Origin of the sequence: Acinetobacter sp. Lyrl_1, from assembly GCF_051948795.1 — a bacterium.
GTDB classification, from domain to species: domain Bacteria; phylum Pseudomonadota; class Gammaproteobacteria; order Pseudomonadales; family Moraxellaceae; genus Acinetobacter; species Acinetobacter towneri.
In genome coordinates this window covers 1-57,671 of record NZ_JAYJLK010000003.1, presented here as the reverse complement: position 1 = coordinate 57,671, position 57,671 = coordinate 1, and the positions used below count along the sequence as shown (strand labels likewise).

Below are 57,671 nucleotides of genomic sequence, written 5' to 3'. Positions count from 1 at the left end.
AATTGAAGAAATCATGGGGCCTGGTCGTGTAGAAGTACATCACCACGAAGTTGCATCTTGCCAGTTAGAAATTGGTGTGAGCTTCAATACCATGGTGCGTAAAGCTGACGAAGTGCAACAGTTCAAATATGCAGTTTGGAACGTTGCGCATCAATATGCAAAAACTGCAACCTTTATGCCTAAACCAATGGTAGGCGATAACGGTTCAGGTATGCACGTACACATGTCTATCTCTAAAGATGGCAAAAACTTATTTGCAGGTGATGAATACGCAGGTTTGTCAGAAATGGCGTTGTACTTCATTGGCGGTATTATCAAACATGCCCGCTCTTTGAACGCGTTGACTAACCCATCGACCAACTCATATAAGCGTTTAGTACCGCACTTTGAAGCACCAATTATGTTGGCTTACTCAGCGCGTAACCGTTCTGCATCTATTCGTATTCCTTACGTGTCTAGCCCGAAAGGCAAACGTATTGAAGCACGTTTCCCTGATCCAATGATGAACCCGTACTTAGGTTTTGCGGCATTGTTGATGGCGGGTCTTGACGGTATTCAAAACAAGATTCATCCAGGTGAAGCTGCAGACAAAAACTTGTATGACCTTCCGCCTGAAGAAGAAGCGAAAATCCCAACTGTGGCACACAACCTAGAAATGGCGCTTGATGCTTTGAAAGAAGATCACGACTATTTATTAAAAGGTGGTGTATTCACCAAAGACATGCTTGATGCTTATATCGAATTGAAAACTGAAGATGTACGTCGTTTGAACACGACGACTCACCCAGTTGAATTTGATATGTACTACAGCTTGTAAGACATCGAAAATCTCAAATTTGAAAAACCCGCTTCGGCGGGTTTTTTGTTTTAGATTGGGTAATCATGGTTTTAAGTTGGCATGGATTTTATCAAAATATAAGAATTCGCTTAATTTTTTTTGGATAATTGCAGGGAATTGCGCCATCGGTCACAAAACTTTGCCTAAATTTGGGCTACACTAGGCTATCTTGTTAAGGTGGTGGAACATGCGAACACAGCCTATTTTTCCCAAGCAGGAAAATCTGCCTTCTGAATTAAAAACATGGCTATATGCAGCAGGTTCTTTGACCCAACAACTGACTCAGCTCGCAGGCGGACAATTTAAAGTTGAACCACTGCAGCAATCTTTTCAGCGTTTAAATTTACAAGATGCCCAGTGGATGCAAATGCCACATTGGCACACTTCATGGGTGCGTGAAAGCTATTTATATGGGTGTGATGAACAGCCATGGGTCAAAGCCAAAAGTATTTTTCCGATTCTAAGTTTGCAAAGCAAAGCCCGTTTATTTCAGCATATTGGCAATAAACCCATTGGCTGGTTTTTATTTCAGCGTACCAATCCGTTGTGTCAAAGGCGTGTGGTTTTGCTCGATGAAGGCTGGACACGACAGAGTTGCTATACTTGGCATGGCTGTAAATTTATTGTGCAAGAAACTTTTTTACCGCGTTTTGAGCAATTTATTCAACAACATTAAGATACGAGATTGGTATGGCATTGGTACAGCAGATCACGTGGCGTGAGCGTTTAGAAGCATATTATTATTTGTGTCGTTTCGATAAACCGATTGGCACAGAACTGGTGTTTTGGCCAACCATTTGGGCCTTGTGGATTGCTAATCAGGGCATGCCATCTATCGGGATATTAATCCCTATGATTCTAGGCACAATTTTTATGCGCGCTGCAGGCTGTGCCATTAATGACTTTGCTGACCGTAAGGTAGATGGTCATGTAGAGCGTACCAAAACACGTCCTTTAGCCACGGGTGTGATTAGTGCCAAAGAAGCCATTTATGTATTCTTAGGTTTGGTTGCACTAAGCGCAGCCATGTTGTTATTTTTACCAATTGAAACTTTCTATTGGTCATTTGGGGCATTATTTTTAGCGTTTATTTATCCATTTATGAAACGCTACACTCATTTACCGCAAGTGTTCTTGGGAGCGGCATTTTCATGGTCTATCCCTATGGCTTATACCGCTGTAGGTGCAACGCCTGATCTTACTTGTTGGTTATTGTATTTTGGCAATTTGGCGTGGACTGTGGCTTATGACACTCAATATGCAATTACAGACCGTGAATATGATTTGAAAATTGGGGTGAAATCTACCGCAATTTTATTTGGTCGCTATGACATTCAAATTATTTCATTGTTGCAAGCGGGCAGTGTACTTTTGATTGGTACGGCATTGTGGTTAGAAAATTTACTGATTCCGTTTGGTTTAGCGGCATTACTGGTTGTGGTTGCAGACTTTATATACCAATGGAGTAAAACCAAAGATAAAGACCCGCAACGCTGTTTTTGGGCATTTCGTCATAACCGTTGGGTAGGGCTGATTATTTTTGTGGGAATTGTATTGGCTTTAATGTAAACCCTTTCATTGAATAAAAAATCTAACAAAGCATCTGATGATATTGCTGGTCAGATGCTTTTTTTATAGATATTTTTGCCGTATTTTTCTTGTTAAACCATTTGCGACTAAACCCTTTTTAACTCCTGAGTAATAAGTTGCAAAGCCAGATTTTGATTTTGCTTACGATAATTGGCATATAAATTTAAAGCTTGCACTTCAAAATTGGTATCTAAAATCACCACATGATCGGCTAAAAAGCGTAATAAATATTCAGGCACAAAGCTGTAGCCCATGCCCAGATTAATTAAATTAATATGCTGCAAAACATTGGTTACCCAAAGCAAGCGTTCTGTAGGCATCTGCTCCACAGGAATGGCGTGGGTGACGTGCTCATAAAAAACAGGCGAGGCATTTTGTTCGCACATAATTAAATTGTGTTGCATTACATCTTGCACACTCAAGCAAGTTTTATGCGTCACAGACTTTTGCCCCGACACCAAATAAATCTTTTCGGTCAAAATATGCAGGTTTTCAAAATCTTCATGTGTAATTGCATAGCGGGTAAAAGTTAAATCGAGTTCAGCATTTTTTAAACGCTGAATTTGCTCCAAACAAGTCAGACTTTGAATGTGAATTTGCAAATCAGGAATTTCACATTTTAAGCGTTCCAAAATTAATGGTAGAACTTTTAGCTCCGCTACATTCAACAAACCAATATGAATTTGATAGTTTTTTTGATGGGCAACTTGACGCGCTGAAGCAATGGCTAATTTTGAGTTTTCAATGGCTTGTAGGGCATAGGGTAAAAAAGCACGACCTTCATCGGTCAATTGAATTTGTCGCGCAGAACGATCCAGTAATTTTACACCAACTTCTTCTTCCAAATCTTTAATTTGTTGGCTTAAAGACGGTTGCGCGGTAAAGAGTTTATCTGCTGCTTTGGTGAAACTTTGTTCTTCTGCAACTGCAGCAAAATAACGTAAATGCCTCAATTCCATTCGCTTTGCCTATCAACCCGCATCTGTCTACCGCAATTGTAAACCAAAGCAGTTTTGCCGATACAGCATTCTGCATATCGGTCAAAAAATTCAGTACAAAGCCAAACTAGTGCTAAAACCAATCCATCTATAGTTTATACGCATACAAATAGGCGCACTTTTTGACTGGATTACACTGCAGCGCAAGATGTTTGCAACAGATTTGGCAGTGAAAGGAGTCCAGTATGTCGACACATTACGATACCGATGTTTTGGTAATTGGTACGGGGCCAGCGGGTTCAACCCTTGGCTTAGCTTTGGCGAATTATGGCATCAAAGTACAATTATTCACCCAGTTTAACTGGTTAGCCAATAGCCCGCGTGCACATATTACCAATCAACGGGCGATGGAAGTTTTACGTGATTTAGGTATCGAAGAACAAGTTAAAGCCATTGCAACACCGTGGCAACAAATGGGCGAAAGTTTGCTTACCACCAGTTTGGTCGGTGAAGAAATTGCACGTATGAGTTGCTGGGGAACAGGTGATGAACGTCACGGTGATTATATCAAAGGCAGTCCATGTCCTTTTGTCGATTTAATTCAGCCAAAAATGGAAACATTATTGGTAAAAAATGCAGCCGAGCGTGGCGCAATTTATAATTTCAATACCGAATATTTATCACATACCCAAGATGAACATGGAGTTACCGCAACTTTTCAGAATAAAATCACGAATACAGAATTTAGTTTACGTGCCAAGTATTTGGTGGGGATGGACGGTGCGCGTTCTAAAGTGGTTGAAGAATTGCAATTGCCTTTAGAAGGTGTAATGGCACGTGCGGGTACAGTTTATGTGACTTTTAAAGCCGACTTGAGTAAATATGTGGCGCATCGACCTGCAATTTTACAGTGGATTGTCAATCCTGAAGCCAGTTTTGGTGACTTGGGCATGGGCTTGTTACGTGCCATTCAACCTTGGAATGAATGGATTATGGGCTGGGGTTTTGACATCAGCAAAGGTGAGCCTGAGGTAACCGAAGCACAAGTTCGCGCACGTTTGAATGCCTTTGTGGGCGAAGAAATCCAAGAAGTTGAAATTGAAAAAGTATCCTATTGGTATGTCAATCAAACTTGGGCCACCCAGTATTCGGTTGGACGGGTATTCTGTGGTGGAGATGCCGTGCATCGTCATCCACCTTCGAGTGGTTTAGGTTCTAATACTTGTATGTAAGATGCTTTCAATTTGGGTTGGAAATTGGCTTATGCGGTGAAAGGTTGGGCAACGCCTGAACTCTTGGCATCATACAGTGATGAACGTGCGCCTGTAGGTAAGCAAATTGTCGCGCGTGCTAACCAGTCCCGCTTTGATTATAAACATCTAAAAGAAGTTTTTGGCTTTGATGATGGCGTTAGCACACAAGCTGAAATGCTGGATCTTATTTTTGCAGAAACCGCAGAAGCAGCCCAAATTCGGGAAAAATTGTATCAGGCACTGGCAATTAAACATTATGAATTTAATGCGCAGGGAGTGGAGTTGAATCAGCGTTATGTATCTAATGCCATGCTTGCTGAAACTAGCACTGAAACGTTTTTACAAGACCCGCAATTGTACTTGCAAGCCACTACACGCCCAGGTGCAAAAGTCCCACATACGTGGTTGATTGATGCCAAAGGTCATAAACATTCAACTTTAGATATTGTCGGTAAAGGTCGTTTTACCTTGCTGACAGGTTTGTCAGGCAAAGCATGGAAAACGGCTGCAGCAGAACTCAACTTGGCCTATTTAGATGTGATTCAGATTGGTGCGCATGAGCATCTAGATGTGTATGCAACATGGCAGCAAAAGTCTGAAATTGCCGATGCAGGTGCAGTGCTTGTACGCCCAGATGGTTATGTGGCTTGGCGGATGCAAGACACGCCATCTGCAGATTTTGAACATTTGGCGTGTTTGAAACAGGTTTTGTCGCAAATCCAATTATGTATTAAATAGACAGCTTTGACTGTTCAGCAATACTTTGTTTATGAACTGCCCACAGCTTGTACGCAGGCTGTGGTTTTTTATCTATTGATTGATTCAAAGAAAGTTGTAGATGAATAAACGTGCAAAAGCCACAAGAAACTTTGTGCCTACACTCGATTTTGATATATTGAGCTTCATTTTGATGCGTTTGAAATAGGAATATATGATGTCACAGTCTGAGCAGCAAAGTCCTGAAAAAAAGCCAAGTCTAAAAAAGATGATTATCTTGGCAAGCTTAGGTTTGTTGATTCCTATCTTTTTGGTCAGCATGGCATTTTTAGCAGTCAATAGTGATGCCAAAAATCAGGAAAAATATAAACAACAGCAGGCAGAAATTATTGCGCGTATTGAAGCGCGTGAAGCTGCAGCACAGCAAGCGAAGCAGGCGGGTCAGACACAAGCTGCTTCAGAAGCTACACCTTAATATCGAGTTGATGATTTCAACTCAAATCTGATTGTAGTTGTCTGATACTTGGAATCTCGGTGTATCGGACAACGCGATAACCTGCCTCGTGAAACATTGCATCCCGTTCTGCATCTTCCTGTTCTTTGCCAATATGTGAATGGTCATCTAACTCTATAATTGCAATGACCTGCATTTCTGCATTTAAGATCACAAAATCAGTCACTTTACGATTAAACAGCGCACGAATTTTATAGTGGTTGTTGGTGATTAATGCGCTAAACGCCACTTGTGCCAAGATGTGATGCTCAGGAAAAGCTTGTTTTAAACGCATAAACATTCTGCGTTCAAAAGCAGTCATCATCGGTTTAGGATAAAAGTTTTTCTTGGGGAAAAATAATTGCTTAAAAATTAAGATAAACAGGGCAAGGCTAGCCAAGCTGCCAATAAGCAAGAAAGTCGATTGACTGGATTCAAACATAGATGATGCGGTGTCGTTAGACCCTAAACAGCAGGAATAAAAAACCCACGTCATAATGCGTGGGTTTTTTAAGAATTTTGGCTCTCCCACCTGGGCTCGAACCAGGGACCTGCGGATTAACAGTCCGTCGCTCTACCGACTGAGCTATGGGAGAATCTGACACGCATTCTATGTGGGTATCTGTTTTTGGTCAAGCTGGAATTGAAAAAAAACCGTAATTATAGATTAACTGCTTTAAAAATAATCATCTAGCTTTGTTTCAACGCAGTTTTTAGAGTGCTTGAATGGCTTTTATATAATCTTCGCGTGTCTGTGGTGGGTTGGTTTTACGACATAAGTTAATTAATTGCAGCATCTCTTGCTGAGTCATTTCTGTTTTCACTTGGCTTTGAATTTGTTTTAAGGTGGCTTGTTGTTGTGCGTTCAGATCACGACTGCATTGATACAGACGTTCATACATGAGTGTCGCAGCAGTTTTATTGCTTTCAGATTTTTGCGTACATTGAAAAATTGCAAAAATCACCACAATCAGAATTGTCCAAAAAATCAGGGATTTTAACCAAGGCGCTTGCATGGGCTTTCAAGTTTTATTGTTGTTGATGAACCTAAGTTAGCGAAAAAATAGAGTCATCACAAGAGGGGATAGCCCGATCTTCACTGTATGGTTTTAATTTTGATTTAAGGGGAGAGTGAGGCCTGTTCCATTCGTTTAGAACATCATATCCACTATAAAAACAATAAAAATTGCAAAAAAAAATCCCACGTCATACTGCGTGGGATTTTTAGAATCTTGGCTCTCCCACCTGGGCTCGAACCAGGGACCTGCGGATTAACAGTCCGTCGCTCTACCGACTGAGCTATGGGAGAATAGATTGGCTCTCCAACCTGGGCTCGAACCAGGGACCTGCGGATTAACAGTCCGTCGCTCTACCGACTGAGCTATTGGAGAATCTGTGGGGCATTTTAGGGATGAAAGTTTAAGTCGTCAACACGTTCATCATCAGAAATGTATTGTTTGCTTTATAAATATTCATTTCATCTGCAAAAATAAAAAAACTGCCCATAAAGAGCAGTTTTTCTACAGAAAAATAGAAATTATTTTTCTACACCAGCATCTTGACCTGCGTATTTCGCATTTGCGTAATCCCAGTTTACAAGGCTTTCTAAGAAAGTTTTGATGTAAACAGGACGTGCATTACGGAAGTCGATGTAGTAAGCGTGTTCCCAAACGTCAATCGTCAATACTGCAACTTTGCCGTGCGCCATTGGTGTGTCAGCATTTGAAGTTTTCATAATAGAAAGTTTGCCATTCACTTCGTCAGCTACTAACCAAGCCCAACCTGAACCGAATTGAGTTGTTGCAGCAGCAGCAAATTCTTCAGCAAATTTTTCGTAAGAACCGAAAGCTTCATCAATTTTAGCAGCCAAAGCACCAGTAGCTTTACCACCACCGTTTTTCGCCATACAGTTCCAGTAGAACGTGTGGTTCCAAACTTGCGCTGCGTTGTTGAATACACCAGCTTTAGCTGCATCGCCTGCAGTTGCTTTGATGATTTCGTCTAAAGTTTTACCTTCAAGCTCCGTACCCGCGATCAAGTTGTTCAGGTTCACAACATAAGTGTTGTGGTGTTTGTCGTGGTGGAATTCTAAAGTTTCTTTGCTGATGTGTGGAGCAAGATCTTCGTAACCGTATGGTAAAGCCGGTAAAGTAATGGTTGTCATGTTTTCAATTCCTTGCATTTTGCTGGGTTTTAACATTAAGTGGCTCTATTGTAATAGATTTCGAGATCAAATTGCGCATTAGGTATAAATAACCATACAGAATAAGACTCGAATGTATACATCTAAAGACTATGTTAAACACAGATGTCATTTGAGTGAAATCGTTGGGTGAAACGGTGTATTAAATTGGGTTATTTAATTCAAAATAACTATACTCAATATTAAACTGTTCTGAAATAGCTTTTGCGAGTCGTTGTACACCATAGCGCTCAGTCGCGTGATGTCCGCAGGCATAATAATGCACGCCTAGTTCTTTGGCTTCATAATAGGTGCGTTCACTGACTTCGCCCGAAATAAAGGCATCACAACCTTGTTCTGCCGCTTTGCCAATAAAATCTTGTGCTGCACCCGTGCAGAACCCTACTTTTTGAATCTGACTTTTTTCGGCAGGAAGATGAATGGTTTTAAAGCCTAAACGCGCTGTGAGATAGTCACGAAATTCGGTTGCGCTCATGGCTTGCTTTAAAAAACCAATATTACCAATAGGATGACGTTCACTCGGGTCTAGGGCTTGCAAATTTTCTAATGCCAAACATTCAGCAATGGCAGCATTATTGCCTAGACTTGGGTGTGAATCGAGCGGTAAGTGATAACCCACCAAAGAAATATCATGCTGGATTAAACTTTTGATGCGTTTACCGCGCATGCCTGTAATTGGGTAAGGTTCGCCTTTCCAAAAATAGCCATGATGTACCAACAGTAAGTCTGCATTTTGGGCAATAGCAGCATCAATAGCCTCTTGAGAGGCAGTCACTGCACATAAAATTTTTTGAACTTCAGACTTACCTTCAATTTGTAAACCGTTGGGCGCGTAATCTTTAAATTCATGTGTATTTAAAGTTTGATCACACCATTGAATAATTTCTTTTAGCTGCGCCATAACTTTCTCAAATTGCTCATATTTAGCCAATATCAAAACATATTTTGTATTGTAACTAAAGCAAGACAAAACTCTTGGGCTTTTTTATGTTTCTATTTGTGTTTCGTTTTACAATAGCTCATTCAATGACTTAATCATCAAAAAAAATTTACTTAGAGGTACAAAACGTGCGCCGGACCTTTACCTGGTTACCTTGGGTGTTACTCATTCTGGTTATTATTGGCTTTGTGACTTGGCAACAACTGCAAAAACCGAAAGCGCCTGTGGCTGCCGATGGGGTCAAAATGCCTGCCGAGAAAGTTGAACCATTAATTGATACAACACGGACAGGTGGGGTGGTGTCGTATAGCGCTGCGGTTAAAGTGGCAGCGCCTGCGGTGGTAAATATTTTTACCACACAAAAAGTGAAACAAATGGATCATCCATTGTTAAATGACCCTGCATTTCGTGAATTTTTTGGCAATCAGTTACCCGATCAATTTAAGCAAGGCCCAAATGAAAACAGTTTGGGGTCTGGGGTCATTGTTCGTCCAGATGGTTATATTTTAACGAATAATCATGTGATCGCGCAGGCTGAACAAATTGTCGTGGCTTTGCACGATGGACGCCGTGCGGTTGCAAAAGTTGTTGGAACTGACCCAGACACAGACTTAGCGGTCATTAAAATTGATCTAGAAAAACTGCCTGTATTGCCATTTAAACTGAGTGGCAATGAAGTGGGCGATGTCGTACTTGCGATTGGTAACCCATTTGGTGTGGGACAAACCGTGACTCAAGGGATTATTTCTGCGACAGGACGTTCTGACTTGGGTATTAATACCTATGAAGATTTCATTCAAACCGATGCAGCAATTAATCCAGGTAACTCAGGTGGTGCATTGATTGATGTGGCAGGGAATTTGATTGGGGTAAATACGGCAATTTTCTCGCAATCAGGTGGTTCATTGGGCATCGGCTTTGCAATTCCTGCACAAGTCTGTCAGCAGGTTTTAAACTCGATTTTAAAAGATGGACGTGTGGTTCGTGGTTGGTTAGGTATTAGTTTGTTGCCTGTGCAACAAGACAACATTTTAGAACCTGCACAAGGCGGTGTAGTGGTTGCTGATGTACTGCGCGGTGGCCCTGCAGCAGAAGCAGGTTTAAAACGTGGTGACAAAATTTTAAAAGTGAATGATGAAGCGATTACTTCAACCTCGCATTTAATTAATTATGTTGCTGCACAAGCACCGCATACGACGGTGACTGTTTCAGTTGAACGTGGTGAAGAAGCCTTAGATTTGGAAGTCGCAGTCGGTGAGCGCAAAGTTCAAAATACCGATAAGCAATTTATTCCATTGCCTGAATAATAGATTTAACAGTAACAATTTAGCCTTGCCCGTTTGCAGGGCTTTTTTGTTGGCTAAGTAAATGGAGATCGACTGGAAATAACCAAAGTGATACGGATAACGTGATTTGATTTATCTCTGGGTAGATACAAAGAGAAGGTGGGCTAAATAAACTGTATTGATGAATGATGATACTTTTTGATAGATCTAATCAATCGAGGGTTTGGTTTTGTGTGGCAAGTGTGGATGTATTCGGTGTTGATGTCTTAGAAGATTTAAACGTGCTGTTTAAACATGATGGGTCTCAACTTAGATAAAGAAAGGCATAAAAAACAGCAACCGAAGTCGCTGTTTTTCTAGATCCATTGAAATTATTGCTCTTGCTGAATACCTGCCACTAACCAGTCTTGATTAGAGCCTGCAGGTTTTACAAAGTGCCAAATTTCTGTAAATGGTTGCGGTAAGCTGTTCAGGTCTTCGCTGACTGTACCTGTAAAGCGTACACTTATGACATATTGACCATTTTCAGTTGCAGAATCGACCACCATGGCATTCAAGTTAGAAAACTCTGCTACATCTTGGTCTTGGTTTGCCATAATGTCCTGATACATCGACTGATATAAATCAGGAGTTAAATAACGCTGAATTTCTGCGATATTACTGGCTGTGTTCATAGACTGAATATGGTTAAAACGCTGACGCGCTACACGTAAAAAGGTTGCAGGCTCTGAACCATCAGGCAATTGATTACCACTGTTGGTATAAGCTGCACCAAATGGCGCGTTATTATTGGCAGCTTGACCAAAAGGCGCTTGGGTAGAAGCGGCAGAACCCCCAACAGATTGACCAAAAATATTGGTATTGTCGTTACGTGGCGCTGCAGCAGGTGGTGTTTGCGCAAACGGTGCCTGATTGGCACCGCTGTTTGGCGCATACGGGTTAGGCGTTAGTTTTTTTTTTGCGCCCATCTTACGGAAAATGAAGAAGGCGACAGCAGCAGCGAGTAAAATCCAAATCCAGCTTGGAATACCACCTTTTTCCTCTTGTGCTTCGGCTGCACTGGCTTGGTCATCTGCCAAAGCATTCGCAGCAACAGCACCAATCGCTGCACCAGCAACACCTGCTGCAACCATACCACCTACGCCTGGGCCAGATTTTTGCTGAGCAGGAGCAGGTTGTTGTGCTGGCGTTGTTTGGCGAGGTTGTTGGTAAGACTGAGTTGGGGCTGCAGAACGGCTCATACCATGACTTTTACCGCCACCTGCACGTTTTGCTTCTGCTGCCAACGGTGCTACCAATAAGGTCGCTGTAAGCATTGCTGCAATCAAACCACGCTGTCGAACTTCCATCAAATTTTCCTATATTAAAATAAAGTTAAGCTGTGTATTTATGCAGGCATTTGCTGCGAATTTCAATATAAATATGATATTTTTTCTTGAAACTGAAAAAATATCATCCAAGGATTTAACCTAAGTTTTCACTTAAATTCATGGCTTCACTTAAAGCTTCATGCAAACGAGCTACCGCAATAATTTGCACACCTGCAATGGCTTTTTGTGGGGCATTGCCACGCGGCACAATAATGTATTTAAAGCCATGCTTAATGGCTTCTTTTAAGCGTTCTTGACCATTAGGCACAGGGCGGATTTCGCCCGACAAACCGACCTCACCAAAAACAGCCAATTGTTGTGGTAGGGCTTTGCCTCGTAAGCTCGAAGCACAGGCCAGCAATACTGCAAGGTCAGAGCCTGTTTCGGTAATTTTTAAACCACCAACCACATTTACATACACGTCTTGCCCTGAGGTTTGCACACCACCATGTCGATGCATGACCGCCAACAACATATTCAGACGGTTTTGCTCCAAACCTAAAGCTACACGTCTAGGTTGACCATGTGCATCATCCACCAAGGCTTGTACTTCAACTAAAAGTGGTCGCGTTCCTTCGCGGCTAATCATGACAATAGAACCTGGAATTGCCTCATCATAACGGCTCAAAAATATCGCAGATGGATTGGCAACCTCGCGTAAGCCTTTATCGGTCATGCCAAAAACGCCCAGTTCATTCACTGCACCGAAACGGTTTTTGACTGCTCGAATCATACGGTAGCGTGAGTCTGACTGTCCTTCAAAATACAAGACGCAATCGACCATGTGTTCAAGGACGCGCGGCCCCGCTAAAGCCCCTTCTTTGGTCACATGACCGACAATAAACAGCGCAGTGCCACTATTTTTAGCAAAACGAGTCAGCAAGGCAGCTGATTCACGAATTTGTGAAACACCACCTGGAGCAGACTGCAACGTTTCGGTATATAAAGTTTGAATCGAGTCCAGAATGGCTACCGCAGGGCGTTCATGCGCCAAAACTTCGCAAATACGTTCAACACAGGTCTCTGCCATGACTTTGAGCTGATCTGTGGGTAAGTCTAAGCGTTGAGCACGTAATGCCACTTGTGAAAGCGATTCTTCACCCGTGATATATAAGGCAGTGTTGTTGGCCGCAGCCATGTGTGTTGCAGTTTGCAGCAAAATGGTCGATTTACCGATACCAGGGTCACCACCAATGAGCACCACAGAACCTGTAACCAAACCGCCCCCCAATACACGGTCAAACTCACCAATGCCTGTGGTTAGTCTGGTTTCATGCGAAACAGATACTTTGTTTAATGTAGTAATTGCTGCAGCTTGTCCTGCATAGCCACCGCCCATTTTGGGTTGGGCACGATGCGTCACCGCAGGGGCAATACTGACCTCATGAAGTGAGTTCCATTCCCCACATTCTGAACATTGACCTGCCCATTTAGGATGATCTGCACCACATTGTTCACAGCGATAGACACTTTTTACTTTTGCCATAACCCAGTCATTGCATCAATTAAAAACTGACTACAGCATACAGAGGAATGTTCGCGAAATGAATGTTATCTGGATTTTTCATGGAAAATCATACAACCACGTGGGTGATTGTATGATTTATGATTTGAACGGAATAATTCAATGAATTGGGCTTATTTAATACAACTCGCCAGATTTGCGCTTCGCAATAAAGTCTTTAGATTCTTTGGCAATCACACCAGACAGTAACAACAAGGCAATTAAGTTTGGTACAGCCATTAAACCATTAAAGGTATCGGCAAATAACCAGACTAAATCTAGGGTGGCGATGGTGCCAATGAACACTGAAGCAATATAAATTAAGCGGTAAATCAACACGTATTTTTCGCCGAATAAATAAGTACAGCATTTTTCACCATAATAGCTCCAACCGAGAATGGTGGAATAGGCGAAGAAGATGATCCCGAAAGTGACGACCCAACCACCAAAGCCTGGCAATAACTGGTCAAAAACCTGTGTGGTGAGTACAGCACCTGTTGCACCACCAAAGCTATTACCTGCCATAATGAAGCCCATTACCAAAACAATCCCCGTGATGCTACAGACAATAATGGTATCAATGAAGGTACCTGTCATAGACACTAAACCTTGACGCGCAGGGTGGTCGGTTTTTGCAGCCGCAGCAGCAATTGGGGCAGAACCCATCCCTGCTTCGTTGGAGAATACGCCACGTGCAACCCCGTAACGAATTACTGCACCAATTGCACCGCCCGCAACTGCTTCACCAGTAAAGGCATCACGGAAAATTAGCTCAAATGCAGGCACGACAAGGTGTAAATTATTCAGGATAATAATTAAACCGCCTGTAACATACAGAATGGCCATAATCGGAACAATCACCGAAGATGCTTTGGAAATCGAGCTAATTCCGCCCAAAATCACCAATGCAGAAAATACGGTAATTACCACGCCAGTAATCCAAGTTTCTACACCTAAGCTATTTTCAACTGCTAAAGCTACTGTGTTGGATTGTACTGAACTACCAATTCCAAACGAGGCGACTGTGCCAAAAAAGGCAAAGATAATCGCGAGCCATTTCCATTTTAGTCCGCGTTCAATGTAGTACATTGGGCCGCCTGACATTTGCCCTTTTTCGTTTTTAATACGGTATTTAACCGCCAAAACACCTTCACCATATTTGGTCGCCATACCAAACAGGGCAGTCATCCACATCCAAAACACTGCACCCGGGCCACCGAGGACGCAAGCCGTTGCAACACCTGCAATATTTCCCGTACCAATGGTGGCAGAGAGTGCAGTCATCAGTGATGCGAAATGTGAAATATCGCCCGGTTCTTTTTGCGCTTTGTCGTGTTTGCAAAAGACTTGTTTAAAAGCCAGTGGCAGCATGCGGAATTGCCAGAACAATAAGCGGAAGGTGAGGAAGACGCCCGTTCCCACAATGAGAACCAGCATGTATGGACCCCAGACCCAACCGCTTAGGGTTTCCATCATCGATTGTAAATTTTGCATAAATTTCTTCTTATAAACGCAGTGTATAAATGCTTAGTTTGTGACTGTAGTTGAACAGTTGTAAAAATTAAGCAAGTGATATGCCAGTCTTTAAAACTTCCTGTTAAAAGAACTTGGTTTTAAGCACGTTATATTTTTTGCATAGTTTTTAGATTTTGACAATTGATGCCTTGAAATAAAATTGACTTTATCTGTGTCAGAAGTCGCAATTTTTCAGACCTGATAAGGTCAATCTATGCCAGCAGAATAGTAAGTAAGCTAGAATTTTTACTAAGCTCAATATAATCTCTCTGCATTAGCACTTTGGTCGCGGCAGTGATCGCGTTATACTTCATCGAAAATATTTTATAGGTGGTCAGATGCGTACCGTCATTTGCTGCATGAGTGTTTTGCTTACAACAGTGGTTTTGGTCGGTTGTGGTCAGTCAGGTACATTACAGTTACCCAATGACCCAAATTACGACAAACGCGCAAAATATTTGTTATATCCAGATGCTGCGCCTAAACGTGCAACGCAATCGGCAACATCGTCAGACACAGCCGTACCTGTGCAACAGCAGTTTGCTGCACCTGCTGCATCTACATCGACTACACCTTAACGCTTTCTAGATAAAGGATACATTCATGAGTTTTACCCGCATTCAAGGGGTTTTGCACGCCGAGCAATGTTCGCTACAACAACTCGCACAGCAATTTGGCACACCACTCTATGTTTATTCAAAAGCGACTTTTGAAAAGCATTATTTAGATATGGATCGTGCTTTCCACTTTATCGATCATCAAATTTGTTTTGCGGTAAAGTCAAACTCGAATCTTGCGGTATTGAATGTATTGGCTAAGTTGGGTGCAGGTTTTGATATTGTGACAGGCGGTGAATTGGCGCGTGCTCTCAAAGCAGGTGGTGATGCATCGAAAATTGTTTTTTCAGGTTTAGGTAAAACTGAAGCCGATATTCAAAAAGCGTTGGAAGTTGGGATTGCCTGCTTTAACGTAGAATCGCATGCAGAATTAGACCGTATTCAAAAAGTTGCGGCAAGCATGAATGTCAAAGCACCAATTTCATTACGGGTTAACCCAGATGTCGATGCCAAAACCCATCCTTATATTTCTACAGGCTTAAAAGAAAACAAGTTCGGGATTCCGTCTGATTCGGTATATAGCACTTATGAATATGCGGCTTCTTTAGCAAACTTAGATATCGTTGGAATTGACTGTCACATCGGTTCACAATTGACCGAAACACAACCGTTTGTCGATGCTTTAGATCGCGTGATTGTGATGATTGATACCTTAAAAGAAATGGGTATTCAGCTAAAACACATTGATATTGGCGGTGGTTTAGGGGTGACTTATAAAGACGAAACTCCACCAACGGTTGAAGAATATGCCAATGCTTTACGTCCCGCTTTAGAAAAGTTAGGTCTTAAAGTGTATATGGAACCGGGTCGTAGTATCTCTGCCAATGCGGGCGTGCTGCTAACAAAAGTTGATTTACTCAAACCGACCAATCATCGTAACTTTGCGATTATTGACGCTGCCATGAATGACTTAATCCGTCCTGCGTTATATGAAGCATGGATGGACATTCAGCCCGTAACCCCACGTACTGATGTTGAAACGCTAGAGTGGGATGTGGTTGGTGCAATTTGTGAAACAGGTGATTTCTTGGGTAAAGAACGTCAGCTTGCGATCAAAGAAAATGATGTTTTAGCTGTAATGGGTGCGGGCGCATACGGTTTTGTGATGAGTTCTAACTACAACAGCCGTGGTCGTGCAGCTGAAGTCATGGTCGATGCAGATCAAGCACATTTAATTCGTGAACGTGAAAGCATTGAATCGCTGTGGGAAAGAGAGCGTTTATTGCCATAAGGGGAATTCGAGATGTTATTAGAATTTACCAAAATGCATGGTCTGGGCAATGACTTCATGGTGGTTGATCTCATCAGCCAGCGTGCGTATTTGGATGCGCTGACTATTCAACGCCTTGCAGACCGCCACTTCGGGATTGGCTTTGACCAACTCCTGATTGTGGAACCGCCCGATTTACCAAATGTCGATTTTAAATATCGCATTTTCAATGCCGATGGTTCTGAAGTGGAGCAGTGCGGCAATGGTGTGCGTTGTTTTGCACGTTTTGTGCATGAACGTCAGCTTACGACCAAAACCAAAATCAAGGTGCAAACCAAGGCAGGCATTGTAGAGCCTGAATTGGGGCAAAACGGTTGGGTACGGGTGAATATGGGCTATCCAAAATTCTTGCCGCATGAGATTCCATTCATTGCCGATGAGCCTGATAACTTATATGACATTGCGCTGAAAGATGGTGCTGCATTGACCATTGATGTGGTGAACATAGGCAATCCTCATGCTGTGACCATTGTGCCTGATGTATTGACTGCCGATGTTGCAGGTATTGGCCCACAAGTGGAATCACACGAGCGTTTTCCACAGCGCGTCAATGTAGGTTTTATGCAAATCATTGACGAAAAACATGCGCGTTTGCGTGTGTTTGAACGTGGCGTAGGTGAAACCTTGGCTTGTGGTACAGGTGCATGTGCTGCAGCCGTTTCGGGTATGCGCCGTGGCTTATTGTCTAATTCAGTTGAAATTGAACTGGCAGGTGGTAAGTTGCAAATCGAATGGCGTGAAGGCGATGTGGTGTGGATGACAGGGCCAACTGCTAATGTCTATCACGGTCGTTTGGATTTAAATTATTTTCAGGGCTGATGTTTCGTTCTAACATGAACAGCTCTTATCTTACTTAAAAGCACTATTCAAAACGAATGGTGCTTTTTTGTATCTTGCAGCACGGATCAGGTATGCTGTACTGAATGTCACTCTAAAAACTTCTACTCATTATGCCGCAACTGATTTTTTTACCTGGCGCTTCAGGCAATACCGCATTTTTTCATCCGCTAATCGAAAAAATTGAAAAATTGCCGTGGCAGAATGCTGTAAAAATTGTGGCTTATCCTGAATTTAATCATCAACCTGCACATTCACAGGTACATGATTTTGCAAGTTTGCAGGCTTATGTGTTGGCGAATATCCCAGATGATTGCATTATCATTGCACAGTCGATGGGCGGTATTTTTGCAGTTTCTGCCGCGTTGCAATATCCAGAAAAAGTGAAAGGATTAGTATTGGCTGCAACATCAGGTGGCATGGATTTAAGTAGTTTTCAGGCGCAAGATTGGCGACAAGACTATCAAGCAAGTGATTTAAATTATCCTGACTGGTTTGTTGAGGTAAAAGTCGATTACACAGCAGACTTTGCTAAAATCGACATGCCTATTTTGTTGTTATGGGGCGATCAAGACTCGATAAGTCCGCTTGCTGTAGGTGAGTTTTTACAACAACAATTTCCACACGCCGTATTAAAAATTGTGCATGGTGGTGATCATTTGTTTTTAGAAACACACGCAGATCAGGCAGCTGAACACATTGCTGATTATTTAGAGCAGTTTGCCGCAGTTCAGCAATCGGAGCGTGACTAATGTACGATCCGCAGCAACTATTAAAGATGTGGCTCAAAGAACGAGAAATACAACAGCAGTCACCGCATACGTTAAAAGCCTACGCACGCGATTTAAACGATTTTTTTAGCTTTTGTGAGCAACAACAACTTGCCTTATATGATGTAGAGGCTGCAGATTTGCGCCATTATTTAGCGCAAAAAGTAGAACAGCAACAGTTAAATAGCAGCAGTTTACAGCGCATGTTGTCAGCGATTCGTCAGTTTATGAAATGGGCCGAGCAAGGGCAGTATTTACAATTTAATCCAATTGATAATTTTCAGCTAAAACGTCAGCCACGACCTTTGCCGGGTTTGATTGATATTGAAACGATTCATCAAATTTTGGATCAGCCTGAACCTGAAACTGAAGTACAACAACAAATGTGGCGACGCGATAAAGCGATTTTAGAATTGCTCTATTCGAGTGGTTTGCGCCTAGCAGAGGTACAAAGTTTACGTATCCGCGATTTAGATTTTAACCGTCAATTGCTGCGCATTACGGGTAAAGGCAATAAAACCCGTATAGTGCCTTTTGGTCGCAAAGCCAAAGATGCGGTGATGCAATGGCTGCAGATTTACCCTTTATGGCAGGGCGATTTTGTACCCGATGCAGCATTGTTTATTACTCAAAAAGGTGAACCTTTAAAAGCACGCCAAATTGAAAATCGGGTGAAGTTTCAGGCGCAGCGTGCGGGCGTTAATGTCGATTTGCATCCGCACTTATTGCGACATTGTTTTGCAAGTCACATGCTGTCGAATAGTGGGGATATACGTGCAGTCCAAGAAATGCTTGGGCATAGCAATTTAAGCACCACGCAAATTTATACTCATGTCGATTTTGATCAATTGGCGCGAGTTTATGATCAGGCACATCCACGTGCGAGTAAAAAGTAAAGCTTTACCTAAAGTCGGCATTATTTTTGCAAGTTAAAATATAGCTATTTCATACTGCAAATATTTTTCTCACAGTCAGTTGTAAAGCCTTTGTGCTGTACTTAATACTTTAAGTAAAAGCGCTTTCACCAAGATGTCATTGCAACTATTGTAGAATAATAAAAAAGTGCGTTATGCAGTATAAAGAAGCAGAAAGAGTGGGTCACACGAATAATAGACATGGATGACATTATTTTTTGTTCCACTGCATAACACTTTGGATATCAAATGATAGGCAAAACCATGATTTCGAATCTTCAAGAAAAATATGAACAATTAAGCCCAAGCCAAAAAGAAATTTTTGCAGGTTATGGCTTGCGTCAAGTGAAACATTTTGTCGAAATAAGCTTGCCGATGATCGAGCAAGAACTACCTGCCGATTGTTTAGTGCAGGGTATTAATGCCGAAGGTAAAATGCAGGCGATTCATCCGCAAACGCAACAAAGCTATTTATGGATTTCAGATCAGCAGTGGCAAGCACGCTCATCCGCTGGTAGTAAAATAGATGTAAAAGAAGATTTTATTGCAGTTTGGGAAATTTTTAATTTACAGGCCTATGAGTTGATAGATTTAAGTCATATCCACCGTGACTTTTTAGAAACTCAGCAAGTTTAAGCTGAGTTTTTTTTATGCCCTTTATCTGGGAGGTGGCGTGGTGAAAGCGCATAAATATCCATCAAAATAAAACAGATTGTTTATTTCATACCCAATAAACTGCTGAATACAGTTTTGTGAACCAGCAGTCACATTTTAAAAGAGCATTTATATCTGAAAAAATACTGCAAAAAATAAAGTTTTCTATCTTTAATGACAGTCAGATTATGGGGTTTTATGTAAGGAACTTTGCTTAAATTGTAGGCGGAACTCAATTTGAATTGCATTTCAATCAATCTTGTTGATGAGGGAAATAAATAAAAAACATAATATAAATCAAAGCTTAAAATTGCTTATATAATCGTCGCTTGGTTTGTTAATTTTTAGAAATAAAAAAGTATGAACGCATCGTTCAGTTAATTTTCGGCATTTTTAGCCTTGTTTAGACAATTCTGACTTGACCGAAATGCCGATCACATAGCAAGATAGGACACCTAAAAAATTTAAAGCGAAGAGTTATTATTAACTTTTCTCAATATTTACTTTTGCTAAAACAGCCGAGGATTACATGAAGGCTCTTGTTGCTGTAAAACGTGTGGTAGATGCCAACGTTAAAGTTCGCGTTAAGCCGGATAATAGTGGAGTTGACCTAACGAACGTTAAGATGTCAATTAACCCATTCTGTGAAATCGCAGTGGAAGAAGCGGTTCGTTTAAAAGAAAAAGGAACTGTTTCAGAAATCGTAGTGGTATCCATTGGTCCTAAAGAAGCGCAGGAACAAATTCGTTCTGCAATGGCGCTTGGTGCAGACCGTGGTATTTTGGTTGAAACAGCCGATGAGATTGGTGCACTTGAAGTGGCTAAAATCTTAAAAGGTGTTGTTGAACAAGAACAACCACAACTTATTTTATTGGGTAAGCAAGCTATTGATGACGACTCTAACCAAGTTGGTCAAATGCTAGGCGCTTTACTTGGTGCAGGTCAGGGTACTTTTGCTTCAGAAGTAAAAGTTGATGGCGACAAAGTTCAGGTAACACGTGAAATTGACGGTGGTTTACAAACTGTTGAGCTTGCACTTCCTGCAATCATCACCACTGACTTACGTTTGAATGAGCCACGTTATGCGGCACTTCCAAACATCATGAAAGCACGTAAAAAACCGCTAGACACCAAATCTCCTGCAGATTATGGCGTTGCAACAGGTTCTAAGCTGAAAACTGTAAAAGTTGAAGCACCTGCTGAGCGTAAAGCGGGCGTACAAGTGAAATCTGTAGACGAACTTGTAGATAAATTGAAAAACGAAGCGAAAGTGATCTAATACAGAAGGATAAAAATCATGAGTATTTTAGTTATCGCTGAGCACGACAATAAAGCACTAAATGGTGCAACATTAAACGTTGTTGCTGCAGCTCAAAAAATCGGTGGTGATATCACTGTATTGGTTGCGGGTTCTGGTGCACAAGCAGTTGCAGACCAAGCAGCTAAAGTTGCAGGCGTAAGCAAAGTATTACTTGCTGACGATGCGGCTTATGCAAACCAATTGGCTGAAAACGTAGCAAAACTTGTTGCAGAATTAGGCAAAGGTTATAGCCATATCCTTGCTGCTTCTACAACAACAGGTAAAAACATTTTACCGCGTGCGGCTGCACTTCTTGATGTTAGTATGATCACAGACATCGTCGCTGTAGATTCTGCAAAGACATTCAAGCGTCCAATTTATGCAGGTAACGCGATTGCAACTGTAGAATCTTCAGAGGCGATTGTGGTGGGTACTGTACGTGGTACAGCATTTGACCCAGTGGCTGCAGAAGGTGGTTCGGCTGCGGTTGAAGCTGCTACTGTGACAGGTGATGCTGGTATTTCTAAGTTCGTCTCTGAAGAAATTGTGAAATCAGAGCGTCCAGAATTAACTGCAGCACGTATTGTAGTTTCTGGTGGTCGTGGTGTAGGTTCTGGTGAGAACTATCACAAAGTACTTGATCCATTAGCAGACAAACTTGGTGCAGCACAAGGTGCATCTCGTGCAGCAGTTGATGCGGGCTTCGTACCAAACGACATGCAAGTTGGTCAAACAGGTAAAATCGTTGCACCTGATTTGTATATCGCTGTAGGTATCTCTGGTGCGATTCAGCACTTGGCAGGTATGAAAGACTCTAAAGTGATCGTTGCGATCAACAAAGACGAAGAAGCGCCAATCAACGCAGTAGCTGACTACTGGTTAGTGGGCGACTTGAATACTGTTGTTCCAGAGTTAGTATCTAAAATCTAATTACTGAACACAGTCAAAAACGCCTCTATGTGAATAGCATAGGGGCGTTTTTTATTGTCTTTTTTTAATTAAGATGCAGTGATTGGTTTTAAGTACATTATGTGAACTTAGCGTATATGTGGGTACATATCGAGCAAGTATATGTTGAAGATATTTTGACGTGACTCTTAAAAATATGAAGCACTTTTGTTTCTTGGGTGTGAATATTTTTTTGCCTAAAAAATCACCGTTAAATTTAAGTAAATTAACAAGATTAAGATCATCTCTAAAGCACAAAAACACAGGCGTATATGCTATAATTTTTCGCTAGTTTTTATTTTTAGCCTGCATTTCAGGCTAATCATTTGCAAGTTTTACGACATATAAAATGCAAGCAAAATTTGTTTGCAGAATAAGGAGTATGCATGAGCGTATCGGAAATTAGACCGATTGCCATTGAGGATGAACTCAAGCACTCGTATTTAGACTATGCGATGAGCGTGATTGTGTCACGTGCGCTGCCAGATGTACGAGATGGTCTAAAACCTGTGCATCGTCGTGTGCTATTCGCAATGCACGAATTGGGCAATGACTACAACAAAGCTTACAAAAAGTCTGCCCGTGTAGTCGGTGACGTCATCGGTAAATATCACCCTCACGGTGATTTTGCAGTTTACGAAACAATTGTTCGTATGGCGCAAGATTTCAGTTTGCGTTATCAATTGGTCGATGGTCAGGGTAACTTCGGTTCGATTGATGGCGATAGTGCCGCAGCCATGCGTTATACCGAAGTCCGTATGCGCAAACTTACTCATGAACTGTTGGCCGATTTAGAAAAGGACACTGTCGATTGGGAAGATAACTACGACGGCTCTGAGCGTATTCCTCAAGTGATGCCTACTCGTATTCCAAACCTATTGGTCAATGGTGCTGCAGGTATTGCTGTAGGTATGGCGACCAATATGGCACCGCACAACATGACTGAAGTGGTGCATGCATGTTTGGCTTATGCAGACAACCCAAATATTTCAATTGAAGGGTTGATGGAACATATCACAGGTCCAGACTTCCCTACAGGCGGTATTATTTACGGTAAATCAGGCATTGTTGATGCTTACCGTACAGGTAAAGGCCGTTTGCATATTCGTGGTAAGTACCATTTTGAAGAAGATCAAAAATCTGGTCGTACCACCATCGTCTTTACTGAAATCCCTTATCAGGTCAACAAAGCCAAAACCATTGAGCGTATTGCTGAACTGGTGAAAGAGAAGAAACTCGAAGGTATTTCAGAATTACGTGATGAGTCTGATAAAGAAGGGATGCGTATTGCAATTGATCTGAAGCGTGGTGAAAACGCTGAAGTGATTGTGAATAACCTGTTCTTAAATACGCAGTTAGAAAACTCATTCAGCATCAACATGGTCTGCCTAGACAATGGTCAGCCAAAATTGATGAACCTGAAAGATATTATTGCGGCATTTATTCGTCACCGCCAAGAAGTAGTGACCCGCCGTACCATGTTCGAGTTGCGTAAAGCGCGTGAACGTGGCCATATTTTAGAAGGCTTAACCGTTGCGTTGGCCAATATTGATGCCATCATCGAAACGATTAAATCTTCTGCCAACCCAGCCGAAGCGCGTGAGCGTTTACAGGCAGGCGAGTGGGCAGCAGGTGGTGTAGTTGCGTTATTGGAAAAAGCAGGTTCAGTTTCTGTACGTCCAGATGAAATTGAAGGCGAAGACCCTAACCGCCCGTTTGGTTTAGATGGTCAGGTCTATCGTTTATCACCTGCGCAAGTGACCGCAATTTTAGAATTACGTTTGCATCGTTTAACAGGTCTAGAACAAGACAAGTTACATGCAGAATATTCTGAAATTTTGGCACAAATTGCTGAATTAACTGCAATTTTGAATGACTTTAATTTGTTGATGGGCGTGATTCGTGAAGAGTTGGCGCAAGTTTTACAGCAATATGGCGATGCACGTCGTACTGAAATTGTAGAATCTCGCATTGATTTCTCGCGTGAAGATTTAATCCCAGAAGAACAAGTGGTACTGACAGTATCACAAACAGGTTATGCAAAAACTCAACCATTGTCAGATTACGCAGCGCAGCGTCGTGGTGGTCGTGGTAAATCTGCAACGTCGATGAAAGAAGATGATTATGTGCAGCATTTAATCGTGACATCTAACCATGCAACGGTGCTGTGCTTTACCGATGTGGGTAAAGTTTACCGTCTGAAAGTGTTTGAAGTGCCACAGGCATCGCGTGGTGCGAAAGGTCGTCCAATGGTGAACTTATTGCCATTAGATGCCAATGAAACCATCACCGCGATTTTACCTGTCATTGATGCACCGAAGAAATTTACCGAGCGTTTGGCAGACTTCCGTAGCTATGTAAAAGCCAATGCTACACATATACAAACCAACGCAATCATTGCTGCACATTATGCAGAATTAGAAGCTGCCTTTGCTGAATTAGCAGATGGTGATGATTTATCTGATGCATTGCGTGTGCAATTGAAACAATTGGGTGTAGAGCTTTCTGCAACCGATTTAGACGATGAGATCATTGCAGAATTTGCATCACAAGCAGAAGCCTTGCGTAAAAACTTTTATGTCTTTATGGCAACGGCATCAGGTACAGTGAAACGTGTTGAATTGGAACAATTCAGTAACGTACGTTCGAATGGTTTACGTGCCATTGAATTGAATGAAGAAGACACTTTAATTGGTGTTGCAATTACCGATGGCGAACAGCAAATTATGTTGTTCTCCAATGAAGGTAAAGCGATTCGTTTTGCTGAAACCGATGTACGTTCAATGGGTCGTGCGGCCAAAGGCGTACGTGGTATGCGTGTCAGCTTCGGTTCAGCACAAGTTGAAGATGTCGAAGATGTAGAAGTCGATGGCGATGATGAAGACAGTTCAGATTCAGCACTCATCAGCCGTATCGTATCGCTAGTCGTAGTACCAGAAACAGGCGAAGTTTTGTGTGCTTCGGCGAATGGTTATGGTAAGCGTACACCTGTAGACGACTTCCCAACCAAAAAACGTGGTGGTAAAGGTGTGATTGCCATTAAGACCTCTGAACGTAATGGTGAATTGGTCGGTGCAGTTGCTATTGATGAAAGCAAAGAACTGATGCTGATTTCTGATGGCGGTACATTAGTGCGTACTCGCGCTTCTGAAGTGGCGCAAACAGGTCGTAATGCACAAGGTGTACGTTTAATCCGCTTGGGTGAAAACGAAACACTGGTGGGTGTAGAAGCGATTGAAGCTGTTGAAGAAGACGAGTTTGTTGAAGCGATTGAAGGTGCAGAATCTTTAGTGGCTGAAACGGATGCAGTTGCTGAAACTGAGCAAGTGGAAAAAGACGGTGAAAATTCAGTAGAAGAATAAGTTTTTTACTGATAAAAAGGGCGCTTCGGCGTCCTTTTTTATAAACGTTGACTGCATAAGGGTAAGCGATGAAAATCAAATTAATGTTGTTGGCAGCAGCGGTTGCATTGAGTGGCTGTAATTCAATGGACAATATCCAGATCCGAGTCCTGAACAGGAAAAGGCGGCACAGCTAGCCTATGAGGATTTGCGTGATGGGAAGTATGACGAGTTTTTGGATCAGTTAGAGCCGCAGTTGCAAACCCAGTTTAAGGACAATGAAAAGCTGATGAAACGCTTTTCACGTTCAATTCCTCAAGGTGAATACAAGTCTAAGACTTTAATGACCAAAGAGATTGAAGAAGCAACCAATCAGCTTGGGCAATATAAGGTCAGCTATGAAATTGCCTATCCGGAAAATCTGGTTCAGTATGATGTTAGTTTTGACAAGCCGAATGGTAGCAACAAGATTCGTAATTTCAATATTCAAGTCTTTGGCGAATCGGGTAAATAAGTGGAATAGGAGCATTGCTATAATGCTCTATCTGCTTTGATGACCAGAAATTAAACGTCGATAAGCCAAAAAAAAGCACAAGCTACCGATCATTCCAAGATAGAGCAATTTAGGCAAGATCAGTGTTGTAGGCACACCCATCTGATTGAGTTGAATAAACATCTGCACAATTTGGGTAGAGGGCAGGATTTCGCCAACGACTTGCATCCAGGTGGGCATGGCAGCATGCGGCCAGGCCGCACCAGATAAAAAGAACAGTGGAATAGAAGTGAATACAATGACATGCCCCGCACGTTCCGGCAGATCCAGAAAACTAGCAAATAAGCAGGTCATGCCAATTATCGTGTAGATAAAAACCGCAACAGCCAGCAGCATCCCGAGCAGGTTGCCACCGCGCGGATAATCAAATAGCCAGAAGCTAAAGCCGAATAAATAGAAACATCCCAGACAACCAATGGTGAAGACCGCTAAACACATCCCAATCAATGCATTTGTGTTTAATTCTATTTTTCTTTCCCGATATACCAAAATCAGCATACTCAAACCCAAAAGAATGGTTTGGTGGATAATTAAAGGTGCAACCGCAGGAAAGACATAGCTGCCATAGCCGGACAGCGGATTAAATAAAGGAATTTGATGCACAGAAAGGGCAGGTGAAAAATCCGATACCTTGCCAAAGCGTTCAGTATAATCTGCCAAAGTTTGCTCAACTGATGTGGCTAAGCCCAGACCAATTTGTTTGGTTACTAAAAAGTTGGCTGTACTTAAATACAGGCCAATGCCACCTGTTTCACCATGCCTTAAGCTTTGCGATAAATTGTCCGGCAGAAGTAAAATACCATCGGCTTTTTGTGATTCCACCCATTGTTTGGCCTCGGAAAAATTGCCGGTAATCGCCTCAATCTCCACATTGGGGCTTTGTGCCACTTGACCAATAATACGGGTGCTTAAGTTACTTTGTTCTTCATCGACAATAATAATCGGTAAGGCTTCAGCCTGCTGTGCCTGATAAGCGGTTGGATAAAAAAAGCTGTAAAACAAGACGGATAGAATAAGCGTGGTAAAGATCGTGCCGTGACTGACAATATCCTTAAAGCTTTGCAGATAGTAAAACCAGAGGGATTTCATTGGACTGCTCCTTTAACTATTTTTTTAAGAAACAGATAAGCCAGCAGAGCGTAAACTAGGGCATAGATCAGCAGCATGAATCCAGCTTGCAGTGAAATATGCAATGGACTACCAATCACCCATTGTTCAGTTTGTAATTTGGCATAGGGCGTAAACGGAATAATATTGGACCAGAACTGGGTGAATAGGGGCGCATTATTTAAAGGTAAAGTCACACCGGCAAAACTTAAAGATGAACCACCATAGACCGCAATGATGCCAAAAGATTTACTTAAATCTTTGGTTGCCAGAACCACTGCACTGCTTAAAAATGCATAAGCGCTATATAGCAGAAATTGTGCCGATAGAATCAGAGCGAGCGAGCCGGCAACAAACCAGCCGCGAATTTCAATCAGCCAGAACATCCAGATCCAGGTCCATAGACTAAAAATAGCCACATAGATCAGGTTCTTAGACAGCAATGCCATCCAGATGGATGAGTTGCTAATCCAGCTTGTTAAGGTCTGCCGCTTCAGTTCCTGACCGACGGAAAATGCCACACAACAACACAGCAGTAAATGCAGAATTGCCGGAATGACATAGGGTTCCAGATAGAATTCATAATTCAGCTGCGGATTATACAGCGGAGATATTTTAATATGCGGTGACGGTGCTTCGAGAGAGGGGAGTCGGTTGCCCAGATATTGCTGTCCGCTAAATTCAGCGAGTGCTTGTAGGGTACTGACCAGCATGGCCGAGGAAATGGTATTTCCAATACTGAAATAACTCTGGTTAAAAGCAATACTGATGTCAGCATCCTGGGCACGAACCAGACGTTGCTCGGCACCGCTTGGAATATGGATATAACCCCAAATTTTATTTTGATTTAACAGGCGCTCAATTTCAGCTGTTTGTTCCGACACCGTAGCAATTTTAAGAGTATGATTCAGCGCCACATGTTGATAAATGCTTTGACTCAGCGCACTCTGGTCTTGATCAATAATCGCAATCGGTAAATGATCCGATTTCCCTTGAGCAAACATGCTGCTGAATAAAATAATCACCAGTGCAGGTGCCAGCGTGACCAGACACAGATCCCATTTTTCGCTGAGCAGATAGCGCAGTTCGCGCCATATACCCGTCCACATTATCGGGTCTCTTTCAGTTTAAATAACACGCTCATCCCGACTTTCAGTTCAGAAATTGCTGGTGTGGGTACAAGATGCAGCTTAAAACTGCGCACATCATAACCGCCGGTTTGACGTGTGGTCTTAATGGTGGCAAATTCACCTTCAGCACTGATCTGTCTAATTTGAAAAGTGGCGGTTTTATCTAGGGCGGGAATATAACCTTCAATACTGCTCATTTTCTGAAATGGGGCATATTGGTCTTCACGAATATTCAGGCTCACCCACATTTGATCTTCAATCAGGCTGACCACAGGGACTGCGGTGGCTACCAGCTCCGAGACTTTGCCATAGGTTTTAGACACCGTTCCGTTTACAGGTGCTACTAATTGGGTTTCTGCTTCTAAAGCATTGGCTTCATCCAGCGCAGCCTGGGCAATATCTACTTGTGCATCGGCAGAACTCTTTTGCTGTGAGGTGCTGCCACGTTTGGCACGTGCGTATTGCTGATACGCTGCTTCTGTCATTTGCGCCGCTGATTGACTGGCTGCATACAATTCATCACGGCGCTGGCGTGAAATCACACCTTCCTTCAATAAATTTGCACCACGCTCATAAGAAACTTTGGCTAAATTTTGCTGTGCTTTCAGCGATTGCCAGTTGGCATACAGACTGGCGATATTTTCTTCCTGCGAGCCACGTTCAGCAGTCGATTGTAAGGCCAGCGCAGATTGTAAAGCCGCTGCGGCTTGCTGTTTTTTGGCCTGAATTTCCGGGCTGTTTAAGCGCACCAGTACATCGCCTTTTTTGACCCGCTGACCTTCTTCTACATAGATTTCTTCAATACGGCTTGGCACTTTGGTCGCCACCTGAACTGTTTCAGCTTCTACACGACCCTGCAATTCAAGCGGAGCTGGTTGGTAGCTTTTCCACAATCCAAAAGCGATGACTGCCAGCAGAACTGGAATCAGGGCGAGCAATAAATATTTTTTCTTTTTAGCGATTTCAGGAGCTTGTTGTTGCTCGGTCGAAGTCGTCGCGTTGTTTTCTATTTCAGTTTTTGTTTCTACCTGTTGCGCAGGCGATTTTTCTGTATCGCTGGATGAAGCCACTTCATTCACAGGATCATTGGGTTTTTGATCTTCGTTCATGTTCGGCTCCATTAGCGAATATAGTGGGTGTTGGCATGTTGAATGTAGGTTGGAAATTCTGCAATCGAGCCATGGCTTTGTAATAGTGTGGCCAGTGACATCACATATTTGTAAGCATTCAAGGCAGTTTCAGCTCGTAGTCCGCTCAGCATATTTTGTGCATCGATGACCTGTGTGGCGGTGCCCGTATCTTCTTTAAAAGACAATTCTTGGATGCGTAAATTTTCCTGTGCGGCTTTCAAGTTTTGTGCCAGAAGTACATCACTTTGCTGTGCACTAAGTGCTTCGCTATAAGATTTATAAATCAGATTTTCAATTTCCTGCTGGGTGCGTGCAGTAAGCAGTTCTGTTGCAGAGCGTTTGAGTTCGGCAGCCTGAATATTCTTGTTTTTATCGATCCCGGAAAACAGGTTATAGCGTGCGGCAACCCCGACAATCCAGTTTTCATTTTGATCCAGACTATATTCGCCAAAAGCAAATACATTTGGTTTTTTCGCTGCTTGCTGGGCTTTCACATTGGCTTGGGCCAATTGGGTATCCAGCTGCATTTTTTGAATCAGCGCAGAGTTCTGACTAAAAGTTTTTAGCAGATGATTTAAGGCCTGTGGCTCGGTTTTATTGACAAATAAAGGCGTCGAAAGCTCAGTGATGCTACTTTCCTGAAGCAGATTATTCAGCTGGAACAGCGCAGCATTCAAATTGGCCTGCGTATTTTGCTGGCTGCGCTCGGCATTATTACGTGCCACTTCAAATTGCATACGCTGGCCTTTACTGATAAAACCTTGCTGTTCCATTTTTAAGGCATTGCGATAATGCTGCTGCATGGCATTCAGATTAAACAGCGCAGCTGCATGCAATTGCTTTTGGAGCTGCACATTAAAATAACTTTGAATCAGTTCAAAACGCTGCGTATCTTGCTGCTGTTTGTTGCTGAGCTGACTACGACCGACCTGAATATTGGCAATTTCTTTGGCACTACGGGTGAGGCCTCCAGTATATATTGGCATAATCACGGAAACAGTGGGGCGAATCACCTGATCTTCAAGGATGACATTAGACGTATCCGGAATCAGACCAACTCCGCTATGAATAGTATTGTTAAGTCCATCACGCAGTGGATCGGTAATACCTGCAGGTAGATCCACGCCATTACTGGCCTCCCACTCATTAAGCCGGCCATTCACGCCTTGAGAGAGTGAATTCTCCAGATTATTTTTAAATTGCTTTAATGGAATATCGACTTCACTGTGAAAGGCATAGGCACGAACATTCAGGTCGACACGTGGCAGACCTACGCCTTTTACTGCTTCAGCTTCAAGTTTTGAAGCCTGTTCCAGACTTTGATAGGCTTGGCTGCTATAAGAATTTTGCAACAACTGACGTTCAGCATCCTGAAAGCTGATGCTCTGTGCATGAGCAAAGCTGCCATACATCATAGATGCAAGCAGATTTAAACCCCAGACAAGCTGTCTTTTATTTTTCTTTAAGTTCATAAAGTCGCTAAACTGATATAAAGCCGGTAATGTTATCCCGCTAGTATAAATCAAAGGTTCGCAGATAGAACTAGTGTAAAGTTATAGTATTGTTTCTTGTACATTTGTCTATAAAAAGCACGCTTATGCGTCCTCTAATCTTCTTTTTTTACCTTTTCTTTTTAAATAGCGTTTTTTAGCTACTTTTTCTCTATATTCTTTTAAAAGTCTTGGATTTTTTGCGATTAATTCATCCATATTGCTTTTTCCCCCCTCGAAATTCAGGATGTTGCTCTCGCATTTTTTTACATTCACTCTTTTCTCGCCAGATTTTAAAGAATAAATAAAGCTTGCTGAAGCATCTCTACGTAAAACTTCTTCTTTAAATAAAGGGGTGGCAATAGATCTCTTGCGAAAGTTAATTTAAGAGCATCCAATTCACCATTCCAGCAATTAAATTCATTCTTAGACCAAATCGTTTCCGTCTATTTCTATGGCGTTCTGTTAATATCCGAAAATGTTTAAGTTTGCCGTTGATATGTTCAATTGTGATCCTACGCCGACTGATTTCTTGGTTGATCTGTTTTGCTATTTGGGGTAATGATAAATTGTTAGGTTTCTTGATTGGAATGAGTAACTTACTCTTAATCTGATGAAATCCTTTATAGGCTAAATCTGCCATGATATAAGGATAAATAATCATCTCCTTCAAATGCTTACGCGCAATGTTCAGATCGTGTTTTCTGCCATCTTCAATCTGTATACTTACAATTTGCTTTAATTGGGGGTTAAAAATGACCTGTGTTTTTAGCGTATGTTTCTTCTTTTTACCACTATAGAATTTTCTTTGTTTTTTTGGGACGCTCAATCTGTGACTCAGTAACATCAACGATTACATAATCCCCCTCATTAAACTTTTGATTCCTTTTCGGCAATGCGAAAATCCGTGATTGAATCAGAGCATTTTCAACTTTCTGAATCGTACGATTCACATTACTTTCAGCTAGGTTATAGTCGGCGGATAACTCAATTTGAGTTCTATAACAGCGTAAGTAATTTAAAGTTAACAACAATTGATCCTCTAAACACAACGAATGAGGTCTTCCAGATTTTTTCTTGGCAAGTTCAGCATGTTGTAACACTGATACCATTTTTAAGAATAATGGACGAGGAACTCCAACAAGTCGTTTAAATTCTTCATCATTAAATCTTGTTAAATTTTCATATTTCATGAGATGAGTATAAACAATTTTTTACTTTCGCAAGAGGTCTAATATTAGTGAAAAAATAATTAGTTTTATAGCTAATCATAGATTCCAAGATATTTTGAGGTAACAAAATTACAGGTCCAACAACTTTATTAGGCCCCCAAGGAGCGTGAGGAAGTGAAAATTTTGATTTTTTCCATTCGTTATCGATTGCACAAAAGAAATGAATAGCCTCTTTTGTTTCAGTCGTTTCTATACCTAATTTTTCACATTGTTCTAATGTATATTCTGCAAAATGTTTAAAGCAAATATTAGGGTTTGTTGACAATTCGTCTATGTTTGCGGCAACGCATATTTTTTAGCTGCTATAAGGCATGGGACAGGAAATTTAGTCATTTTAAATGACTGGCACATAACGCAATAGCAGCAAAAAATATGCTCGCCCTGAAAGGCTGTGGCTAAAACTTTCTCAGATTGCGTTATGAAACTTAGCAATAATCTCGCTATTCCTTGCGTTTCATGCCTGATCTGCTCAGTTTTAGCCTACAGCGCAAGCCATTTATGAAATGTCAACAGACCCTAGTCGTTATATCTGAAATAGTGTCCGGACCTATACCATCTGCAACTAATATTAATTCTTCAAGATCTTCTAATAAGCCTGTCTGAGCTGCCTGAGAAGACTTTAAGCATGTGAGTATATATTCAACTTTAATATCGTGTGATCCTTTGCCATTTACTCCTTCTTTAGTTGCACCAATGCCAGTATATTTGGGCTCAGGAAAATGGGAGCATAATTTTCTTGCTTTAATTTCATCTTTTTCTTTAAGAGCTTCCATTAAACATTTCATAAAATTTTGCTGAGTAGTCAGAGCAGACTTGGAATGTATGTTCTCACAACGAGTTAAATAATAACTATCAATGTATAAGCGAGTATCTGTTTCCAGATTAGGGTCAAAGAAGTCAACTTCAAGTAAATTTTTATCTACCTTAAAGTGATTGAGGAATGTTGTCATTGTTTATTTCTCCTTTAATATTTATTTAAAATATCATTTAATTAGGAGTAGTGGGTGGTTTTTTTAATCAATTTGCGACAGATATTGTCGCACACATTTCAACCTCTTTTTTTGATTTAGTAAATTTATCCCTCGAATCTACATTGATTTTTTGACTCTATCTTGGCTCATAGATTGAAATAATTTTGTGCAAGACCCTGCCAGATATGGTTAAATGCCATCATTTTATTGTGTTTCACTCTGAAAGGAAAAATCATGCGCGCGTACAACTTCTGTGCTGGTCCTGCAGCATTACCGACTGCCGTACTTGAAAAAGCTCAAGCTGAAATGCTTGACTGGCATGGCAAAGGTCTTTCGATCATGGAAATGAGCCACCGTAGTGCCGACTATGTTGCCATGGCTGAAAAAGCGGAAGCAGACCTGCGCAAACTCATGAATATTCCTGAGAACTACAAAGTATTGTTCTTGCAGGGTGGTGCATCGCTACAATTCTCTGCGATTCCATTGAATTTGTTGGGTAAAAACAACAAGGCAGATTATATCCACACGGGTATTTGGTCTGAAAAAGCCTTAAAAGAAGCGCAGCGCTATGGCGATATTCATGTCGTTGAAGCGGGTATTCAGATTGAAGGTAAGCATGCCATTAGCGAACAAAGCCAATGGAACTTATCTGCCGATGCTGCCTATGTGCATTATGCAGATAACGAAACAATTGGTGGTTTGCAGTTTGCCAATATTCCAGAAACAGACAAACCGTTGGTATGTGATTTCTCATCAAGCATTTTATCTGCACCTTTAGATGTATCTAAATTTGGTCTGATTTATGCAGGTGCGCAAAAAAATATTGGCCCAGCAGGCTTAACCATTGTGATTGTACGTGAAGATTTGCTTGATCAAGCCAAGCCTGAAATTCCAAGCATTTTGAAATATTCAGCACAGGCAAAAAATGATTCCATGGTGAATACACCTGCAACTTATGCATGGTATTTGTCTGGTTTAGTGTTTGAGTGGTTATTGCAAAACGGTGGTGTAGATGCGATTCATCAAGCTAACCTAGAAAAAGCGAAATTATTATACGGTTATATCGATTCAAGCGATTTCTACGCGAATCCAATTTATAGCGCAAACCGTTCAATTATGAACGTTCCGTTTACTTTGGCTGATGCCGCACTGGAAAAACAATTCTTGCAAGAAGCTGAAGAAAACCGTTTGTTGAACTTGGCAGGTCACCGTTCTGTAGGTGGTATGCGCGCAAGTATTTATAATGCAGTGCCATTAGATGGCGTACAAGCTTTGGTTAACTTTATGGATGACTTTGCAAAACGTCACGGTTAATTGATAGTAGTAAAAAGCAAAAACCCAGCTGAATTAGCTGGGTTTTTTTTATAGAAATAGGTGAAAAGTCATAGAGGCTTGTTGATGAGTGAAACTCAGAACACAAAATAGTGTAAGCCGTAGGCGGAGAGCAGCATGCCTAATGCAAAAAATAGGCAAGACATCGGGTCGAGCTGATAGCGTTGCTCAAGTTGATGTTCTACATGCTGTAAGTTTTCTTCTTGCACGATTTTCATAGATATTATTTTCCGATGATCTATTTATCGTTAAATATTTAAATACGGCTATATTTTTAGCATAAAAAATTGATTAAATAAAGTACTAATTTTATTTTAAATATAATATCTGCCAATAATGAATTAATTCTGTGTTGATTTTTAAAATCCGCACCACTCAAGGCTTTCAGATTATCTACGGTGCTTGGTGCAGATGTTTGGGTTTTAAAATAACTTATCCACATATTCGATTTAAAATATGGTTGATTTTGAATTTATAATAAATTTAAAGCTGTGGATAACTGCGTTTTTTTGAATTTAAAATGCTTAAATAAGCATCAATATATTCATACTATCAATAGCACGCTTTTAACAATCAAAAATTGATTATAAGCCATCAGTGAAATAAGTATTGAAAGTTCCTTCTCCCTGAGGAGAAGGCGAGGATGGGGGGATGATGAATATGAATTTATTATTTAGACAGCTACTTTGAGGTTTATTTTTAATAAACTACTGTTTTATATTGTGAATATTGGCTTGAATCCAAATATTGCCACGAATGTATTGTCCAATTTCAAAGTTTTGGTGCGCAGGATTTTTAGTCGCAAGACGAATTAAAATCGCAGGCTGATTTTCATCATGAATTAGAGTGACATCATAAACAGTATAGGCTTGATTCATGAATTCAAAACTGGTTTTACCAACAACATTGCCCTGAAACCAAGCTTCATCTTCCTGACCGATATTTTCGCCATATAAATATGCGACCATTTTAGAAAAATCCACCGTTACAGGTGCTTTGTCATCTTCGGACTTAGGTTGCCATGCGTCAATTTGTTCTTGCAGATTGGCAGGTGCAACACCATCATTGGCTGCTAAAATATCATTCAGCGCACGATGGTGTTTAATTGACGCAGGATCATCGACCACCAATTGTTCGCCTTCAGCAACAGCTTCAAGTTCATACGCCCATGCGTTTAAATGCACCCAGTAGGTTTGATCTTTTTGGTATTGTTGATGGTTGACGCTGTATAAACTGTCAAAAGCATAGACAATACTGTTGTTGCCTAAATTGAGTCGAAGCACCGCTTGAGTGTTAGATTTGCAGCTAATGATACGTTCAATTTTAGCTTCAACTTTGTAAGGACTTTCAAAGCAAGGGAAAGCCGTTTTTACAGCTTGTGGTTTGTTATTTTCAACCGCAATCACTTGTGTCAATTGAATTGCCTCTTTGCTTGGGCCTTGAATCAGCCATGTGCTTTGATCCATTTCTGCTTCTTGGCGGCATAAACCCATTGGCATAATTGGTGCATCTAGAGCCAGTCCTAACCATTTTGGAACTTCGGTGTAGGGTTCATCCGTGAGTAAATTCCAATGTTCAACATGGCTGCCGAAGTTCTGATCTTCAATGCGGATGATTTCTGGTCTATTTTGATTGTTCATAAGCACTTTGAGATGTTGGGTTCTTTTCTTTACTCTTAGATCGAGGGTTATTTCGATTTTTCAAGTCTTTGGCTGAAATTTCATGTAATGCCACTGCATTTGTACAGATTGTGGACAGCGATGCAGCAGAAACAAAATCACATCCATCTACACTTTAGCATGCAATTCTGAGCATTTTAAACATACTGCAATGTAATGAGTTTGATACACTAGTCGCATATTATTATCAGGGTTGCACAGTGCTGCCATTTAAACTTTGGGTTGATGCAGATGCATTACCTAAAATTCTAAGAGAAGTCATTTTACGTGCTTCAGATCGTTACCAACTTGAAGTCACTTTTGTTGCCAATCAATCGGTCGGGATTACGCCTTCGGTACGGATTAACTCTATTCAAGTGATGCATGGTGCCGATGCCGCCGATCAGGAAATTGTAGATCGCATGAAGGAACACGACATTGTGATCACGCAGGATATTCCACTAGCGGCACAAGTGATTGAAAAGGGCGGAATAGCGATTCATCCACGTGGTGAAATTTATACTGTTGCCAATGTGAAAGCGCGTCTGCATTTGCGTGATTTTATGGATACTTTGCGTGGTGCAGGCGTACAAACAGGTGGGCCAGCACCTATTTCAGAACGTGATAAACGTGAGTTTTCAAGTAGTCTAGATCAAACCATCCAAAAGCAAAAACGTAAAACTGCTTAATACGAGTCACGCATGCCTTCTAAAACCAATATTATGATGACCTATGCCTTATTGGTTTTCATTTGGGCAACAACGCCTTTGGCAATTGTCTGGAGTGTGTCAGATTTACACATGCTTTGGGCTTTGGTGCTACGTTTTTTCATTGCTTTGCCCTTAGCTATTATTTTATTGCTGCTGTTAAAAGTGAAATTTCCACATCATCTACAAGCGTGGCATAGTTATTTGGCAGGTTCGTTTAGTCTGATCGGTTCACAAATTTTCACCTACATTGCCACCGCTTATTTAAGCTCAGGCATTATCGCCCTGATGTTTGGTCTGACCCCCATCATAGCAGGTTTGATTGGTCGTTTTGTGTTTCAGTTGCATTTGGCACGTATTCAATGGATCGGAATGACAATGTCCATTTTAGGGCTTGGCATCATCTGCTTTGGCGGCGAAACACAGCATGTGCATCCTCTGGGTATTGTTTTAATGCTGTTTAGTGTATTGACCTACACCATGTCTATTTTCTGGGTGAAAAAAGTTAATGCGCAAGTTGAACCTGTAGCACAGGCAACTGGCTCGATTTTGGTATCAACCATTGCGGCTTTATGTATTGTGCCGTTTATTTGGCAATATGTACCGACTAGTTTGCCGAGTCTTAAATCTATCGCAGCTTTACTTTATACCGTGATCATGGCTTCTTTGATTGCAATGTTCTGTTATTTTAAATTGGTGCAGAATATTCAGGCGACCACCTTATCTTTAACCACCGTCATGACGCCAATGATTGCTTTGTTGATTGGTGCTTTACTCAATCAAGAAGCTTTATCGGTCATGGTATTTGTGGGCGCTTTGGTTTTATTGTCAGGCTTAGTGCTGTATTTTTATCGTGATCTTAAAGCAAGTCGGGCATTGGCTCAGAAAATCAAAACACCATCCTAACGATATGCAAAGATGGCGTTATCCACGTGATTTTATATACGCGAACATGCAGAAATGATTTATTTTATTTCTTAGATTATGCTTGTTTTAAAGCAACGGCTTCTGCAAGTTTGACGCGATCTTGAGGGTGTAGAGTAATAAAATACGCCCCAGTACGATATTGTCCATTTTCTTCTTCACGGCTGTAAACCACTTGCGCGGTTGCGGCTATATGGAAAAAGTTTTCAGGATGGCTGAGCGTGACATGAATATAACTGCCCGTGTTTAATTCACGTTCACTATAAAAACTGAAACCACTTTCTGAAAAATTGACCTGTTCAGGGATAGGTAACATGCTTTGTACAATTGCATCGTATAAAGACCCTGTAATAAGGTTTAATTTTTGGTTGAATAAGGATAAGATTCGAGCAATTTGTTGATCTTTTTCAGTTAATTGTTCTAATTCGTAGTTTAATGCATGATCAAATTGATCTAATTCTGCGAGTAGTAGAAAATAACGCGGTAAAACAAAATTAGCATCGTAAGGGTCGTTCAGCGCAACATCGTCAGAAATGATCTGGTAATTGATTCTCAGGGCAGCATCAATTCGTGACATGACACGACGTTCAGACGCGACGCTTTGATGCTGTAAATTTTCCATAATGTATTACCTCGGACTTGATGGTATGTTTAAACCAATCTCGCTATATATAGGGTTGAGATATACGCGCGCTCGGCGCAGTAACCACTTTATTTCTTTTATTGCCTTAGTTTCGATGATCGGTCTAACTTTGGGTGTTGCTGTCCTCATTACCGTACTTTCGGTGATGAATGGTTTTGATCGCGAATTAAAAAATCGTGTCTTGGGCATGATACCTCAAGCCACTGTTTCATCAACACAAATTTTAACAAATTGGCCAGAACTTGCAACGAAAGTTGAGCAACATAAGCATGTTGTTGGTGCTGCACCATTTACGCAATTGCAAGGCATGTTGACTGCACAAGGGCAAGTGTCGGGCATTATGGTCACGGGAATTGAACCCGAATACGAAAAGAAAGTATCCATCATTCAAAACCACATGGTTGCAGGCAGTATCGACAATCTGAAAAAGGGTGAGTTCGGTATTGTTTTGGGCAAACAAATGACTGATGCCTTGGGTTTGGGTTTAAACGACAGCATTACCTTGGTTTTACCTGAAGCGACGCCATCACCTGCAGGCGTTGTACCGCGTTTTAAACGCTTCAAAGTGGTCGGTATTTTTAGTATTGGTGCAGAAGTCGATTCGATGATGGGATATATCGCCCTGAATGATGCTTCGACTTTGCTGCGTTTACCCGATGGTGCGCAAGGTGTACGCTTAAAACTGGATGATATTTTTGCTGCACCACAAGTATCTCGAGATATTGTGCAAGAGCTACCTGCCAACTTTTACGCTTCGGACTGGACTTATACGCACGGTAACTTGTTTAGCGCCATTCAAATGGAAAAGGCGATGGTGAGCCTATTGTTATTCCTAATTGTTTTGGTGGCTGCATTTAATATCGTGTCTTCTTTGGTGATGGTTGTGACCGATAAAAAATCGGATATTGCGATTTTAAGAACTTTGGGTGCATCACCAAGCACGATTACCAAAATTTTTATGGTGCAAGGTACGGTCATTGGGGTTATTGGTACGGTTTCAGGTGCAATCTTGGGGATTATTTTCGCGTCCAGTATCAGTGGCTTTATTGCATGGTTGAATAATGTATTAGGGCTAAACTTATTTGATGCCTACTTTATCAACTACTTACCTTCATATTTAAGATGGCAAGATGTGGTGGTGATTGTGAGCTTGTCATTAATTTTAAGTTTCTTGGCGACGATTTACCCTGCATTACGTGCCGCGAAAATTCAACCAGCAGAGGCATTGCGTTATGAGTAAGATTGTTCTGGAAGCCAAGCAAGTTTCTAAACACTTTACCGATGGCAAAACCACTGTTGAAGTGATTCGTGGTCTAGATTTACAAGTTCAGCAAGGGCAGTTTGTGTCGATTGTCGGAGCGAGTGGTTCGGGCAAAAGTACCTTATTGCATGTGTTGGGTGGTTTAGACCGTCCAAGCACAGGCGAAGTATTTTTACATGGGCAGCGTTTTGACAATTTAGGCGAAGCTGAACGCGGCTATTTGCGTAATCGATACCTCGGTTTTGTTTATCAGTTTCACCATTTATTGCCTGAGTTTAGTGCGCTTGAAAATGTGGCAATGCCGTTAATGTTACGTGCAGGCACAAATTACAAAGAGGTGAAGGCACAGGCAGACTATCTGCTTGAGCGAGTCGGTTTATCGCATCGTTTAACCCACAAACCGGGTGAGCTTTCTGGAGGGGAGCGTCAGCGTGTTGCGTTGGCACGTGCATTAGTAACAAAACCCGCACTCATGCTTGCCGATGAACCCACTGGAAATTTAGACCGCAAAACTGCAGTTAAAATTTTTGAATTGCTGCGTGAATTACGCAGAGAGTTTAATATGGCGATGTTGATTGTGACTCATGATGAAGAGTTGGCAAAATCTGCCGATACCATTTTGCACATGCAAGATGGTGTTTGGGTAGATGCTTAAGGGGCATAGTTCGTAAAGCCACTCAAAAGCGATTGCGTTTAAAACAGTAATTGCTGGAATAAGATTGTTTTGTTGAAGCCCACTTCGGTGGGCTTTATGATGCATGCCAATAAAAATAATAAGTTTAATATTCATGCTGCAATTGATTGGTCTGGCTTGGGTGATTGGGATCGCCTGTGTCGGAATACGTTCTTCTTCTTTTCCAATACATTCATTGACTTCCATGCCTAGTGCAATGGTTTTACTGATTTTATGCAGTATCGTTGTGCAATACTTGTTGCAAGCTCGCTTATCTTCAATCTATTGGAAATGTTTGAATGTAGGAGTGGCAGGTGTTTTGAGTCTTGTTTTCGGTTTGATCTATGCGGATACGCAGATGCAGCAGCGTTTGCAATGGCGTGAACTACAACCTGAATTTGCTGAAGTCGTGGTTTATGTCAGACAGTTAAATCAGCTAAATGACAACAGCATTTCACAAAGGGTTGAGGTGTTAAACCGACATCCTCAAACAGTGACATGGTTAGCAACTTTAGCACAAACTCAGGTAGATCAAGAGCAAAATTTAGAACTTGGACACTATTACAAATTAAGTGGAAAAATTCGCCCTGCGCATAGTTATGCCACAGCAGGTGCATTTGATGTAGAGCGGTGGTATTTACAGCAAAATATTATGAGTGGTTTTCGAGTAGAGCAGATTCAGCCTATCTCGGCTGAACAGATTTATGCCATGGGGTTTACACAACATTGGCGTGCTCAACAAACACTATGGGCAAAATTTCGTTTATGGATTGAACAGCAGCGTTATCACATTCGAGTGTTTATTCAGCGGCAACCTTTGCAGCATCAAGGTTTAATTCTTGCATTACTCACAGGAGATAAAAGCCTATTAGATGCAGAAACCGAAGCGCAGTTTCAGCGTTTTGGAATTAGCCACTTATTGGCGATTTCAGGGCCGCATGTGCTGATTTTTGCAGGCATGCTATGTTGGGCGTTGCATCAGCTGATTCGGTGTTATCGTCCGCATTGGTATTTGTGGACGCCTAAACAATACTTGCTCATGTTGCCATTTTTAAGTTGTGTATTGCTGTATACCGCCTTTGTTGGTTTTGAAATTCCTGCATTAAGAACCTTGCTGATGTGTAGTCTAGTGACAGTAATGTTAGTGATGAAGCAGAGGCTTCGAGGCTTTGCCTTACTGATTTATAGCGCTGCCTTGTTGTTATGGCTTGATCCTTTAAGTGTACTGTCTGCTGCTTTTTGGCTGTCTTACGGGGCGTGTTTTATTCTACTGCGTATTTATCAGAGTTTGAGTGCGCAACCACGTATAGAGCTGAATCGTTGGCAGCAATTGAAACATGCCAGCAAAATTTTAATCGAATCGCAATGGAAAATTTTTATTGCCTTATTTCCTTTGGTGATTGTGTTTTTTAAACAAGTGGCGTGGATTGCACCGCTGAGCAATATTATTGCAATTCCATTGATTGGTATGCTGATTGTGCCTTTAGATATTTTGGCGGGAATTTGCTTTTTTATTTTTGAACCCTTGGCTTCAATGCTGTTCCAATTGAATGATCTGGTTGTAGCTTTATTAAGCTTGATTTTTCAGGGGATGGAAACCATTTTTGCACCACAGTTGCATACTTTGTCGATGTCTGCAGCGGTGTATGTCTGTCTATGTTTAGGCTTATTTCTGCTATTTTTACCACAATCGGTATTGCCTAAAACTTGGGCAATCTTATGTTTTGTTCCACTGATTATAGTCGATAGCCAACGACAACCATTTGAATTAACAGTACTCGATGTGGGGCAGGGACAAGCTTTATTTTTACGTTCAGGTCATTACAACATGATGATTGATGTGGGCGGTTCTTATGATGAAAGTAAGTTTAGTATTGGACAGCAAATTTTACGTCCGTTTTTAGTGGTGCATGGTGTCAAGCAACTGGATCAGGTGGTTTTAAGCCATTTAGACCAAGACCATAGCGGTGCTTTTCCTTATCTACAAAATGAAATCAAGATTCAGCATGTCTTTGCCAATCAGGTTGTAGATGTGACTGCAAATACCAAATTTAATTTGTGTCAGCAAGGGCAACAGTGGTCTTTACCACATCAGGTACAGATACAAGTTTTATCTCCTAAACCGAGTCAATTACCCTATGCCGCACAGCAACAAAATGAGTTGTCATGTGTGTTGTATATTTCAGTGCCATCCGCACAGCCATATCAGCATTTTTTAGTGATGGGCGATGCAGGTTGGGCAACTGAATATCAATTGTTGCAGGAATATCCTGATTTAAAAGTAGATGTGTTAATTTTGGGTCATCATGGGAGTAAGCACAGTTCTGCCTATGATTTTTTAGCACATTTTAAACCCAAATTGGCCGTGGCATCTGCAGGTTTTGATAATCGTTATGGACATCCTAGTTCTTTAGTTCAGCAACGCTTGGCTGCGCTCAATATTCCGTTCATGAACACCATACAACAGGGCAGCGTACGTTTTTATGTAGATGCACAACAGCGTATGCTTATACAGCCGTATCGGCAGCAGAAATTGTGGTTGCAGCGTTAGTTTGGTTCTGTGTCTGGGCACGTACAGCCTGCACATCTGCCAAGGCTTCTTGCACAGGTTTATGATAGACCCCGCGTAAATCTGGATGGGCTTTATAGCGTTTATAACTCCAGTGATAATGTGTAGGATAACGACGGATCAAATCTTCAATTGCACGGTGAATAATAGCTGTCCCTGCATTGGCATCACACTGATAAATGTGCTCATCTATCGCTTCGATATACATATCAAAGCCTTGATCTGCATTTCTTAACGCATATAAGAACAAAGCTTTTGCTTTAGTTTTCTGAATCAATTTGGCGCTTAAATTACTCGATTCCAACGGAATACCAAAAAAAGGAATCATCTCACCACCTATATTTGGGGTATGGTCTGGCAAAATGACAGTGGTTCCGCCTTGTTTGAGTGCTTTAAAAATTTGACGTACCCCAGATTCATCTGTTGGGACTAAATGTGCCTGTTCACGGCTACGTGCTTGGCGCACAAAATCATCTGCCGCAGGGTTTTTGACAGGTTTATACATGATGGTCATTTGCGTATATTGAGCGATCCACGCATTCATAATTTCCCAAGTGCCAAAATGCGGCACAATTAAGACCAAACCATTTTGTGCAGCCAGTGCATCTTGTAATAGTTCTAAACCATGTACCTGATGGATTCTTTGAATATTTTTTTGATTGCTTGATCCCCAAATATGAAAAAACTCAAAATAAGAGGTCAGTTCGTTACGAATTGCTTGCTGGGTAATCTGTTCGCGTTGTTGTGAGTTCAGCTCAGGAAGCGCAATTTGTAGATTGAGTTGAATGGTTTGAGAGGTTTTACTCAAACGCAGTGTATTGACCAAAAAAGCCAAAGATTTTGCAAAAAAACGCGCAACTGTTAAAGGTTGTCGACTGACAAAATCAAGCAGGCGCGATAAAGCCGTTGTCGGTGCAGGTTCGGTCATAACGACAGCATCAATTGATAGAAAAGATAAAGATGTAAAATATTATAGGAGAAAATACAGGCTTTAGACAGTTTTTGCCAATTCCGTGTATATAATGGAGCAAATTTACTATTTTTTGGATTGTTTCATGTCCGATTGGCCACCAAAACCACAAAATGAATCACAACAAATATCTCCACAAGCACAGCAGCCCACAGGCAATGAGTGGAAACTATTAGAAAAAGCTGTTTTAGCTTCAGTTGAAGAACAACGTCGTGCACGTCGTTGGGGGATTTTCTTTAAGTTTTTAACTTTTGCTTATATATTTTTACTGTTGGTGATAATGGGCAAAGGGTGCAGTACCACGACCACGAATCCATCGGCAGCGAGTCCACATATCGCGGTGGTGGATATTGTTGGCACAATTGCATCTGATAAGCAAAGTGTGAACAGCAATGACACCATCAAGTCACTGAAAAAAGCCTATGAAAACAGCAACAGTCAGGCGGTGGTGCTAAATATTAATTCTCCGGGTGGTTCACCTGTGCAGTCAGATGAAATCTGGCAAGAAATTCAATATCTGAAAAAACAGCATCAAGGGAAAAAACTCTATGCCGTGATTGGCGATACTGGCGCTTCAGGTGCGTATTACATTGCTTCCGCTGCAGATGAAATTATTGTCAATCCATCAAGTTTGGTGGGTTCAATTGGCGTGATTATGCCAAATTATGGGCTGAGCGGTTTAATGCAGAAGATGGGTGTGGAAGATCGTACTATGACCTCAGGTGAAAATAAAGCCTTATTGTCGATGACACAACCTGTTGATCCTGAACAGAAAAAACATGTGCAAGCCGTATTAGATAATGTGCATGGCCACTTTATTCAAGCAGTGAAAGATGGACGCGGCGCGAAACTGAAATCACAAGATCCTGCGATTTTCTCAGGTCTGTTCTGGACAGGTGAGCAAGCCGTGACTTTAGGCATTGCCGATAAGATTGGCAGTTTAAATAGCCTGAAGCGTGATTTAAACCTAGATAAAACAGTGAACTATACCATTGAACACAGTCCTTTAGACTCTGTGTTGGGTCGTATGGGTGCAGCAGTGGGAGAGGGCTTTGCCACTTCTTTATCTCAACATATTCAGACTGAGCAAAACGCGAAATTACAATGAAACCACTGATTCATTTTGCGCATGCCAATGGCGTGCCATCGAAGGTTTATCAAAAACTGTTTGATTTACTTAAAGATGATTACGATGTGATTTACGTCCCTTTGTTGGGGCCAGATAAGCGTTATCCGATTGATAATCATTGGCAAAGCTTAACCCAACAAGTGATTGACAGTGTTGTGCGTCAAGCTCAGGGACGTAAAGTGATTGCGTTGGGGCATTCTTTAGGTGCAGTGTTGTCGTTTCAAGCCTCTTTACAACGCCCTGAATTATTTGAACAAGTGATCATGCTTGATCCACCTTTAATTATGGGTAAAGCATCGGTGTTTTTACATTTTGCCAAAATGTTTAAGCTTAAAGCAGTAGATCAACTGTCGCCTGCATCTTTGTCTTTGCGCCGTCGTGATCATTGGGAAAGTCGTGAGCAAGCAGCAGACTTATTGCGTCCGAAAGGTTTTTATCAAGATTTTGATGCCGACTGTTTTCAGGCTTATATCGAGCATGCTTTGACTGATGACCATGTACGAGGCGGGGTACAATTGACCATTCCCAAAATGGACGAGGTCAATATTTTTAGAACCAATCCATCACTGTGGTGGTTACCGCAAGCAAAACTGCAAGTGCCGACAGAATTGGTGATTGCAAAAAAAGGTCCGTTCTTAAAAGCAGGTTTCCCACAAATTACCGCCAAGAAGTTCAACATTGTTTATCAGGTGGTTGAAGGTGGACACATGTTCCCTTTAGAAAAACCTGAAGCCACGGTGCAGTTGATTAAAGACTTGATTCAGGCACAGCAGAGTAAAGCTGCTTCTGTTTGATTCAGTCCGAACCAAGTACGAGCCATAAAAAACGCCTGATCAACAGGCGTTTTTTCGTATATTGTAAAAGCTACAGACTTAAAGAATATTTAAAAATGGCAAAACTGTACAGGTTGTTGTAACAGTTGTTGGCGGTAGATCACGCCCTGCGCAGTGTGCTGAATGGTTCCGTTACAAATCCATTCAACCACTTGCGGGTAAATCAAATGCTCCAACACATGCACACGGTTCGCCAAACTTTCGGCATCATCGCGGATGTTTACTTGCAACACACCTTGTGCAAGTGCCTGACCTGCATCCAATTCAGCAGTGACATAATGCACAGTACAGCCGTGTAAGGTATCGCCTGTATTGAGTACACGTTGATGGGTGTGCATGCCTTTATAATGCGGCAAGAGTGAAGGATGAATGTTGAGCATTTTACCTTCCCAAGCGTGCACAAATTTGGCACTTAAAATACGCATAAAGCCCGCAAGCACCACCAAATCAACATCCCATGCAAGTAATTGTTGATGCATGACATCATCAAATAATTCACGACTCGGATATTGTTTGTGCTCAATCACTGCAGTTTGAATCCCTGCTTGTTGAGCGCGTTGTAAAGCATAGGCATCAGGCTTATTGGAAATAACCCCAACAATTTGCCCTGAAAGATTGGCATCTATCAGGGCTTGTAAGTTACTTCCGCTGCCTGAAACGAGGACAGCTATTTTGATCATCTGAGTCAAATCACGCAAAAATTACGCGAATTTTTTCATCTGCGCCTTCAACGGATTCGGCGTTGTCTTGAATATGACCCATCACCCAAGCTTTTTCGCCAAGGCTGTTGAGAAGTTCAACTGTTTTGTCTGCATCGTTGGCATCTACAACAACAACCATACCTACACCACAGTTAAAGGTGCGATACATTTCAAACTGTTCTACACCGCCTTCACGTTGTAACAATTTGAACAGTTCTGGCCATTCCCAAGATGATTCGTCAATCACTGCTTGCGCACCATTTGGCAATACACGTGGTAAGTTACCTGGTAAACCGCCACCCGTAATGTGCGCCATAGCATGCACATCAACTTGTTTGCACAGTTCAAGCATTGATTTGACATAAATGCGTGTTGGTTCCATGGCAACGTCAGCCAGTGGACGACCATCAACCAGTTGAGTTAAATCAACATTTTTTACGTCTAAAATTTTACGAAGTAAAGAGTAACCGTTTGAGTGTGCACCTGAAGAAGCGACACCAATCAGAACGTCACCAGCTTTTACTTTAGAGCCATCAATAATTTTGCTTTGCTCAACCACGCCCACACAGAAGCCTGCAAGATCGTAATCTTCACCTTCATACATGCCTGGCATTTCAGCAGTTTCACCACCTACAAGCGCACAGCCTGCAAGCTCACAGCCTTTACCAATTCCTGTAACAACATTGGCTGCAACGTCTACATTTAAGTGACCTGTTGCATAGTAGTCTAAGAAGAATAAAGGTTCAGCACCGCACACCAGCAAGTCATTTACACACATTGCCACCAAATCTTGACCAATTGTGTCATGGCGGTTTAGGTTCAACGCTAAACGTAATTTAGTTCCTACACCATCTGTGCCAGATACGAGCACAGGTTCTTCATAACCTTTCGGAATTTTACAAAGTGCGCCAAAGCCGCCTAATCCACCCATCACTTCAGGACGAGTCGTGCGCTTAGCGACAGATTTGATACGATCGACTAACGCGTCGCCCGCTTCAATATCGACACCAGCATCTTTATAGCTTAAACCAGTGGTTGGGTTAGAAGTTGAGTTGCTCATAATGAAGTCTCCGCATTCGCGGGGCGATTATACCTGAATATACGAAACTCTTATGTTATTTATGCGCTAAAATGCTATCTTTATTCAAATATTTTAACTTCTATAACGAATAAACTGAAAAAAGGCGAATTTCTATGGTCGATCGTACCTTGCGTCGCATTTTTATCCTGTCTGGGATAGTGCTGCTCCTTTGGGTGCTGTACTTATTAAAACCGGTTGTCATTCCTTTTGTTGTTGCATTTTTCATGGCTTATTTATTTAGCCCATTGGTTGAACAATTTTGCAAAGTCGGTTTGCCACGTTGGCTATCTATCAGTTTGGTTTTTATTGGGATTGGCATCGCGCTGACTTTGGCAGTTTGGTACATCATTCCTTTGGTTTGGAAGCAGTTGATGATTGCGCGTGACAGTATTCCTGTCGGTATTAACTGGATCAATTCGACCTTCTTGCCGTGGGTATCATCCACTTTCAATATTGAAGAAATGGAAATTGATACCTCGCACATGAGCAGCATCGTCATGGATTATGTGCAAACCAATTATAGCGCCGATAGTATTCAAGCCATGTTATTGCGTGTCGCACAGTCTGGTCTGAATTTTATTCAAATTGGCGGCACCGTGGTGCTGATTCCAATTATTGCTTTCTATTTCCTACTCGACTGGCAGCGTATGCTCGACAGCCTGCGTCGCTTAATTCCGCGTCCTTATGAGCAAAGCACGTTGGCTGTGGTACAAGAATGTCACAGTGTGTTAGGCGCTTTCGTTAAAGGTCAGTTTTTGGTGATGATCTTGTTGGGCGTCGTTTATGCGACTGGATTGCAACTGATTGGTTTAGAAGTCGGCTTGATTATTGGGATGGTTGCGGGACTTGCTAGTATTATTCCGTATTTAGGTTTCGCTGTAGGCATTGTTGCAGCCATTATTGCCACTTTCCTACAATTTGGCATTGACTGGATGCAATTGGTTTTAGTCCTTGTGGTCTTTATGATTGGACAGGCGGTGGAAGGCTATATTCTACAACCGTTTTTATTGGGTGATAAAATCGGACTTTCGCCAGTCGCGGTGGTGTTTGCTGTTTTAGCAGGTGCACAACTGGCTGGATTCATGGGTATGTTGATTGCTTTACCTGTAGCAGCGGTGATTGTGGTTTTACTGCGTCATTTACGTGATTTTTACGAAAAAAGTTATTTGTATGGGCAGCCTGTGGTGGTGTCGGAAGATGGTGCATCGGGTGACATTAGCATTGATACAGCACAAGTTCATATTGATATTGAGCTTGATCCTCAGTCAGCAAATTCACTGCAACAGACTGAAAAATCAAGTAAGATAAAGCCCTCAGATCAGCAAAACTCCTAGGTGATTACAATTCTATGCGTCAACTGCAGTTAGATATCGAGCCTCAATTAGATGCACGGATCAGTGATTTTTCTGGTCCAGGTTGGGGGCATGTGATTGATGCAGTTCGACAGCTTCATGCAGGATTGGTCAATCGCTTTTATGTCTATGGTGGAGCGGGTACAGGCAAAAGTCATTTATTGTCTGCAATTTGTGATTCCTATTTAGAAATTGGCAAATCAGCCATTAAAGTATCTTTACTTGAATTATTGGATGCCCCCACTGAAGCAATTACCTCTTTAGACCGTTATGATTTGGTTGCTTTAGATGATATTGAAGCGATTAGTGGTGTACCGCATTGGCAACGTGCGGTGTTTCATTTAGTCAATTACAGCAATGAAGTTGGTGGTCAGTTGGTGTTTTCATCACGTTTTGCCCCCATTGAATTAAAGCTCGAATTGCCCGATTTGCAATCACGTTTGACGCAGGCTGTGAGTGTTAAAGTGCCTTCAGGCAGTTTATATGCAGACCGACAAGCTTTGGTGAGTTCTGTGTTAGAGCGTCGCGGGATTATCATCGACCCACAAATTATTGATTATTTGTTGTTACATGGCCCACAGCAGACCTCGATTTTGCTGCAAAGCCTTGAACAGTTGGTGCAATTACTTAAAGGAGAGAAAACGAAATTAAGTGGCGCAAACCTTCGTCAGATTTATGCTTTAATTGACGAATATCGGTAAAAATTAAAATTACTTGAGAATTTGCGCAAGCTATGCCAAATTATTCGGAAAATAATTCGAAGTTGCAGGGAATTTGCAACTAAAGAAGAAAAAAAACAAAGAAAATTACAAGGAGTACGCTTATGCTCAAGCAGAGCATCGGCATTGGTATGCTGTTTATCGCAGGTCATGCATATAGTAGTAATATCATTGTCACCACCACTGCTGACACCAAAGCAGATGATCAACAATGTTCTTTGCGTGAAGCCATTGAGTATATTAATTTAGGCATGCCTGAAGAAGGCTATTTGGGCTGTGGCGGCAAAAATGCCTCAAGTGTGATTTTATTAGAAAAGAAAGCCGTCTATCAAATTGATACTCAACTTAAAATTACAGAAAACCTTGAAATTAAAACCACCTATGACAGTAGTCTGAATGATAAAACTGCCCCAGGTTTGAATAATGCCACGATTCAGATGCGCGGCAATGAGCGAATTTTCCACATTGAAGATAGCAAGGATCGTTTCTTAAAAGTTTCTTTAAAAGAATTAACTTTACAGGGCTGCGGTGAGGAACGCTGTCGTCAGCAACAAGGTGGTCTGATTTATAATAATGAACATTTAATTTTAGACTATGTGAAACTGAGTCAGGGTGTAGCCAATCAAGGTGGGGCAATTTATAACCTCGCACAAATGACTGGCGAGAAGATCCCTGCAGGTTTTATTGAGATCAAAAATAGCTTGCTTGAAGCTAACCAAGCGCAGGAAGGTGGCGTCATTTATACGCAATTCCCACGCTTTGTGATTACAACTTCAGTATTTAAAGGCAACAAAACCATATCAGTTGCTTCAGCCAATCTCTATTCTGCAGCAAGTTTGGCAGATGAAGAAATCAAAGCCTTTCCTAGTATGGGGAATATGATCGTGAGCAGTACTTTTACTGCAAATGAAGGCTATGTCATGAATGTGCTGGATGATATTGGTGTCAATAGCATTAGCTTGATTGGTAACAGCCGTGGTGTGTATCTCAACGCACCTTTGGGTAAAGCCTATATTGCCAATAGTGTGATTTTGGGTAATCCACATCCTGTCAGTGTCAATACTGCAGCAAACTGTGTGCAAGCAGGTTCAGATGCAACAAGATTGCAAAATAATTTAGTCGGCGCAGGCTGTGGAGCAGGCGATAGCAACTATCCAAATACGCTATGGACTGCAAATTCGGTGCTTGCAGGTAATCTGCTTGAAGGTGCATGCCAAACCCTCAGTCAAGATAAAACGGCACTCTTTTGTCCATATCAAGTTCCTGAAAACTCATTCTTGGGCTTTATGCGCCCACGCGTATTGCTCAGTTATAACAGCCTGAAAGATTCTGTGGTGTTGAATCAGGGGCAATTACAACTGGGGGATAATACGGTAGTCGGTTGTGCTGCTTCAGATCAGCGCGGTAAAAACCGTCAGTCAGATATTACCTTATGTGACCGTGGTGCAATTGAAGTGATGGTTCCTGAAACTATGGGTCTTATAGGTCAAGATATTTTGGCGGGTCAAATTGCTAAAATGTCGGTGAGTGATTTGTTGGGTGATAGTGATTTGGTGCCTAAAGAGTTTTGTGATCAGGTCTTTCCAAACAATCCGACAGGCCAAGCATGGCAAGCAGGTTGTGTGCAAATCGAGCAACTTGATACACGCTCTAAAGGAAAATTGACTGTAGATGAGTCAGGGAATTTGATATATACCCCAGATTCTGCTTGGCATGGTGCAGATGTTTTTAAAATTAAATTAGTCACCAGTACCACACGTTTTAACAGCACAACACCTTATATGGAAGTGAAAGTCCAAGTTATTCAAGAACATGAAAATCGTATGGAAAGCGATAAAATAAAAGTTTCTGGCGGTGCATGGAGCGCTTACGGATTAATGGCTTTATTGGGCTTGTTGGGTTTAAGCCGTAGAAAAGCATAAAGGATAAATATGAAAAATAATAAAAAAACACTATTAGGGATAATGGTGCTGTCTGCTATGTCGCTTATGGCAGCAGATAATCGTGTGATTCAGGTCACGACCTTTGAAGATCAAAATGGTGAAGACTTAAGCAAATGTTCATTACGTGAAGCGTTAGTTGCGGCCAAGCAGAATATTGCGTTCGGTGGATGTAGCGCAGGCAATACCAACCGTGGTGCAACCGATATGATTCAGTTGCAGGCTGGGGAATATATCTTAAACTCAGAATTACGCCCGCAATCTATGGTGCGTATTTATGGGGCGACAGCGGTCGACTATAACCAAGTAGATCCAATTACACATCGTTATCCTTCAATTGCACCGTTAAAAACCACTATTAATGCACATGGCAATAGCCGCATTATCAATACTTCAGATACCCAAGCCAGCGTGGCGCTATACGATGCCATTCTAAAAAATGGGAATGCCCATGGTGGTGGTAATGCAAACCCTGCAGATGCAGGCAAGGGTGGTGCATTATTTGTGGCAGGCCCATTAGCTGCGAACAATGTCGAAATTCAAAATTCGCATGCAGAACAAGGTGGTGCAATTTACGTTGTTGCTCATCAAGCGGAGCGTCAAGTCAATTTAGAAAATGCTTATATCCATGCGAACCAAGCCAAAGTAGGTAGTGTGTTGGCAATGGATTGTAGTGCCAACTTGGTCAATACACGCTCTATGGTGAAAATTGACCGCAGCAGTATTGTGAAAAATGGTGCTGCAAATAGTCTTAGTACTTTTGATCTTTGCGGCCAACCAGATCTTGCGTTGACTGCCAGTACGATTGCACAAAACCAAGCTGATACCAGCAAAGGTCATATCTTTAACTTAAGTAATGCAGAAAATCATCCGCTTAGCACTTTGTCACAGGTGTATTTGCAAAGTAATACCATTGTTGAAAATAAAGCATTGAGTACTTTGTTTTATGACAATTATCCACGTATTGTCCTCTCTTTTAATATGTTGGCCTTTAACCAAGGTAAATCTTGTCGTTATGCATTCCCTGCGAGCTTAGAGCAGGCGCGCAACATCAACACAATTCGCAATGCCTTATTCGCAATGGGATCAGCGACAGAGCAAGGCGAGTGTGATTTGCCTGAAACAGCAAATAGTTCTTATGATGGTGCTAAAAATTTGGATTTGACAGGGCTTAGCTTTGATCAAGTATTGCAGCCCTTGCAAGAACCATCTGCTTATAATTTATTCCTGCCGTTGTATTATCCAAAACTTGGTTCAGACCCTGCGAAAGATTTGATTGATGTAAACAGCATGGGGTGTAGTGATTATGAACAACGTGGTTTAGCGCGGGTGAGTAATGCAACTTTAACTTTAAATCCTGATGCAAAAAATACCTGTGAAATTGGCTCTGTAGAAGTGATGCGCTTAAATGCAGCCGATATTCAAAGCTTGCGTAATGTCTCTTATGAAAGTTTATTTGCCAATTATCAGCAACAAATTGACCGTATTCAGTCTGCGATAGATCAAAGTAAAGATGCTGCATCTTCGGTCGTTTCTCAATCGCGTACTGATTTGAAAACGATGCAGGATTTGTTGGCGAATACCAAAGCTAAGCAGCAATATCGTGCCATTTATGTTGATCCATTTGCGATGGCATTAAAGCAAGATGAACCAACTGCAGATGGGAAATTTGTTCAGTTAAGACAGCTTAATTCTGACAACTTTAGCATTAGCACTGAAGTATTGGGGATTGGTGCAATTTCGGGTTCAGGTACCACATTTAGTACCGATAAATTGACCCAAGATCCACTATTCAAATGTGAATGGGATGCACAGTTGCAACGGATTGTGATGTATCGACTGAATGATAAAGTCACAGAAGCAACCGATTCAGCGTATTGTAAATACACCATTACCTCAAAATTGGACAGTAATTTGCATTCTTCGGGCTTACTTGAAGGTAAATTTAGCAATATTGCCCCAATTGCAAAAGATGATCGTGTACGACTTGAATATGGTACAGACCTCAAAGTGAGTTTTAATCCATTGCTGAATGATAGCGATGCAGGCGATGGTTCTATCAGCACTTTGAAAGAAAATACCAATAAGCCTGCATTCTATAAAGATAGTACAGGACAAGAACTGGCAATTCGTTTTACACAAGTACCTTCAGGTGTGGTACTTACGGCAGATCGTCAAGCACCTTGTCCTGGGGATTATGCACGTGAAATTTGTTATGGTGGCAATATTCAGGTTCAAGTACGAAATAGCTTTAGCCCATTTGATTATGAGCTGAAATACACGATTTTCGATCATGAACTGGAATTATCGCCTGAAGCGACCATTACTTTAGAAAATACAGCGAAAAATACCAATTATGAAGCCAGTGGTGGCGGTGGGGGAAGCTTAGGTTTCTGGGGTATGTTTGGTTTAATCGGATTGGCGTTCTATCGTCAACGTCCAAGAAAATCGTAATCTACCGACTCTTTATTGCAAAAGCCTCATCTGTTTTACACGATGAGGCTTTTGTTATTGGTGACTTCAAGTACTTTCTATTATCCATGAACAGATAAAATTAGTGACTCATTGCAGGCTGCTGATATTTAAGAATGTATTCCTGACGAATTAAAGGTCGTTGTTCAGGTGTTGCTTGTTGCAAGCGTTGTCCTAATTCACGACGTTCTTGCGTGCTCATTTTTTGCCAAGTTTCACGCATTTTTTGTTTTTCGCTATCAGGCAGTTGAGTAAACCAATCCATCCGCTGCTGTAAAGCTACGCTTTTTTCTGCAGGAATTTCTTTTAAGTTTTGATAGCGCTTAATTAAGGCCAATTGTTCTTCTTCAGAAAGAGTTTCCCAGGTTTCTGAAATTTGCGTATCTGCATCTTTGGAAAAAATCCAAAAACGCTCAAACCCTGCAAAACTGGTTTGTAAAAAACTGAGCGCACAACACGCAATCACAATTCGTTTAGCTGCCATGTGGAACTTTGTCCTCACCCAACACCATTAACATTTCTAAATCTTCCACCATTTGTGGAGAAAGTTTAGGAACAGATACAGCTTGATTCTGCGGCTGTGTGGTCATTTCCATTGAATTTGGCAAGACCACAAAACCTGCAATTGCCGCAGCCAATGCAAAACCTGACATTTTCCAAAGCCCATAGCGCGATGTTTTCTTGTCTTGAATATTGTCCAAGACATGATTCATGACCGCGGCTTTGTCTTGATGGTGGCGAGCCAATCCATCAAGTTTAGATGTCACTTGTTTTAAGAAATCATCTTGTTTCATTCTGATGATCCTCCCAGATACGGATTCATATGTGCCAAACTGTTGCGTAAAGCTTGAATAGCACGGTGATAATGCGTTTTTACACTGCCTTCAGTGCAGTTCATAATTTGTGCGGTGGTTTGCGTATCAAAACCTTCCCAAGCACGTAACATAAAAGCTTGTTGTTGCCGCACAGGAAGCCCCGCAATTGCTGCCTGAATTTCTTCTACAGTCACAGCTTGATCTAAAAACTCTGCAGGATTGAGTGCTTGCTCATCGACAATATCAAGTTGTTCAACATCGTCATCATCTAAACTGATTTTTTTGAACCATGAAAACGGTTGAGCGCGGCGAGCTTCTTTACGCCGCCAATCTTGTAATTTGTTATTTAAAATGGTGTAAAACAGGGGATACCATTCCTCTGTGGCTTTGTCAGCATAAGATTTATGCAAGGAAATAAAGGCTTCTTGCACTAAATCCATAGCAATGCCGTGCTGTCCTTGCGTTGCACTTTCCATCATCACTAAGGCACGCCCCGTTACGTCTTGCATGAAATTCTTCAGACGTTGCTCAGCCGTACTCTTAAGAGCACTCAAATTTTCCGAGTGTGACGACTTCGGGTTTAAATCCATAGAGATGGAAAATCCTGTCATTGGATACCCACCATTATTTTTAACATCATATTTCTATAACGCTAAAAACAATGGTTTGGTTGACATTGCAAGTTATTATTTTCAGTCTAATCTATTTTTTTTGCAGGGCTAGTCTTTTTAAAATAAATTAACCATTTACAGACGTTGGCGTACCATTTCAAAGAAACAGATTGAGCCTGCAATTGCCACATTCAAAGATTCCTGTCCACCTGGTTGTGGAATACTTACCGCTTCTGCATGCTGTAAGGCATAATCGGACACACCTTGACCTTCATTGCCTAGAATCCAGACGCAAGCCTTACGCAGATTTTTGGAATAGAGACTTTCTGCATGGTGTGAACTGGTCACATATACAGGAATCTGAAATTGTGCTAAGACATCTTCGAGTTCAATATTTTCAAAGGTATGCAAGCTAAAGTGTGCGCCCATGCCTGCACGTAACACCCGTGGCGACCAAAGTGAGGCAGAACCTTTGGTACAAATAATTTGTTCAATACCTGCTGCTGCTGCAGAGCGCAATAAGGTGCCGACATTACCCGGATCTTGCACATTTTCTAAAATCAGTGTGTCTGCTTTAAAGTCTAAAGCTTGGCTTGAACTTGGCACGTCGACAATGGCTAAACAGGCAAGGGAAGTGCCTAAAGTGCTTAAATCTTTATATAAAGATTCGCCAATGACAAAGACCACGCCTGTGTATTTAGCCAAAATACGCTCATAGTCAGGATGGCTTAGTGCATGTTCGGTGGTAAAAATCGAATTGATTTTTTTATTTTCATGTAACCACGCCAGACACAAATGTGTACCTTCAAGTACCGTTTGTCCCTGTTTTTTGCGATAGTTATTTTGTTCAATTAAACCACGTAAGTGTTTAATTTTCGGGTTATCTTTTGATTCTAAAAAAATCGTAGGCATGCGATAAAATCCACAGCAGTCAGCGAATGGCCGACTGCTGTTGTTAAAAATTATTGATGGTAGCTGCTGACCAAATCGACTTCATTTTTTGAGCCAATGATGACAGGCACACGTTGATGTAGGTCTGTGGGTTGGATGTCTAAAATACGCACACGACCTGTGGTTGCCGCACCGCCTGCTTGTTCCATGAGCATACTCATTGGATTGGCTTCATACATTAAACGTAAACGACCTGCTTTTTTCGGGTCTTTTAAGTCGTATGGATACATGAAAACCCCGCTACGGCAAAGGATACGGTGAATATCGCCCACCATACATGCAACCCAACGCATGTTAAAGTCTTTTTCGCGTGGCCCAGTTTTACCAGCCAAAAGTTCATCAATATAGCGTTTTACAGGTGCTTCCCAATGGCGTTGGTTTGAAGCATTGATCGCGTATTCTTTTGTATCGGCAGCAACTTGAATGTTGTCTGCAGTCACCAAAAACTCTTGGCTTTCTGGGTCAAAGGTAAAGAATACCACGCCTGCACCAACAGTGAGCGCCATCATGGTAGATGGGCCATACAGGACATAACCTGCAGCAACTTGTTGTGTACCTGCTTGCATAAAGTCTGCAGCTTGGGTCACGGCATTTTTTGCAGGTAAAATTGAGAAAATGGTACCCACACACATATTGATGTCGATGTTGCTTGAACCATCCAGTGGGTCAAATAACACTAAATATTGACCATTTTCCTGAGCAGGAGTGAATTCGTCTAATTCTTCCGACGCCAAACCACCCACATTAGGATGTTTTTGTAACGCTTCAATTAAATAATCATTTGAAATAACATCTAATTTCTTTTGTTCTTCGCCTTGTACGTTTTCATTTTGTGCACTGCCTAATACGCCCGCCAATGCACCTTTTTGTAATGTTTGGTCAATTGTTTTGCAAGTATTGGCTATAGTTTCAATTACTTGAGCAAGTTCGGGTGTTAAATTTCCAGTTTGTTGTTGTAGAAATTGGGAAAGGGTGCGGTATGACATGACTGGAAAACTCCGAATGACTGCAAAAATGAGGATAACAATATGCTGCAATAGTTTAGATGAGAACGCGTTAAAAGAAAAATTAAACTCGACTATTTGCTGTGATTTTACCCTTGCAAGTCCTGCAGAAAGTGCTATGTTGATGTGAAGGATTTAATTTGAGATAGGAGCACAGATATGACAACGTTAAAGTTTGATGCGACTCCAACGCCAAGCGAAGGGATTAGTTTAGACGATATTTCTGAGGACAAGATGAAAGCCGCTTGGAAAGATTACGAGTCTAAACCTGAATATAAAAAGTTTAACAAGCATGATTTGATTGAATCTATGCAAACTGCAAAAGCTGATGCCGAGTCGGAATAACTGAAGCAAAGCTGTATTTCTGCACTTATCTGTTAGTTTTTAAAATATTCGTTTGCCCAGTTTTTTATGT

The 57,671-nt window shown here is 41.5% G+C and carries 54 protein-coding genes, 3 tRNA genes and 2 pseudogenes (1 of these 59 running past the window's edge); 30 read left to right on the top strand and 29 right to left on the bottom strand.

What is annotated here, in order from left to right:
* From glnA to ubiA, 3 genes are all read left to right on the top strand, one after another.
* Positions 1 to 817: the 3' portion of a type I glutamate--ammonia ligase gene (gene glnA, locus VF675_RS02225; RefSeq protein WP_171287402.1), read on the top strand. Its footprint begins 599 nt before the window's first position; the window shows 817 of its 1,416 coding nt (coding positions 600–1,416); the start codon falls outside the window, past its left edge; the stop codon is at positions 815 to 817.
* 208 nt (positions 818 to 1,025) lie between these two features.
* The gene (locus VF675_RS02220) at positions 1,026 to 1,514 is read left to right on the top strand and encodes a chorismate--pyruvate lyase family protein (protein ID WP_131261596.1); all 489 of its coding nucleotides are present in this window, start codon (positions 1,026 to 1,028) and stop codon (positions 1,512 to 1,514) included.
* Positions 1,515 to 1,528: 14 nt separating this feature from the next.
* Positions 1,529 to 2,407, top strand: coding sequence for a 4-hydroxybenzoate octaprenyltransferase (ubiA, locus tag VF675_RS02215; RefSeq protein WP_440204675.1), 879 nt, complete (start codon positions 1,529 to 1,531; stop codon positions 2,405 to 2,407).
* A 107-nt stretch (positions 2,408 to 2,514) separates the two neighbouring features.
* Here the strand turns inward: ubiA and VF675_RS02210 are convergent, their stop codons facing one another.
* Positions 2,515 to 3,387 carry a LysR family transcriptional regulator gene (locus tag VF675_RS02210; RefSeq protein WP_440204674.1) on the bottom strand — a complete coding sequence of 291 codons (873 nt, stop codon included), beginning with the start codon at positions 3,385 to 3,387 and terminating at the stop codon, positions 2,515 to 2,517.
* Positions 3,388 to 3,611: 224 nt separating this feature from the next.
* Here VF675_RS02210 and VF675_RS02205 point away from each other — a divergent pair.
* Together VF675_RS02205 and VF675_RS02200 are read left to right on the top strand one after the other, a co-directional pair.
* Positions 3,612 to 5,357: pseudogene (locus VF675_RS02205) on the top strand (FAD-dependent monooxygenase).
* A 196-nt stretch (positions 5,358 to 5,553) separates the two neighbouring features.
* The gene (locus VF675_RS02200) at positions 5,554 to 5,811 is read left to right on the top strand and encodes a hypothetical protein (protein WP_096900950.1); all 258 of its coding nucleotides are present in this window, start codon (positions 5,554 to 5,556) and stop codon (positions 5,809 to 5,811) included.
* Between the two features lie 16 nt (positions 5,812 to 5,827).
* Here the strand turns inward: VF675_RS02200 and VF675_RS02195 are convergent, their stop codons facing one another.
* The 7 genes from VF675_RS02195 to VF675_RS02165 form a co-directional block, all read right to left on the bottom strand.
* Positions 5,828 to 6,271: a DUF2726 domain-containing protein gene (locus VF675_RS02195; RefSeq protein ID WP_180112182.1), complete on the bottom strand. Its 444-nt coding sequence runs from the start codon at positions 6,269 to 6,271 to the stop codon at positions 5,828 to 5,830.
* Positions 6,272 to 6,349: 78 nt separating this feature from the next.
* Positions 6,350 to 6,425: transfer RNA gene (locus tag VF675_RS02190), tRNA-Asn, on the bottom strand.
* A gap of 117 nt (positions 6,426 to 6,542) precedes the next feature.
* Complete coding sequence (locus VF675_RS02185) at positions 6,543 to 6,845, bottom strand: hypothetical protein (RefSeq protein ID WP_004971899.1); 303 nt, start codon at positions 6,843 to 6,845, stop codon at positions 6,543 to 6,545.
* A gap of 217 nt (positions 6,846 to 7,062) precedes the next feature.
* A tRNA-Asn gene (locus tag VF675_RS02180) sits at positions 7,063 to 7,138 on the bottom strand.
* 6 nt (positions 7,139 to 7,144) lie between these two features.
* Positions 7,145 to 7,220, bottom strand: a tRNA-Asn gene (locus VF675_RS02175).
* Positions 7,221 to 7,366: 146 nt separating this feature from the next.
* Positions 7,367 to 7,993 (bottom strand): superoxide dismutase, encoded by a 627-nt coding sequence (locus tag VF675_RS02170; RefSeq protein WP_026438302.1) that lies wholly within the window; start codon positions 7,991 to 7,993, stop codon positions 7,367 to 7,369.
* Positions 7,994 to 8,174: 181 nt separating this feature from the next.
* Positions 8,175 to 8,933 (bottom strand): Nif3-like dinuclear metal center hexameric protein, encoded by a 759-nt coding sequence (locus VF675_RS02165; RefSeq protein WP_004971895.1) that lies wholly within the window; start codon positions 8,931 to 8,933, stop codon positions 8,175 to 8,177.
* A 167-nt stretch (positions 8,934 to 9,100) separates the two neighbouring features.
* Here VF675_RS02165 and VF675_RS02160 point away from each other — a divergent pair, with 167 nt between their 5' ends.
* A complete protein-coding gene (locus tag VF675_RS02160; RefSeq protein WP_004971893.1) occupies positions 9,101 to 10,279 on the top strand; it encodes a trypsin-like peptidase domain-containing protein in 1,179 nt (392 codons plus the stop codon).
* Positions 10,280 to 10,629: 350 nt separating this feature from the next.
* Here VF675_RS02160 and VF675_RS02155 read toward each other — a convergent pair whose 3' ends face one another.
* The 3 genes from VF675_RS02155 to VF675_RS02145 all read right to left on the bottom strand — a co-directional run bounded on the left by VF675_RS02155 (position 10,630) and on the right by VF675_RS02145 (position 14,626).
* Positions 10,630 to 11,607: a Tim44 domain-containing protein gene (locus VF675_RS02155; RefSeq protein WP_096900949.1), complete on the bottom strand. Its 978-nt coding sequence runs from the start codon at positions 11,605 to 11,607 to the stop codon at positions 10,630 to 10,632.
* 115 nt (positions 11,608 to 11,722) lie between these two features.
* Positions 11,723 to 13,114, bottom strand: coding sequence for a DNA repair protein RadA (gene radA / locus VF675_RS02150; protein WP_440204673.1), 1,392 nt, complete (start codon positions 13,112 to 13,114; stop codon positions 11,723 to 11,725).
* Between the two features lie 156 nt (positions 13,115 to 13,270).
* Complete coding sequence (locus tag VF675_RS02145; RefSeq protein WP_096900947.1) at positions 13,271 to 14,626, bottom strand: alanine/glycine:cation symporter family protein; 1,356 nt, start codon at positions 14,624 to 14,626, stop codon at positions 13,271 to 13,273.
* Positions 14,627 to 14,985: 359 nt separating this feature from the next.
* Between VF675_RS02145 and lptM the strand changes: the two genes are divergently transcribed.
* The 10 genes and pseudogenes from lptM to VF675_RS02095 all read left to right on the top strand — a co-directional run bounded on the left by lptM (position 14,986) and on the right by VF675_RS02095 (position 25,812).
* Entirely contained in the window at positions 14,986 to 15,225 is a 240-nt protein-coding gene (gene lptM, locus VF675_RS02140; protein ID WP_004971884.1) for an LPS translocon maturation chaperone LptM, read from the top strand.
* A 25-nt stretch (positions 15,226 to 15,250) separates the two neighbouring features.
* Positions 15,251 to 16,495, top strand: a complete 1,245-nt coding sequence (lysA, locus tag VF675_RS02135) for a diaminopimelate decarboxylase (protein WP_440204672.1) — start codon at positions 15,251 to 15,253, stop codon at positions 16,493 to 16,495.
* 12 nt (positions 16,496 to 16,507) lie between these two features.
* A complete protein-coding gene (gene dapF, locus VF675_RS02130; RefSeq protein ID WP_353675059.1) occupies positions 16,508 to 17,353 on the top strand; it encodes a diaminopimelate epimerase in 846 nt (281 codons plus the stop codon).
* 131 nt (positions 17,354 to 17,484) lie between these two features.
* Positions 17,485 to 18,123 (top strand): alpha/beta fold hydrolase, encoded by a 639-nt coding sequence (locus VF675_RS02125; RefSeq protein ID WP_440204671.1) that lies wholly within the window; start codon positions 17,485 to 17,487, stop codon positions 18,121 to 18,123.
* Positions 18,123 to 19,037 (top strand): site-specific tyrosine recombinase/integron integrase, encoded by a 915-nt coding sequence (gene xerA / locus VF675_RS02120; RefSeq protein WP_004971874.1) that lies wholly within the window; start codon positions 18,123 to 18,125, stop codon positions 19,035 to 19,037. Before VF675_RS02125 ends, xerA begins: the two co-directional genes overlap by 1 nt.
* A gap of 282 nt (positions 19,038 to 19,319) precedes the next feature.
* On the top strand, positions 19,320 to 19,691 hold the full coding sequence (locus tag VF675_RS02115) for a hypothetical protein (protein WP_004971871.1): 372 nt from the start codon (positions 19,320 to 19,322) through the stop codon (positions 19,689 to 19,691).
* A gap of 547 nt (positions 19,692 to 20,238) precedes the next feature.
* Positions 20,239 to 20,988, top strand: a complete 750-nt coding sequence (locus VF675_RS02110) for an electron transfer flavoprotein subunit beta/FixA family protein (protein WP_004971869.1) — start codon at positions 20,239 to 20,241, stop codon at positions 20,986 to 20,988.
* Between the two features lie 18 nt (positions 20,989 to 21,006).
* Positions 21,007 to 21,939, top strand: coding sequence for an electron transfer flavoprotein subunit alpha/FixB family protein (locus VF675_RS02105; RefSeq protein ID WP_004971866.1), 933 nt, complete (start codon positions 21,007 to 21,009; stop codon positions 21,937 to 21,939).
* 404 nt (positions 21,940 to 22,343) lie between these two features.
* Positions 22,344 to 25,319 (top strand): DNA gyrase subunit A, encoded by a 2,976-nt coding sequence (gene gyrA / locus VF675_RS02100; protein WP_154320915.1) that lies wholly within the window; start codon positions 22,344 to 22,346, stop codon positions 25,317 to 25,319.
* Between the two features lie 68 nt (positions 25,320 to 25,387).
* Positions 25,388 to 25,812 (top strand): annotated as a pseudogene (locus VF675_RS02095) (DUF3887 domain-containing protein).
* A gap of 27 nt (positions 25,813 to 25,839) precedes the next feature.
* Here the strand turns inward: VF675_RS02095 and VF675_RS02090 are convergent.
* The 7 genes from VF675_RS02090 to VF675_RS02060 all read right to left on the bottom strand — a co-directional run bounded on the left by VF675_RS02090 (position 25,840) and on the right by VF675_RS02060 (position 32,890).
* The gene (locus VF675_RS02090; RefSeq protein WP_096901141.1) at positions 25,840 to 26,940 is read right to left on the bottom strand and encodes an ABC transporter permease; all 1,101 of its coding nucleotides are present in this window, start codon (positions 26,938 to 26,940) and stop codon (positions 25,840 to 25,842) included.
* Complete coding sequence (locus VF675_RS02085) at positions 26,937 to 28,067, bottom strand: ABC transporter permease (RefSeq protein ID WP_004971855.1); 1,131 nt, start codon at positions 28,065 to 28,067, stop codon at positions 26,937 to 26,939. Before VF675_RS02085 ends, VF675_RS02090 begins: the two co-directional genes overlap by 4 nt.
* A complete protein-coding gene (locus VF675_RS02080; protein ID WP_005252470.1) occupies positions 28,067 to 29,197 on the bottom strand; it encodes an HlyD family secretion protein in 1,131 nt (376 codons plus the stop codon). The genes VF675_RS02085 and VF675_RS02080 overlap by 1 nt, the downstream gene beginning before the upstream one ends.
* A gap of 11 nt (positions 29,198 to 29,208) precedes the next feature.
* On the bottom strand, positions 29,209 to 30,690 hold the full coding sequence (locus VF675_RS02075; RefSeq protein ID WP_004971852.1) for a TolC family protein: 1,482 nt from the start codon (positions 30,688 to 30,690) through the stop codon (positions 29,209 to 29,211).
* Between the two features lie 397 nt (positions 30,691 to 31,087).
* Positions 31,088 to 31,901, bottom strand: a protein-coding gene (locus tag VF675_RS02070) for an IS5 family transposase (protein ID WP_429761777.1) whose coding sequence is annotated in 2 segments (ribosomal slippage) — positions 31,088 to 31,520 and positions 31,519 to 31,901 — 816 coding nt in all. Because the reading frame shifts where the segments join, the coding sequence is not laid out codon by codon here.
* Positions 31,891 to 32,205, bottom strand: a complete 315-nt coding sequence (locus tag VF675_RS02065; protein WP_035310653.1) for a hypothetical protein — start codon at positions 32,203 to 32,205, stop codon at positions 31,891 to 31,893. Before VF675_RS02065 ends, VF675_RS02070 begins: the two co-directional genes overlap by 11 nt.
* Positions 32,206 to 32,446: 241 nt before the next feature.
* Positions 32,447 to 32,890, bottom strand: a complete 444-nt coding sequence (locus VF675_RS02060) for a hypothetical protein (RefSeq protein ID WP_004971845.1) — start codon at positions 32,888 to 32,890, stop codon at positions 32,447 to 32,449.
* Positions 32,891 to 33,145: 255 nt separating this feature from the next.
* On the opposite strand from VF675_RS02060, the gene serC reads away from it, so the two are divergent.
* Positions 33,146 to 34,225 (top strand): 3-phosphoserine/phosphohydroxythreonine transaminase, encoded by a 1,080-nt coding sequence (serC, locus tag VF675_RS02055; RefSeq protein WP_004971842.1) that lies wholly within the window; start codon positions 33,146 to 33,148, stop codon positions 34,223 to 34,225.
* A 95-nt stretch (positions 34,226 to 34,320) separates the two neighbouring features.
* Here serC and VF675_RS02050 read toward each other — a convergent pair whose 3' ends face one another.
* Both VF675_RS02050 and VF675_RS02045 read right to left on the bottom strand, forming a co-directional pair.
* Complete coding sequence (locus VF675_RS02050) at positions 34,321 to 34,461, bottom strand: hypothetical protein (RefSeq protein WP_004971840.1); 141 nt, start codon at positions 34,459 to 34,461, stop codon at positions 34,321 to 34,323.
* Positions 34,462 to 34,950: 489 nt separating this feature from the next.
* Positions 34,951 to 35,883: a hypothetical protein gene (locus VF675_RS02045; RefSeq protein WP_004971838.1), complete on the bottom strand. Its 933-nt coding sequence runs from the start codon at positions 35,881 to 35,883 to the stop codon at positions 34,951 to 34,953.
* A 239-nt stretch (positions 35,884 to 36,122) separates the two neighbouring features.
* On the opposite strand from VF675_RS02045, the gene VF675_RS02040 reads away from it, so the two are divergent.
* Together VF675_RS02040 and VF675_RS02035 are read left to right on the top strand one after the other, a co-directional pair.
* Positions 36,123 to 36,590, top strand: a complete 468-nt coding sequence (locus tag VF675_RS02040) for a YaiI/YqxD family protein (protein ID WP_004971836.1) — start codon at positions 36,123 to 36,125, stop codon at positions 36,588 to 36,590.
* A gap of 12 nt (positions 36,591 to 36,602) precedes the next feature.
* Positions 36,603 to 37,514, top strand: coding sequence for a DMT family transporter (locus VF675_RS02035; protein WP_440204670.1), 912 nt, complete (start codon positions 36,603 to 36,605; stop codon positions 37,512 to 37,514).
* A gap of 76 nt (positions 37,515 to 37,590) precedes the next feature.
* Here the strand turns inward: VF675_RS02035 and VF675_RS02030 are convergent, their stop codons facing one another.
* Positions 37,591 to 38,154, bottom strand: a complete 564-nt coding sequence (locus VF675_RS02030) for a PilZ domain-containing protein (RefSeq protein ID WP_004971830.1) — start codon at positions 38,152 to 38,154, stop codon at positions 37,591 to 37,593.
* Positions 38,155 to 38,179: 25 nt separating this feature from the next.
* Here VF675_RS02030 and VF675_RS02025 point away from each other — a divergent pair, with 25 nt between their 5' ends.
* The 4 genes from VF675_RS02025 to VF675_RS02010 all read left to right on the top strand — a co-directional run bounded on the left by VF675_RS02025 (position 38,180) and on the right by VF675_RS02010 (position 42,660).
* Positions 38,180 to 39,415 (top strand): lipoprotein-releasing ABC transporter permease subunit, encoded by a 1,236-nt coding sequence (locus tag VF675_RS02025; RefSeq protein WP_104853304.1) that lies wholly within the window; start codon positions 38,180 to 38,182, stop codon positions 39,413 to 39,415.
* Positions 39,408 to 40,091 (top strand): lipoprotein-releasing ABC transporter ATP-binding protein LolD, encoded by a 684-nt coding sequence (lolD, locus tag VF675_RS02020; RefSeq protein WP_440204669.1) that lies wholly within the window; start codon positions 39,408 to 39,410, stop codon positions 40,089 to 40,091. Before VF675_RS02025 ends, lolD begins: the two co-directional genes overlap by 8 nt.
* Positions 40,092 to 40,160: 69 nt before the next feature.
* On the top strand, positions 40,161 to 40,322 hold the full coding sequence (locus VF675_RS02015) for a hypothetical protein (protein WP_253115564.1): 162 nt from the start codon (positions 40,161 to 40,163) through the stop codon (positions 40,320 to 40,322).
* Complete coding sequence (locus tag VF675_RS02010) at positions 40,315 to 42,660, top strand: DNA internalization-related competence protein ComEC/Rec2 (protein ID WP_440204668.1); 2,346 nt, start codon at positions 40,315 to 40,317, stop codon at positions 42,658 to 42,660. The genes VF675_RS02015 and VF675_RS02010 overlap by 8 nt, the downstream gene beginning before the upstream one ends.
* Here the strand turns inward: VF675_RS02010 and VF675_RS02005 are convergent.
* A complete protein-coding gene (locus VF675_RS02005; protein WP_440204667.1) occupies positions 42,617 to 43,606 on the bottom strand; it encodes a lysophospholipid acyltransferase family protein in 990 nt (329 codons plus the stop codon). The two genes, VF675_RS02010 and VF675_RS02005, sit on opposite strands and share 44 nt — an antisense overlap.
* A gap of 127 nt (positions 43,607 to 43,733) precedes the next feature.
* Between VF675_RS02005 and sppA the strand changes: the two genes are divergently transcribed.
* Positions 43,734 to 44,756: a signal peptide peptidase SppA gene (sppA, locus tag VF675_RS02000; RefSeq protein WP_004971820.1), complete on the top strand. Its 1,023-nt coding sequence runs from the start codon at positions 43,734 to 43,736 to the stop codon at positions 44,754 to 44,756.
* Entirely contained in the window at positions 44,753 to 45,571 is an 819-nt protein-coding gene (locus tag VF675_RS01995) for an alpha/beta fold hydrolase (protein ID WP_178318854.1), read from the top strand. Before sppA ends, VF675_RS01995 begins: the two co-directional genes overlap by 4 nt.
* An 89-nt stretch (positions 45,572 to 45,660) precedes the next feature.
* Here the strand turns inward: VF675_RS01995 and purN are convergent, their stop codons facing one another.
* Both purN and purM read right to left on the bottom strand, forming a co-directional pair.
* A complete protein-coding gene (gene purN, locus VF675_RS01990; RefSeq protein ID WP_178318853.1) occupies positions 45,661 to 46,290 on the bottom strand; it encodes a phosphoribosylglycinamide formyltransferase in 630 nt (209 codons plus the stop codon).
* A 10-nt stretch (positions 46,291 to 46,300) separates the two neighbouring features.
* A complete protein-coding gene (gene purM, locus VF675_RS01985) occupies positions 46,301 to 47,371 on the bottom strand; it encodes a phosphoribosylformylglycinamidine cyclo-ligase (RefSeq protein WP_104853216.1) in 1,071 nt (356 codons plus the stop codon).
* A gap of 134 nt (positions 47,372 to 47,505) precedes the next feature.
* Between purM and cxpE the strand changes: the two genes are divergently transcribed.
* The 4 genes from cxpE to VF675_RS01965 all read left to right on the top strand — a co-directional run bounded on the left by cxpE (position 47,506) and on the right by VF675_RS01965 (position 53,857).
* Positions 47,506 to 48,726, top strand: a complete 1,221-nt coding sequence (cxpE, locus tag VF675_RS01980) for a chloramphenicol efflux transporter CxpE (protein ID WP_104851731.1) — start codon at positions 47,506 to 47,508, stop codon at positions 48,724 to 48,726.
* Between the two features lie 14 nt (positions 48,727 to 48,740).
* The gene (gene hda, locus VF675_RS01975) at positions 48,741 to 49,445 is read left to right on the top strand and encodes a DnaA regulatory inactivator Hda (protein WP_180051618.1); all 705 of its coding nucleotides are present in this window, start codon (positions 48,741 to 48,743) and stop codon (positions 49,443 to 49,445) included.
* Positions 49,446 to 49,567: 122 nt separating this feature from the next.
* Positions 49,568 to 51,385 (top strand): rhombotarget A, encoded by a 1,818-nt coding sequence (gene rbtA / locus VF675_RS01970; protein WP_440204666.1) that lies wholly within the window; start codon positions 49,568 to 49,570, stop codon positions 51,383 to 51,385.
* 57 nt (positions 51,386 to 51,442) lie between these two features.
* Positions 51,443 to 53,857 (top strand): CSLREA domain-containing protein, encoded by a 2,415-nt coding sequence (locus VF675_RS01965; protein ID WP_440204665.1) that lies wholly within the window; start codon positions 51,443 to 51,445, stop codon positions 53,855 to 53,857.
* Between the two features lie 100 nt (positions 53,858 to 53,957).
* Here VF675_RS01965 and VF675_RS01960 read toward each other — a convergent pair whose 3' ends face one another.
* The 5 genes from VF675_RS01960 to VF675_RS01940 form a co-directional block, all read right to left on the bottom strand.
* A complete protein-coding gene (locus tag VF675_RS01960; protein WP_004971806.1) occupies positions 53,958 to 54,359 on the bottom strand; it encodes a DUF3106 domain-containing protein in 402 nt (133 codons plus the stop codon).
* Positions 54,349 to 54,669 carry a hypothetical protein gene (locus VF675_RS01955; RefSeq protein WP_004971804.1) on the bottom strand — a complete coding sequence of 107 codons (321 nt, stop codon included), beginning with the start codon at positions 54,667 to 54,669 and terminating at the stop codon, positions 54,349 to 54,351. Before VF675_RS01955 ends, VF675_RS01960 begins: the two co-directional genes overlap by 11 nt.
* Positions 54,666 to 55,280, bottom strand: coding sequence for an RNA polymerase sigma factor (locus VF675_RS01950; protein ID WP_004971803.1), 615 nt, complete (start codon positions 55,278 to 55,280; stop codon positions 54,666 to 54,668). The genes VF675_RS01955 and VF675_RS01950 overlap by 4 nt, the downstream gene beginning before the upstream one ends.
* Positions 55,281 to 55,436: 156 nt before the next feature.
* Positions 55,437 to 56,213 carry a TrmH family RNA methyltransferase gene (locus tag VF675_RS01945; protein WP_004971802.1) on the bottom strand — a complete coding sequence of 259 codons (777 nt, stop codon included), beginning with the start codon at positions 56,211 to 56,213 and terminating at the stop codon, positions 55,437 to 55,439.
* 50 nt (positions 56,214 to 56,263) lie between these two features.
* Positions 56,264 to 57,238, bottom strand: coding sequence for a class 1 fructose-bisphosphatase (locus VF675_RS01940; RefSeq protein WP_004971801.1), 975 nt, complete (start codon positions 57,236 to 57,238; stop codon positions 56,264 to 56,266).
* 177 nt (positions 57,239 to 57,415) lie between these two features.
* Between VF675_RS01940 and VF675_RS01935 the strand changes: the two genes are divergently transcribed.
* Positions 57,416 to 57,601, top strand: a complete 186-nt coding sequence (locus VF675_RS01935; RefSeq protein ID WP_004971800.1) for an NF038105 family protein — start codon at positions 57,416 to 57,418, stop codon at positions 57,599 to 57,601.
* The last annotated feature ends 70 nt before the right edge of the window (positions 57,602 to 57,671 follow it).

What these genes read in the sequence shown, in the direction of transcription:
- VF675_RS02220 (WP_131261596.1), top strand. Translation starts at nt 1,026, where the DNA reads ATGCGAACACAGCCTATTTTTCCCAAGCAGGAAAATCTGCCTTCTGAA.
- ubiA (WP_440204675.1), top strand. Translation starts at nt 1,529, where the DNA reads ATGGCATTGGTACAGCAGATCACGTGGCGTGAGCGTTTAGAAGCATAT.
- VF675_RS02210 (WP_440204674.1), bottom strand. Translation starts at nt 3,387, where the DNA reads ATGGAATTGAGGCATTTACGTTATTTTGCTGCAGTTGCAGAAGAACAA.
- VF675_RS02200 (WP_096900950.1), top strand. Translation starts at nt 5,554, where the DNA reads ATGTCACAGTCTGAGCAGCAAAGTCCTGAAAAAAAGCCAAGTCTAAAA.
- VF675_RS02195 (WP_180112182.1), bottom strand. Translation starts at nt 6,271, where the DNA reads ATGTTTGAATCCAGTCAATCGACTTTCTTGCTTATTGGCAGCTTGGCT.
- VF675_RS02185 (WP_004971899.1), bottom strand. Translation starts at nt 6,845, where the DNA reads ATGCAAGCGCCTTGGTTAAAATCCCTGATTTTTTGGACAATTCTGATT.
- VF675_RS02170 (WP_026438302.1), bottom strand. Translation starts at nt 7,993, where the DNA reads ATGACAACCATTACTTTACCGGCTTTACCATACGGTTACGAAGATCTT.
- VF675_RS02165 (WP_004971895.1), bottom strand. Translation starts at nt 8,933, where the DNA reads ATGGCGCAGCTAAAAGAAATTATTCAATGGTGTGATCAAACTTTAAAT.
- VF675_RS02155 (WP_096900949.1), bottom strand. Translation starts at nt 11,607, where the DNA reads ATGGAAGTTCGACAGCGTGGTTTGATTGCAGCAATGCTTACAGCGACC.
- radA (WP_440204673.1), bottom strand. Translation starts at nt 13,114, where the DNA reads ATGGCAAAAGTAAAAAGTGTCTATCGCTGTGAACAATGTGGTGCAGAT.
- VF675_RS02145 (WP_096900947.1), bottom strand. Translation starts at nt 14,626, where the DNA reads ATGCAAAATTTACAATCGATGATGGAAACCCTAAGCGGTTGGGTCTGG.
- lptM (WP_004971884.1), top strand. Translation starts at nt 14,986, where the DNA reads ATGCGTACCGTCATTTGCTGCATGAGTGTTTTGCTTACAACAGTGGTT.
- lysA (WP_440204672.1), top strand. Translation starts at nt 15,251, where the DNA reads ATGAGTTTTACCCGCATTCAAGGGGTTTTGCACGCCGAGCAATGTTCG.
- dapF (WP_353675059.1), top strand. Translation starts at nt 16,508, where the DNA reads ATGTTATTAGAATTTACCAAAATGCATGGTCTGGGCAATGACTTCATG.
- VF675_RS02125 (WP_440204671.1), top strand. Translation starts at nt 17,485, where the DNA reads ATGCCGCAACTGATTTTTTTACCTGGCGCTTCAGGCAATACCGCATTT.
- xerA (WP_004971874.1), top strand. Translation starts at nt 18,123, where the DNA reads ATGTACGATCCGCAGCAACTATTAAAGATGTGGCTCAAAGAACGAGAA.
- VF675_RS02115 (WP_004971871.1), top strand. Translation starts at nt 19,320, where the DNA reads ATGATTTCGAATCTTCAAGAAAAATATGAACAATTAAGCCCAAGCCAA.
- VF675_RS02110 (WP_004971869.1), top strand. Translation starts at nt 20,239, where the DNA reads ATGAAGGCTCTTGTTGCTGTAAAACGTGTGGTAGATGCCAACGTTAAA.
- VF675_RS02105 (WP_004971866.1), top strand. Translation starts at nt 21,007, where the DNA reads ATGAGTATTTTAGTTATCGCTGAGCACGACAATAAAGCACTAAATGGT.
- gyrA (WP_154320915.1), top strand. Translation starts at nt 22,344, where the DNA reads ATGAGCGTATCGGAAATTAGACCGATTGCCATTGAGGATGAACTCAAG.
- VF675_RS02090 (WP_096901141.1), bottom strand. Translation starts at nt 26,940, where the DNA reads ATGAAATCCCTCTGGTTTTACTATCTGCAAAGCTTTAAGGATATTGTC.
- VF675_RS02085 (WP_004971855.1), bottom strand. Translation starts at nt 28,067, where the DNA reads ATGTGGACGGGTATATGGCGCGAACTGCGCTATCTGCTCAGCGAAAAA.
- VF675_RS02080 (WP_005252470.1), bottom strand. Translation starts at nt 29,197, where the DNA reads ATGAACGAAGATCAAAAACCCAATGATCCTGTGAATGAAGTGGCTTCA.
- VF675_RS02075 (WP_004971852.1), bottom strand. Translation starts at nt 30,690, where the DNA reads ATGAACTTAAAGAAAAATAAAAGACAGCTTGTCTGGGGTTTAAATCTG.
- VF675_RS02060 (WP_004971845.1), bottom strand. Translation starts at nt 32,890, where the DNA reads ATGACAACATTCCTCAATCACTTTAAGGTAGATAAAAATTTACTTGAA.
- serC (WP_004971842.1), top strand. Translation starts at nt 33,146, where the DNA reads ATGCGCGCGTACAACTTCTGTGCTGGTCCTGCAGCATTACCGACTGCC.
- VF675_RS02050 (WP_004971840.1), bottom strand. Translation starts at nt 34,461, where the DNA reads ATGAAAATCGTGCAAGAAGAAAACTTACAGCATGTAGAACATCAACTT.
- VF675_RS02045 (WP_004971838.1), bottom strand. Translation starts at nt 35,883, where the DNA reads ATGAACAATCAAAATAGACCAGAAATCATCCGCATTGAAGATCAGAAC.
- VF675_RS02035 (WP_440204670.1), top strand. Translation starts at nt 36,603, where the DNA reads ATGCCTTCTAAAACCAATATTATGATGACCTATGCCTTATTGGTTTTC.
- VF675_RS02030 (WP_004971830.1), bottom strand. Translation starts at nt 38,154, where the DNA reads ATGGAAAATTTACAGCATCAAAGCGTCGCGTCTGAACGTCGTGTCATG.
- VF675_RS02025 (WP_104853304.1), top strand. Translation starts at nt 38,180, where the DNA reads ATGTTTAAACCAATCTCGCTATATATAGGGTTGAGATATACGCGCGCT.
- lolD (WP_440204669.1), top strand. Translation starts at nt 39,408, where the DNA reads ATGAGTAAGATTGTTCTGGAAGCCAAGCAAGTTTCTAAACACTTTACC.
- VF675_RS02010 (WP_440204668.1), top strand. Translation starts at nt 40,315, where the DNA reads ATGCCTAGTGCAATGGTTTTACTGATTTTATGCAGTATCGTTGTGCAA.
- VF675_RS02005 (WP_440204667.1), bottom strand. Translation starts at nt 43,606, where the DNA reads ATGACCGAACCTGCACCGACAACGGCTTTATCGCGCCTGCTTGATTTT.
- sppA (WP_004971820.1), top strand. Translation starts at nt 43,734, where the DNA reads ATGTCCGATTGGCCACCAAAACCACAAAATGAATCACAACAAATATCT.
- VF675_RS01995 (WP_178318854.1), top strand. Translation starts at nt 44,753, where the DNA reads ATGAAACCACTGATTCATTTTGCGCATGCCAATGGCGTGCCATCGAAG.
- purN (WP_178318853.1), bottom strand. Translation starts at nt 46,290, where the DNA reads ATGATCAAAATAGCTGTCCTCGTTTCAGGCAGCGGAAGTAACTTACAA.
- purM (WP_104853216.1), bottom strand. Translation starts at nt 47,371, where the DNA reads ATGAGCAACTCAACTTCTAACCCAACCACTGGTTTAAGCTATAAAGAT.
- cxpE (WP_104851731.1), top strand. Translation starts at nt 47,506, where the DNA reads ATGGTCGATCGTACCTTGCGTCGCATTTTTATCCTGTCTGGGATAGTG.
- hda (WP_180051618.1), top strand. Translation starts at nt 48,741, where the DNA reads ATGCGTCAACTGCAGTTAGATATCGAGCCTCAATTAGATGCACGGATC.
- rbtA (WP_440204666.1), top strand. Translation starts at nt 49,568, where the DNA reads ATGCTCAAGCAGAGCATCGGCATTGGTATGCTGTTTATCGCAGGTCAT.
- VF675_RS01965 (WP_440204665.1), top strand. Translation starts at nt 51,443, where the DNA reads ATGTCGCTTATGGCAGCAGATAATCGTGTGATTCAGGTCACGACCTTT.
- VF675_RS01960 (WP_004971806.1), bottom strand. Translation starts at nt 54,359, where the DNA reads ATGGCAGCTAAACGAATTGTGATTGCGTGTTGTGCGCTCAGTTTTTTA.
- VF675_RS01955 (WP_004971804.1), bottom strand. Translation starts at nt 54,669, where the DNA reads ATGAAACAAGATGATTTCTTAAAACAAGTGACATCTAAACTTGATGGA.
- VF675_RS01950 (WP_004971803.1), bottom strand. Translation starts at nt 55,280, where the DNA reads ATGGATTTAAACCCGAAGTCGTCACACTCGGAAAATTTGAGTGCTCTT.
- VF675_RS01945 (WP_004971802.1), bottom strand. Translation starts at nt 56,213, where the DNA reads ATGCCTACGATTTTTTTAGAATCAAAAGATAACCCGAAAATTAAACAC.
- VF675_RS01940 (WP_004971801.1), bottom strand. Translation starts at nt 57,238, where the DNA reads ATGTCATACCGCACCCTTTCCCAATTTCTACAACAACAAACTGGAAAT.
- VF675_RS01935 (WP_004971800.1), top strand. Translation starts at nt 57,416, where the DNA reads ATGACAACGTTAAAGTTTGATGCGACTCCAACGCCAAGCGAAGGGATT.